This window comes from Candidatus Omnitrophota bacterium (assembly GCA_025453395.1).
GTDB lineage: Bacteria > Omnitrophota > Gorgyraeia > Gygaellales > Profunditerraquicolaceae > JAlOQK01.
The window spans coordinates 57,672-114,399 of record JALOQK010000001.1; the positions used below are offsets into that span (position 1 = coordinate 57,672).

Sequence of the window (56,728 nt, forward strand, 5' to 3'; positions counted from 1 at the left end):
AAAACTGATAAGACAGCAACTAGCGTGAGTTTCAGCGATTTCTTGGAAAAGCCGTTTAAGAAAACCGGGAACAAGGCAACTGTTACAAGCGACAGGAAATCCCAAGGCCTTATGGTTTGCGCTAAGGCAATAAAAAAACACGCCATAAAATAATGATTTAGAGAAAAATCATGGAAACTTCTTATTATTAAAGCAAAGGCTATAACTAAAAGCGGCTGGGCCAGAACCTCTGTGGCAAGGCTTAACTGTAAAGGCGCATTCCACATGGCAAGAAACGACAAAAATACTACTATAAATATATTATTACGCAGATCCTTTAAAAGATAAAAAGCAGTCAAGAAACTTGCTATATTTAAGAATATAAAAAAGGCTGAATATAAAACATAATTATATTTAAACAAGAATCCCAGGATTGTTAAAACTAGCGGGAATATCGGCCTGCCGGGCAGCTTAATTCCATCAACGATATCCTTTGCGCAATCAAGCCATAACAAGGCGTCATTAATAGGATGCAGCCCCATCCTGAAAACGCCAATCTGATAATTACCGGCTGTCGGCAGAAGGATCATTAAACGAAAAGAAACAAGCGCCAATATTAAAACCAGGCAAAATAAGATAAAGCGTTTGCTCATAAGCAAATAGTAATATACATTGTGCTTTTATGATATAATAATTTAGATAAAAAGGAGGTGTTTATGGATATTAATTTATTCCTTACTAATACACAACAAATGCTGGCCCCTTATTTGGAGCAATTAAGGTTATTTAAATTTTCAGTATTAAACCCGGTGATCTGGGCCATCGCGCTTATCGTTTTCTTTATACTCTCCCGCAACTGGAACGCTAATAAAGCCTTTAGCTTTTGCATAATCACGCTTCTTATACTTTTTAGCCAAACATTTGTCAGCGACCACCTTAGTTCATCTTATGCGCTGGTGTTTGACTCATCTGTAGTCAGAATAATATTCGCGGTATTTTTCTTTATTGTCCTCTTATATTATATTTTTATACGCGAGGATTAAAGCCTTCGCTGATTAATATTTTACACACGCCCGAGTGGAGTCGAACCACCAATAGCCAGTTCCGAAGACTGGTGCCCTATCCATTAGGCTACGGGCGCATAGTAAATGCGCGACTTGCGCCTGCCGGCAGGCAATACCGCCGCAGAAAGCGGCGCAGCTTACATCCATTTATACAAGAAGAAACGCAATACCCGCAAATCTTCCTATATAATCTGGCAATTATCGCCTAAGAATTCTTTTATTTCCTTAAGCCGGTTTGCGCTTGGCGCGTTTATCCCGGGCTGCGCAGTAACCCGCACCGGAGAATTAAGCTGTATTTTGTCGGGATTAATTCTCAGGATAGCCTTTTTCAAACTCACTACATGTTCTCGGCTGTCATTTATCCCAGCAATCAACATCACCTCAAGCCAAATCTTGCCCTTATATTCCTTTCGCAAACAAATAAGGCTTTTTATGATATCTTTAACCTTTATTCCGGGTAAAGGGCAATCTACGCGCCGGAAAATATCCTGGCTGACAGCGTCAAGCGATGGGATAATCAAATCTGCCTGAAGGATCTGTTTTCTGACCTTCTGCCTGGTCAAAAGAAAACTGTTGGTAATTACCGCAACCGGGATATTAGTGATTTTCTTAACCTGGCCGATCAAATAACCAATTTCACTGTGCAACAACGGCTCCCCGCTGCCAGAAAAAGTAATATAATCTACCTTTTCATCGGCATGAGCTTTCAACCAGCTTTTTAGCTCTTTAATCACCTGCGGGGAAGCAACATATTCCTTAAGGCGCATAGTTTTATGGGTAACCCTGCCAAGCTGACAATATACACAATCAAAAGTACATGTCTTATATGGGGTTAGATTAATGCCTAAAGAATTGCCTAGTCTACGGGATTTTAAAGGTCCGAATATGTATTTCATGGCATAAAATAAAACTCGCTTTCAAAAGATACTTAAGGTCTTTAGAAAGCGAGTTTGATAAATAAAATTACTTGACTTCAATTATGCTATTTTGCGTACCAAAAGAATTAGCGATATTGCTTGAGCTGGGGTCATTTACCCAGTTCCCATCAACAAAAAATTTATATTCATACCTTCCGGGCTTAAGGCTCTTCTTAATCATCCAGCTGCCCTTAATCCCCTTCTTAGCTTTAATGGAGCCTGTATCCCAATTATTAAAATTACCTGCTAAGCTGACACACTTGGCGCTAGGCGCGTAAAGCTTAAATTCAACCGTCTTTGACCGCATTGTTTTAACCATCCCACCCTCCTTTGTTAAGTAGTTATACCTAACAATTCAGTTTATGTCAAGAAGTTTGTATCATCTTGTCATGTAATGCTATACGCTTACTATTGAGATGTCGTTTCTTTGCGCCAAAAGAATGCTCTGTTCTGGGTCGATAAAAAGGGTTTTCCCTGCCTCAAAAGCAAGGCAAGAACAGCCCGCGTGAATCATAGTTTTAATAGTATTTAAACCCACAACCGGAACGTCAAAGCGCAAATCCTGGCAAGGCTTACTTACTTTTACAATCACGGTTTTACGCCCGCCCACAATGCCTGCGCGGCGGATCAAATTGTCTGTCCCTTCCAACGCCTCAACCGCTACGATGGCCTTATTTTTGACTGCCACAGCCTGCCCTATATCCAAAAGCGCGATCTCTTTGGCAAGCGCGAATCCAAAATACACATCCTCCCAAGTATCAAAGCCAGGGGCATTCTTAGTAAGCTGCCCCTTCTTGGGCATATAATCTTCTAAAAACAATGTAGAGCTAATAAGCGTTATCCCGTGCTCTTCTAATTTCGAGGCAATCGCTGCGAATATTGTATCCGCGCGCCTGTCTTTTAAATCCTGCAACAAAGCCGATAAGGCCGGGTCATTATTTACTTCTTTACTAAAAAGCCTCCATGGGCTTATTTGCCCGGCCATAACCACCTTTGTAACTTCTTCGGACTTAAATATATCAAACATCCTGGAGAACCGGCTTAAATCTAACCAGTAAACTTTGTCCACCAGGCGCGATATACTGCGGCAGGTATCGCCTTTTATGGCGATGGCCACTGTTCCCAAACCTTTTTTCTTTGCTTCTTTAGCAAAAAGCAATGGGAATTTACGGTTACCGGCGATTATTCCTATTTTTTCCATTGTTTAATCGTTTGATCTAAAACGGCAGGAACGGCTTAATCCCCTTTCAGAACTAAGGATAAAATTCAAAAGATAGCTTAGCTCATCATTAAGGGTAATTTCCTGTTTGATTTTTTCTACCGCGTGCTTTGGTGAAATGCCAGAATTAAAAACAAAACGAAAGGCCTTATCCAAACTATCAATCGCTTCTTTCTTGATCCCGTGGCGCCTTAGGCCAATTAAATTAAGCCCGTAAACTTTAGCCGGATGCCCGTCGCAAGTAGAAAATGGCGGGATATCCTGAACCACTTTAGAACAACCGCCAATGATAGAAAGCATGCCTACGCGCACAAACTGATGAACCGCCACAAGTCCCCCGATAACAGCTTTGTCTTCTACGGTTACATGCCCTGCTAAAGTAGCATTGTTGGCAAAAATACAATTATTTCCTACCTGGCAATCATGAGCCACATGCGAATAAGCCATCAATAAATTATTATTGCCAATAATGGTTTTACCACCGTCGGATGTCCCGGGATTAAGCGTGCAATACTCGCGGATAATATTGTTATCGCCTATTTCAAGAAAACTATGTTCTCCCTTATATTTTAGATCTTGCGGTGCGCTTCCCACTACTGCGCCTGTGTAAATCTGGCAATCTTTGCCCATAGTGGTATTCCCGTCAATCAGGCAGTGCGCGCCGATCTTAGAATTATCGCCTATTGCCACATTATCAGTGATAATCGCATACGCCCCCACAGAAATATTCTTGCCTAACTTGGCTTTCTCAGAAATTATCGCTGTTTTATGTATCATGTTCTTAAGGCTCCACAATAGCAAACATCAATTCCGCTTCTGCTACCACTTTTCCATCTACCCTGGCCTTGCCAAAGACTTGGCCGGTGCGAGACTTTACTTTTCCTACGATCACTTCAAAAACAAGCTGATCCCCCGGGACAACCGTCTTCCTGAATTTTACATTATTCATAGTCATGAAGAACGCCAGCTTCCCCCTGTTTTCCGGCACAGCAAGCATCATTACTCCTCCCACCTGCGCCATGGCCTCTAAAATAATCACCCCCGGCATAACCGGTTTGCCCGGGAAATGCCCCTTAAAAAAATAATCATTCATGGTAACATTCTTGATCCCCACGGCGCGCTTGCCTAATTCTATTTCGGTGATCCTGTCCACAAAAAGAAACGGCTCTCTGTGCGGCAGGATAGCCATAATCTTCTCAACATCAAGCAGGTCTCCGGAATTAATTACCAAATCTTGTCTGGAACTGTTAGCAGATTGATCCATGATTTTTTTCATCATATTCACGTTTAAGGCGTGCCCGCTTTTTACCGCCACGATATGCGCCTTTAAAACTCCTGTTAAAAGATACGCGTCTCCAATAAGATCTAATATTTTATGCCGGACAAATTCATTGCTAAAACGAAGCTTATTCTTGATCACCCCTGTTTTGCCTACGACCAGAGTATTATCATAATTAGCCCCCAGGCCAAGCCCGTTTTTCTGTAAAAGCCCTGCTTCTTCTTCAAGACAAAATGTGCGCGAAGGCGCGATTTCTTTCTTAATATATTCTGGGGTTATAACGGCCTCAAAAAAATCGCTTTTAATAAAATCATCGTTATATTGTAAAGTATAAGAAATCTTGAATTCATTGCTTGGAAAAACTGCCAAAGATGCTGCGCCTGCATGTATCATCATCGGCTCTTTAACAACAAAAACATTGCGCGGTTTGGACTGTTTAGCCACCCCCGCCTTTTCAAGCGCTTCTATAAAAAGAAGGCTGCTTCCGTCCATGCCGGGCAATTCCTCATGGTCGATCTCTACGATCAGATTATCAATTTCCATAGCGCGCAAGGCAGCCATCAGATGCTCAATAGTAAATACTTGCGCCCCATCCTTTGAAATACAGGTACAGCGCGGGCTTGACGACTGTGAAAGGGCATTCTCCACGCAGGCCTTAACCTGCGGCTTATTCTGAAGGTCAACCCGCACAAAAATAATCCCCGTATCTTCAACAGCCGGCTTAAAGACAACAGTTGCAATTTTTCCTGTATGAAGGCCTATGCCTTTTAAGGAAAACTCGCGCGCGATAGTATTTTGATTATTCATATTTATTTCTTAATCCTGGATTCCAACTCTTCTATTTTCTTCTTTAATTCTTTTATCGTTTGATAAAGCCTGGGCAAATTCTGCACGCAGGCATTTACCTTGATCGCCTGTTCATGGATTCTTGCCGGATAGCCGGATACGATCGTCCCGGCAGAAACAGACTTAGTTACCCCTGCCTGCGCTGCGACAATCGCGCCGTCTCCAACAGTCAAATGGCCGGATAAACCTGCTTGCCCGGCCAAAGTAACATTATCCCCGATGATATTACTTCCGGAAATCCCTACCTGCGCAATTACCAAACAATTCTTTCCGATAACAACATTATGAGCTATCTGCACCAGATTATCTATCTTGGTGCCCTTGCCGATTAAAGTTTTGTCAAAACGCGCCCTGTCAATGGTAACATTAGCGCCTATCTCTACATCATCTTCCACAACTACTGTCCCAAGCTGCGGGATTTTCTGATGTTTGCCCTCTACGGCAACAAAACCAAAACCATCAGAACCAACTACTGTGCCACTATGGATAATCACCCTGTCTGCAATAGAAACATTTTCCCGGATGCAAACATGAGAATAGATAAGAGTGTCTTTGCCGATTTTCGCCTGGTAACCAATATAGGATAAAGGATAGATAACCGTGTTATCCCCGATAACTGCTTTATCCGCGACAACAGTATACGCGCCCAAAGAAACATTCTTTCCTAAAACAACCCCCTTGCCTATTATTGCCGTAGGGGCAATTCCCGCGGGATGCTTAACCTCTAAATCCAGAAAATGCGCGGCAAGTTTTGAAAAAGCAAGCGAAGGGTCATCAACGCGGATAACCGGCTTAGAAATACCCGTTACATCTCTTGCGGTAATAATCGCTTTTGCTTTAGTCTCTTTGACAAAGGGAAGATACTTAGGATTAGCAAGAAAAGTAATATCGCCCTGTCCAGCTTCTTTTATCCCGCAGATTCCGGTAATAACTATATTACCGTCTCCAAGAAGTTCGCCCTCTAATAACTGAGCAATTTCCTTAAGGCTCTTTTGCATGCCCTTATCTTATTTCTTATAGGTACTATTTAACATCTCTATAATCTTATCCGTAACATCCATGCCTTTGGGCTGATAGGCAACCGCCGCGGCATCAAAGATCATAGTATAGCCTTCCTTCTCTGCGTACTCGGTGATTGTTTTCTTGATATCCTGCGAAAGCTCCATCGCCCTCTGCCCCTGCTCTTTACGAAGGTCTGACTGTCTCTGCTGAGCTAAACTCTGCAGCTCTTTGTATTTACCTTCAAACTCAGAAGCCTTGGTTTCTTTTTCTTTATCGCTTAAAAGAGCAATTTTATCCCTTAAGGTCTTTACTTCATTTTGTTTTTTATCAAGCTCTGCCGTGTACGCGGCCTGCTTATCCTCAAGAAGCTTGGTATAATCTTTGGCCTTACTATACGCGTCGCCTATCCTGTCAATGCTGACATAACCAAATTTGTAATCTGCCCCAAAACAATTAAGCGCCACTAACATCGCGATAATCCCCACGAACAAAGATGTTTTCTTCATTGCTGTTTCTCCTTTCAAGTTTTTATTATTTTTAAAAGATTAGAAGCCGTGGCTTATATTAAAATGGAATTTCCCGCTTTTGGTGTCTTCGCCAGGCTCTTTATTAAGTGGGATACCATAATCAAGCATCAAAGGGCCAATAGGAGTTTTTACTCTAACACCTAAGCCAATGCCAGTCTTAAAGCCTCCTTTGCCTAAATCATTTTGCTTAGCCCAAACATTGCCTACATCATAAAACGCTGCCAATTTCAAGAAATCGTATAGTGGATAAAGATATTCAATATTGCCAATAAGCAGCGCCTCGCCACCCAAGGGATCTTTAGAAACTGGGTCAATTGGCCCAACCTTGCGCTCATCATAACCGCGCACAGTCGTAGCGCCTCCAGCAAAAAATCTTTCGTATATTGGAATTTCATCGGAGTTGCCATAAGGGCTTGCCAAACCAAGTCTGCCGCGGAATTCCAAAGATGAATTCCTCCATAAAGGCACAAAGTGCGATGCCCTGCCGAAAAATTTAGTAAAATCTTTGCTTGCTCCCAATGGGCCACCGGCAACCTCCATAGAACCGGTTAATAAATCCCCTTTCACAGGAGAAAAGACATTGTCCCTGCTATCAAAAGACATGCCAAACTGGACGCTGCTTATAGTGTTCTTGCCTATTTCTTTTCTTAAGTCATTAGTAGCATCATCTGAAATATTGCTTATATCAATCTGATCATAACGATACATAAGATCTGCTTTTACATATTCTGAAATTTCTTTTCCCAAGCGCAAATCCCCTCCGGTAACATCCTCATCGTAACCGTAACCTACATTCTGCTCTCTTTTATGGCTTCTTTTATAGGCATCAAATCCAAAAGATACCGGATAATCAAACATCCACGGCTCGGTAAAACTCAAATCAAAACCGCTGCTTAAATTACCTAAAGAAGCGCGCAGCCTTAAGTCTTGGCCGGCTCCGGTAAAATAGGGGAAATTCCTCCAGTCAAAATTTTTCTGCTCTATCTCTACAAAGCCGATAAACTGCTCAACAGTACTATAGCCTCCGCCAAAACTAAAAGACCCGGTCTTGGATTCTTTAACATCCACAATAAGGTCCTTTTTATCCGGAACAGAGGTATCTTTTGTATCGTAACTTACCTCTTCAAAAAATCCTAAATTCTGCAGGCGCTCTTTGCTGCGCCTTAATTTCTCTCCATCAAATTTATCTGCGGGATGAATCCTTAATTCACGCCTAACCACTATATCCTTGGTCTTGACATTACCGGTAACCATGATTTTATCCACATAGGCGATCTGATTCTCGGTAATCTTATAAGAAATATCTACGCGGTTTGTATCAGCATTTAAAGAGGCAGAGCTTGTTATGTCAGCGGATATGTAACCTTTGTCAAAATACAAAGAACGGATGCTTGCGGAGTCATCCTTAACTGCTTCGTGGCTAAAAACTTTTCCGCTTGAACAAGCCTTTATTTGCGCCAATATATCCTTAAGGCTTACGTCATTATTCCCCTCAATCACAACATTGCCGACATAATAACGTTTTCCCTCGGTAATAATAATGTTAACATACAGCCAGTTATTCTTCTTGCCATCAGCTCTTACCTGAGACAGCACATCCGCGTCAGTATAACCTTCGCGGGCGTAAAAAGATTTTACCCTCTCAACGTCTTCTTTTAACACCTCATCCTTAAGTATGCCGGCGTTAAAAAGCCAGGCACTTTTGGTCTTTAACAATTTCTTGATCCTTTTGGCGGGATACGCCTTATTGCCTTCGATATTAATGCCCTTTATGATAACTTTCTTGCCCTCGTCTACTTTAAATTCAATTTTGACCTTGCCATTTTCAGGATTGGCAGAAACATCGTAATTTATCTTAACCTGGCTAAAGCCTATCTTCTCGTACATCTTTATCAGGGTCTTTACGTCATCACCTAAATTCGGATAATCCAGATACTGCCCTTGCTTGGATTTGAGGCTTTCTTTCAGCTTTTCATCGCGGGCAGTCAAACGGTTGATGCCGGAAAAGGAAATTTTCTCAATAAGCGGACGCTCAACAACGTTAATAATAAGTTTAATTCCATCATTGTAATCTTGGGTATCTATCTTGATATCGCTAAAAAAGCCCAGAATATAAAGCCGCTTCAGGTCATCGCTTATCACATTTTCCTGATAGGCTGACCCCACGCGGGTTTTTATCTTGGAAATTATAGTATTGGAACTAATAGACTTATTGCCTTTTATTTCAATAGCGGTAACCAGTTTTTCCTGTTTAGCGGCGGCCGCAGAAGTTTCTTTTTCAACAGCTTGTTGAGAAAACGCGGCAGGGATTAAAAATAAAAAAAAGATCGCCGCAAGGTAAAAAGCTATATATTTTTTGGGCATAATATAAAGGTTAGATTTATTAATAATATATTTGACTCAATATAGCATAGCTTTAATAAAAAGTAAATATTATTCAAGGCGTGCCAGATTCTCAAAACGGGTATATTCTTTAATAAAGGCCAGTTTTACCGAACCCACCGGGCCGTTACGCTGTTTGGCAAGGATGATCTCTGCTGTGCCCTGATTATCCGGAGTGGGATTGTAGTATTCTTCCCTTAAGATCAAAACTACCACATCCGCGTCCTGCTCAATAGCGCCGGACTCCCTCAAATCTGATAACTGCGGCCTATGGTCATTGCGAGATTCTACCGCGCGCGACAACTGGCTGATGGCAATTAGCGGCACATTCAATTCGCGCGCCAAAGCCTTCAATGACCGCGATATCTCGGAAATCTCCTGTTGGCGGCTTTCTACCGAAGAAGAACCGCGCATAAGCTGCATATAATCCAGAATGATCAATTTTATATCATGATGCGCCTTAAGCCTTCTGGCCTTAGCGCGAAGCTCCATTACTGAAATAGCCGGAGTATCGTCTATGAATATCGGCGCCTCGGATAATTTACCGGCTGCGGCAGTAAGCTTCGGCCAATCAGAAGCGGCTAAATAACCTGTGCGCACCTTATGCGCGTCAACTTTGGCGTGCGCGCAAAGCATTCTCTGCACAAGCTGTTCCTTGGACATTTCAAGGCTGAAAACCGCTACGGGGATTTTCTCCACTACCCCCGCATGTTCAGCCATGCATAAAGCAAAAGCGCTCTTGCCCATGGAAGGCCTTCCCGCGATAATGATCAAATCCGAAGGCTGCAAACCGGCAGTCTTTAAATCAAAATCAATATACCCTGTGGGGACCCCCGTGACATGGGCCTTATTCTGATATAAACGGTCAATAGTTTCAATACTGTCTTTGATGATCTCTTTAAGATGCAGCGCTGTCCCGCGCTGATGCCGGTCGCTTATTTCAAAAACAAGCCGCTCCGCCTGATCCACCATCTGATCCACATCGCCTTGGCTTTCATAACACAAAGAAACAATGCGGGTAGCATTATTGATCAGGGTGCGCAGGATACTTTTTTCCTTGATAATATTTACGTAATGCCGGATGTTGGCTGCGGTAGGTACAGAATTAGCCAGGGAAGTAAGAAGGCTGGCCCCTCCTATTTGCTCAAGAAGCCCCTTTACTTTTAATTCGTCGGTAAGAGTAATTAGGTCAACCGCTTTATTGGCATTATACAGGTCAAGTATAGACTCATAGATCTTGCGGTGGGAATCTTTATAAAATGAATTTATTTCAAGGTTTTCTACCGCTTGGGCGATCGCCTCTTCGTCCATGAGCATGGACCCTAAGGCTGCCATTTCCGCTTCTAAATTCTGCGGTTGGAGTTTGTCTATGGAGAGTTCGGGCATAATAAAAGTTTAAAAGTTAAAGCGAAAAACTAAAAATTATAATTCAAAAGTAAAAAGTTAGAAACCAAAGCAAAAACTTAAAGAAGAAAAACAAACAAAATCAAAAGAGCAAATCAAAAACAGAAATTTAAAAATTTAAAATCAAATAATACCAACACATTTAACCTAAAATACGATAATCTTAGAATTTTAACTTATATTTTAAACTTAACTTCTGACTCACCAATAATAATTTTTAATTTTATCGGATTTATTTTTGCCTTACTTTGATTTGTTTTTGTTTTATTCTGTCTTATTTCCCTTCTTGTTTCTTACTTTTTAATTTTTACTTATAGTTTTAAATTTTTACTTTTGACTTTTTACTTTTTTACTATCCACACTTTAATTTTAGTAATTACTTCCGGATGAAGCTTCACTGTAACTTCATATATACCTAAAGACTTAGCCGGCTCATCAAGAATGATCTTGTTTTTATCAATTTCTATGCCTTCATCTTTAAGCTCCGAGATTATATCTTGAACGCTTATGCTGCCGTAAAGCTTATCATCATCTTTGGTCAGAACAGGCAAGGTAAGAGACACCTTATCAAGCTTATTTTTTAATTCTAAAGCCTGCTCTTTATCCTTTTGCTGTTTTTGGTCAGCATGTTTTTTGTCATCTTCTAGTTTCTTCAAGTTAACACTGTTGACTGGAACAGCTAATTTATTGGGGATAAGGAAATTCCTGGCAAAACCGTCCTTGGCCTTGATGATTTGCCCAGCCTTACCGATCCGCTCCACATCCCGCGTAAGGATGACTTCCATAAAAACCTCCCGCTTATAAAAATAAAATTCTGATTAAGAACGCACGTAAGGTATCAAAGAAAGAAAGCGCGCTTTCTTAAGCGCCTCTGATGCCATTCTCTGGTGACGGGCGCAATTTCCGGTAGCGCGCACAGAAGCAATCTTGCCCCTGTCGCGGACATAAAACTCTAATCTCCTGACATCTTTATAGTCAACGCCTTTTACCTTCTCAAGGCACATCCTGCAAACCTTCTTCCTTAAGATGCCAAGCTTATTCTTATCTTTCTTAAGGTTCTTTTTAAAAAGTGGTTTCTTATCCCTCATTTAGATTGTCCTCGCTTTCTTCCAACCAGCTTGCTTCGCTTGTAGATTCAGATGAAGCAGGCGCGGCCTGTTGTTGCGCAGCAGCGTCAGGGGCTTTTCCTTCGCCGGGCTTGCCTCCCAAAAATTGCACTCTTTCCGCGCGCACCTCAATAACGCTTTTTTTCTGCCCGGTATTGTCTTCCCATGAGCGCGACTGAAGCCTGCCCTCAATAAAAACCGAACGGCCTTTTTGTAAATACTGGTTACAGACTTCCGCCTGTTTATCCCAAACTACCACGGTAATAAAACAAACTTCCTCTTTTTGTTCCTGATTACGGTCACGGTACTTGCGATTTATAGCCATTCGCAAATTAGCAACAGCAGTACCCTGCGGGGTATAACGTAATTCCGGGTCTTTAGTAAGATTGCCGATCAACAAAACTTTATTCAGGCTTGCCATATATGGCTCCTTTTCTTAAGCCTCAAGGCGGGTAATTAAAAACCTTAAGATATTTTCGTTAAGCGTGTAAATCTGCTTTAATTTTACTATTCCCTGCGGCGGCATATTAAAACCGATCAAATAATAAACTGCCTCGCTGAATTTCTTAATCGGGAAATACAATTTCTTCCTATCTGACCAAACTCCAGAAGAAGAAACCACGCCTTCATTTTTCACGATTAGTTCCGCAAGATGCGAAAACAAAGTTTTTCTCGCCTCTTCCGGAAGATCCGGCCTGACAAGAACCATTACTTCATACTTATTCATTACACTGCTCCTTGTTTACTTTTTTATTAAAGATTTCCATTGCCTTATTAATGCCAAACTCCGCCCAGATATAACAACATTGCACTGCTTTTCTTAAGATCTGCTCTTTTTCGCCATTTTCCGATTGGGTAAATCTGGAAAGAACATATTCTGATACAAAATCCTTATCCTTGGGCCTTCCAATGCCAAGGCGCAGGCGGCAAAAATCCTTATCTTTAAGGCTTGAAGCTATGGATTCAAGGCCATGATGCCCGGCGCTTGAACCGCCTTGTTTTATTTTCATCCTGCCTAACTGCAGATCCAGGTCATCGCAGATTATCAAAATATCTCCGGAGGCAACCTTAAACTTACCCGCCAGATATTTGATGCTTGCCCCGGAAAGATTCATAAAAGTAAGAGGCCGGGCTAAAATAAATTCCTTACCTTTATAATGCATGCGGCAGAAAGCAGTCTTGCTAAAAATACCTTTTTTAAGAACAACGCCCTGTTTACGGGCAAGCGCCTCAATCGCATCAAATCCTATATTGTGGCGTGAGCCTAAATAGGCTTTACCCGGATTACCCAAACCAGCAATAAGTTTCATGCCTATTTTTTCTCAGGCTCTTGGCCTTCGGCAGCAGGGACTTCTTTCTTTTCCTTGATCACTTCCAATTCCGGCTTCTCTTCGCCTTCTACTTCCACCGGCACTTCTATTACCGGCTTATTACAAGACAAGGCAATAGCATCCATGGGGGTCAGTATTTTCACCCCTTCAGGTACAGCCAAATCCTTAACATGTATGGAATCGCCTAATTTCAAAGAAGTAACATCTACCTCTATATGCTTAGGGATATTTAAAGGCAAACATTCAATTTCAATTTCCCAGAGTATGTGCTCTAAAGAGCCGCCTTCCTGCTTCACGCCCACAGGTTCTCCCTTGGCCGTAAGCGGGATATTCAACTTAATTACCTTGGTAAGCGAAATCTCATTAAAATCCACGTGCACAATATCGCCTTTTACCGGATGATACTGTATTTCTTTGATCAGGCACGGCCGGTCTTTTTTGACTTTATCATCCTGAATTTTTACCTTAATGACCACGTTCTCAAGGCGGTGCTGGTGCAAAAGGTGGAACAGCTCTTTATGCGACACCTTAATGGCCTGCGCGTCTTTACCTTCAGCATAGATAACAGCAGGAATAAAGCCTGCGTCGCGGATATCCTTAACTTTTCCTCTTCCTATTTCTTCTCTTTTTTGTGCCGCTAAAAATATTTCTTCCATGACTTTAAACTCTCCTTCTTAATCAAACAAACAACTCACCGATTCTTCGCGATGAATCCTCTTGATCGCCTCAGCCAATAAAGGCGCGACAGATAAAACATTGATCCGGGGATTCTTCTTCTCTTCTGTAAGGGGGATACTGTTGGTGATGACCAGCTCCTCCATATCTTTACATTTATCTATTCTCTCAATCGCCGGGCCGGAAAGAACACCATGGGTAATGGCAGCCCTTATACTTTTTGCGCCTGCCTCTTTTAAGGCATAGACTGCTTCAATAAGTGAACTTCCCGTAGCGATAAGATCGTCAGTGATAATAGCATGTTTCCCGCGCACCTCTCCTAAAATATGCAAAACCTCTGTTTTTTCAGGGGAATCGCGCCTTTTATCAATAATGGCAAGCCCTGCAGAAAGCCTCTTGGCATAGGCACGCGCCATTTTAATACTTCCCACATCCGGTGACACAATAACCATATCCTGCATGTGCATTTTCTTAAAATATTCAATAAAAACTCCGATGGCAAAAAGGTGGTCCACCGGAATATCAAAAAACCCCTGGATCTGCCCGGCATGCAAGTCCATAGTTAATATACGGTCTGCCCCGGCTGTAGTCAAAAGATTGGCCACTAATTTAGCGGTTATAGGAACGCGCGGCTGGTCTTTTCTGTCCTGGCGGGCATAGCCAAAATAAGGGATAACCGGAGTAATCCGGCTTGCCGAAGCCCTTTTTAAGGCATCAATCATAATTAAAAGCTCTACTAAATTATCATTTACCGGGGGGCAGGTCGGCTGCACCAGAAAAACATCTTTACCTCTAACATTTTCATTTACCTGGACTCTAATTTCGCCTTCACTGAACTTACCCACCAGCGTATCAGTAATTTTCATCTTAAGATAAGCGCATATCTCTTTGGCAAGTTCACTATGCGCGTTTCCGGAAATCACCGCTAATTTTTCCATATATCCTACCTCTTTTTTAATAATTTAGCTGGAACCCCTACCACAGTTTTACCCGAAGGAACTTTTGTTTTTACTACTACTGACCCCGCCCCTGTCCTGGCAGAGTTACCGATAGTAACAGGAGATACCAAAACGCTATCCGAACCGATAAAAGCGTTCTTGCCGATAGTAGTATTATGTTTATTCTTGCCGTCAAAATTGGCGATCACTGTCCCGGCGCCGATATTCACATTCTGCCCTAAAGAGGCATCTCCCAAGTAGCTGAAATGTTTGACAAAAGTGCCGGATTTTATGGAAGAGCGCACGCTTTCCACAAAATTGCCTACTACCACATTATTTCCGATTATGGTGCCTTCTCTAAGGTGGGAGCATGGGCCGACTGAACAATGTTTTCCAATTTTAACACTTTTTTCAATAACTGTAAAGGGATAAATCACGCTATCCTGTCCAATTTTAGCCCCGTAACTTATAAAGGTTGTATCCGGGCTTATGATGGTAACACCTTTCTTCATAACCTCTTCATTGATCCTTGCCTGCATAATTTTGTTTGCCTTGGCAAGCTCAATCCGAGAGTTAACTCCTAATGCCTCATTCACATCAGAGGTTTTAATATTGCCGGTTAATCGAGCGTTTTTGTAAATAATCCCGATGACATCAGTCAGATAATACTCTTTTTTCTTGTTATTGGGCCTGACCTTGGCTAATGAGCGCGCAAGATCTTTAGCCTTAAAACACATAATGCCGGTGTTTATTTCTTTGATATTCTTCTGAAAATCATCCGCGTCTTTTTCTTCCACGATCCCGCAGATACAGGAATATTTATCCCGCAAAATCCTGCCATAGCCTTGCGGCTTGTCCATATCCGCGGTCAAAAGTGTTACCGCGCAATCATTATCTTGGTGATACTTAATCAGATCTTTAAGGGTCTTTTCTTTTAAAAGCGGATTATCCGCGTATAAAACCAAAACCGTGCCGGTAAAACCCTTTAGGGCGCGCATCCCCTCTTTTACCGCATCTGCAGTGCCTAAAAGTTTTTTCTGCTTTACCCTTAAAACTGCTTCGGGTAAAAGTTGGGCTACTTGCGCATAGCCATACCCTAAAACAACAGCTGTCTTTGCCGGCTTCAGGCTCTTTGCCAAGTCCAAGACATAATTTATAAGAGGCCGCGAACACAAAAGATGAGCTGCCTTGGGCAGGATGGATTTCATGCGCGTGCTTTTTCCCGCCGCCAGAATAATTACCGCTAAATCATTTTTTTTCATGATTTCTTATATTCTTGGTTTTGTTTTTTACTTTTTACTTTTACCTTTTTACTTTTTTATATATGCCTTGATAATTTTCTGCTCTGAAACAGGCCTATCGCCGGCATCCACAGCGGTATTCTCTATTTTCTGCACCGCGTCATAACCGCCTGTAACTTTACCAAAAATAGTATGGCGCATGTTTAAGTGCGGCGTAGGAACAGTTGTGATAAAAAACTGGCTGCCGTTGGTATTTGGCCCGGCGTTTGCCATAGCTAAGATTCCCGGGGAATCAAATTTTACGCTTGTTGATACCTCATCTTCAAAAGGCCCGCCCCAGATAGATTCTCCGCCGCGGCCTGTGCCAGTAGGGTCTCCGCCCTGGATCATGAATTGCTTGATCACGCGGTGAAAAATTATCCCGTTATAATAACCCTTTTCGACTAAACCGACAAAATTTTCACAAGTCTTAGGCGCCACATCCGGCATAAGTGTCAATTCAATATTCCCCTGATTTGTTTCCAAAACCACGGTTTGAGCGTCCATCGCCTGTAATCCTCCTGTGATAAGGTTAAGAAATAAAAACGCCGCAAAAATAATTATTTTCTTCATTTCTTGTCTCCTTTAGTTGATCTATAATGTTAGTCCCTCGCGTAAGCGCTCGTAAATTCTGTTCCAGAATTTACTTCGCACGCTTCGGGATAATTAAATTTTCCCGTAGGGAAAATTTAATTGGGACGCATGGATTCGAACCATGATAGCCAGACCCAAATTCTGGAGTCCTACCATTGGACGACATCCCAGAGCTGTTGTCAATTTAAACTGCCGCGCCCCTTAGTTTCTCCTGCTCGTAGGCATCCAGGATCCTTTTCTGCACATATTCCCGGAAGGCTTGCGTGATCGGATGGGCAATATCTTTCTGATCGCTTTGAGAATTCGCCGGCTGCTCCTGCGAAACTACCGGTTGAACAACAACCGGCAACTGCGCGCCGCACTGATTACAATATTTACTGCGCACTTCATTCTTAAAATTGCATTTAGGGCAAGGCTGTTTAACTTTCCTGGAGGGCATAGCGATAAACAACCCCTTAGTGCCTTCAATGACTTTAATATTTCTGACCACAAAGGCGTTGTCAAAGGTAAGCGTAGCGTATGCCTTTAGTTTTTTGTCCGGAGAATCTTTCAAAAAAACCCTGACCTCGGTAATTTCCATGGCCCTCCCCCTCCCATTTGCTGCTTTTTACGCTTAAACTGTTTCCGCTGTAAACACGCTTGACTCCAGCTGTGCCTTAAGCAGCTTTGCCCAAGCTTTTGCTTCTCTCTTTGAAGAAGCAATCGCAAAGACTGTCGGGCCGCTGCCCGACATTAATAACATATCCATCCCCAAAAGCCTCATTTTCTCTTTAAGAAAACGCACTTTTGGGTACAGTTTAAAAGTAACCGGCTCTAAGCCGTTAAAAAGCAACTTTTTTAAAGAGGACTTATCTTTATCCCTTTTAATCAGGGTAATTAGTCTATCATCATATCGCGGCATTGTCAATCCTGAAAGTTGGCTCCAATTACGGTAAATAACTCTGGTGGAAACCGCTATTTTGGGCACTACAATCACAAGGTAAAGCTTAAAATGCTTCAGGGCGCGGATAGGCGCTATAATCTGCCCTCTTCCTTCTGCTTTAGCAAAAGAACAATCGTAAATAAAGAAAGCTACGTCACTGCCTAATAAAGAGGCCAAAAAAACAAGCTGCTTTTTAGCTAAACCTAATTTCCAGAGCCGGTTTAGCCCCATCAAAACACCAGCAGCGTTACTGGAGCCTCCGGCCATACCGCTTGAAACCGGGATATTTTTCTTAATGATAATATCCACGCCTTTTTTTATTTTATATCTATCTTTTAGAAGTTTAGCGCTTTTAAAAGCAAGGTTGGCATGGTCTTTGGGGATTTCCCGGGAAGAAGTAATAATCTTTATCTTATCATCAGAACGGGTTTTAAGGGTGATCCTATCCGCCAGGCTTATCCTATGGAAAATAGTTGATATATCATGAAAGCCGTCCGGGCGTTTGCGCAGGATATTAAGATGGAGGTTGACTTTGGCGTGGGAATCAAAAGATATTCTAGCCATGGGGAGAGGATGCTACTTAACTATGCTAAAAACTGCTTTTTCTATATCAAAGCTGGTCAGGTTATATTCTTTCAACAGGTCTTGAGGCTCACCCGACTGTCCATACCTATTCTTAATGCCTAAACGCAATACCTTGACCGGATGATTTTCCGCGACCACTTCATCAACCGCCGAAGCTAAACCTCCAACGGTAGCATGCTCCTCGCAAACTACAATGCCTTTAGTCTCTTTGGCAGCGCTAATAACCGCATCCTGATCTATAGGGCGGATAGTATGCATATTAAGGACTCTTGCGTTTATCCCTTTTCCTGATAATAATTCAGCGGCAACTATCGCCTCATAAACCATAACCCCGCAGGCGATAATGGTGATATCATCACCCTGCCTTAAAACCTGCGCCTTGCCGAATTGAAATTCAGGCTTATTCTCAATAGTAGTAAACTTTGGCCTGCCCAGGCGCACATAAAACGGGCCGTTTATTTTAGAACACGCGATAATCGCTTCGCGAGTCTGCGGCCCATCACAAGGCACGATAATATTCATATTGGAGATAACCCGCATCAAAGCTATATCTTCGATGGCCTGATGGCTTGAACCGTCGGGGCCGACAGTAATCCCAGCGTGGGTGGCAACGATCTTAACATCGCAATTATTATAACTTACGGTATTTCTTACCTGATCCCAGGCCCTGCCCGAAGCAAAAATAGCGAAAGTGGAAACAAATACTTTCTTGCCGCAACTTGCCATGCCGGCGGCAGAGGCCATCATATTCTGTTCGGCAACCCCAAAATTAAAAAACCTCTCGGGAAACTGCTTAGCAAAAACGCTTGTACGGGTTGAGCCGGAAAGATCAGCGTCAAAAACAACCACATTGGAATTTTGCTTTCCTAATTCCACCAAGGTATTCCCATAAACATCACGTTGATATAAAGCGCTCATTTTTTATGCTTTTTCTTTTTACCTTTTTACTTTTGACTTTTTACTTTTACTTGAGTTCCTCAAGTGCCTGCGTTGTTTCTTCCTTAGTCGGGGCGCGGCCGTGAAAATCACAAGAATTCTCCATAAAAGAAACCCCCTTGCCTTTTACGGTGCGCCCGATAATAATTGAAGGCTTACCCTTAAAGCCTTTTGCTTTTTCATAAGCCTCTAATATTTGACGCATATTGTGTCCATCAATATTAATCACATTCCAACCAAATGCCTGCCACTTATCCGCTAAAGGCTCCAGATTCATTATCTCACAGGTGCGCCCGTCAATCTGAAGCCCATTATAATCCAAGATTGCGCAAAGATTATCAACCTTGTAATGAGCGCATGCCATAGCCGCTTCCCAAATATTTCCTTCTTGGGTTTCTCCGTCGCCTAAGAGCACATAAACCCGGTAATCTTTTTTATCAAGCCTGCCAGCTAAACTCATCCCTAAAGCTACAGATAATCCCTGGCCCAAAGAACCAGAGGCTACTTCTACCCCGGGGGTCCTTTTATCCGGATGCCCTTGAAGCATAGAGCCTAACTGGCGCAAGGTAAATAATTTATCCTCGGGGAAAAAACCTCTTTTTGCCAATACCGCGTACAGCAAAGGGCAACAATGCCCTTTAGATAAATGAAACCTATCCCTATCCGGATAATGCGGCTCTTTAGGGCGGTTGTTTAAGACATGAAAAAATAAAGCTGTAACCATGTCCGCGGAAGAAAGGCTGCCTCCCGGATGCCCGGAACCGGCTTTAGCTATCATCTGGACAATTAAGCGGCGGATTTCTTTGGCTTGTAACTCTAAATCCTTTATGGTCTTATCATCAAAAGGCATATTATTTCTCTAATCCTTCTATTTTCTCTTTGACCGCCTGCTGTTTGGGATCCATCTTAAGAGATTTCTCCCAATTCTCTTTCGCGTTTACCTTGTCGCCTAAAACAAGATACAGATCACCCAGATGCAGGTAGATTTCCGGGTCTTCTAAAGATGAGGCGGCCTTTTCTAAAAGCTTTTTCGCGTCTTCGTATTTTTTCTGCTTAAAATAAACCCAACCCAAACTATCAATATAGGCAGGATTATCCGGTTCAAATTCCAACGCTTTTTTTATTATTATTTCGGCTTGATCTAAGTTCTTTCCAGCCTGAGCATACATATACCCCAAAAAATTAAGCGCCTGATGAAAATCAGCTTTTATCTCTATGGCTTTTTTTAAAGAGCCTTCAGCCTTTTCAAATAAAGCTTGGCTGTAATACGCATCGGCTAACTGCAAATAAATTAACGGCTGGTTGGGAAAGATTTTAAGCATTTCCTGGCATAAACTTTCCGCTTCTTTGTATCTGCCTTGGCGCGCGTAGAGGCTGGCCAAAACTTCTTGGATCTTTAAATTATCCGGTTGCAGCACTGAAGCGTTCTTAAGGGCCCTTTCATAGGACTTATCGGATTTTATCTTATCGTCTTTCAGGCCGTAAAGCACAGCGCAGACGAAATTTGCCTCTACAGAATCAGGCTGCAACTTTGAAACAACCTCAAGATGAACAATAGCTTTATCTATCTGGTTATTCTTAATATATATGGCAGCTGAATTTAAATGAGCCAGGCTATTATCAGGGTCAAATTTAAGGGATTTTTCGTATTCAGCCAAGGCCTGGGTATCTTTATCAAGGTTTGAATAATAAGAACCCATGATAAAATGGGACAGCGCTTCCGGAAACCCCCTATCGGAAGCAAAAACAGCTGACGCGCAAAATAATAGAAAAACAAAGAAAGGGCATGCTTTTCTTTTTAAAAAAACAAACATAATGTTTTAATGGATGCAACTGACTACTAAGAATGAGACTTGGGTAATGGGTAGTAAGCTTAAGATGAGGGTTAGGTTGAAGAATAATTTAAAGATTTTTCCCCACAACCCACCCACACTCTCGACCCACAACCTACATCCCACGACTCACTCTTATCCTAAAAAGTTACCTTAGCTGATAAAGGCTAACCCCAGCTTCTCTTCTTCAGGTGGCGAAGACGGCGGCGCATCTTTTTTCTTTTATGCGTGCGTATCTTCTGTCTTTTTCTTTTTCTGCCGCAAGGCATCGTTTACTCCCTTCGATCGTAAAACTAAAAATTAAAAAGTAAAAGCGCAAAACTATAATTTAAAACTAAAAATTAAGAAAAATGCATAAAAAACAAAAGATAAAAGTGTAAAAGATTGTATTAACGTTTTTAGTTTCGTTTTTTTAGTTTTAAATTTTAAGCTGTAGTTTTTAATTTTGCGCTTTACGCTTTACATTTCTAATATATGACTTTGTTCAACGGATACTCTATAATCCCTGTAGCTCCGGCTCTTTTTAATTCCGGAATAAGCGTGCGCACAACCTTCTCGTCTATAATTGTTTCCACAGCCACCCATCCGTCTTCTGAAAGGCTGGACACTGTAGGCTTTTTTAACGCGGGCAAAACAGCAAGGATCTTTTTTATGTCATTTTTCCTTACGTTCATCTTCAGGCCCACCTTAGATTCGGCAGCAATAGCTCCTTGAAGTAAAACCGCGATTTCCTCCATCTTTTGCCTTTTCCATGGGTCTTTATACGCCTTCTTATTGGCAATAAACTGCGTGGTGGATTCGCAAATCGTATCAATTATCGCCAGCTTATTGGCCTTCAAGCTTCTTCCGGTTTCAGTCAATTCCACAATCGCATCTACCAGGCCGGAACTTACCTTTACTTCAGTAGCGCCCCAGCTAAACTCCACATCCACATTGATCTTGTTTTTCTTAAAATACTGCTTTGTCACATTAACCAATTCTGTGGCAATGCGCTTGCCGCTTAAATCTTTTGCCGATTTAAAACCCGACGCCTCCGGAACAGCCAAAACCCACCTAACCTTGCTTAAACTCTGTTTAGCGTAAACTAAGTCCGTAACCCGGACGACATCTGAAGCATTTTCCAATATCCAGTCATTGCCGGTAATCCCGCAGTCAAGCGCCCCGTCAGCGACATAACGCGACATCTCCTGCGCGCGTAAAAGCACCGGCTCTATCTGTCCATCGTCAATAGAAGGAAAATAAGACCTCTCCGAGGGCAGATTTACATTAAACCCTGCCTTGCGGAACATCTTGAAAGTCGCCTCCTGGAGGCTGCCCTTTGGTAAACCTAATTTCAGAATTTTATCCATAGTAATTTAAGCCTTTTGTTAAGTTTTACACTCGCAAAGGCTGTATTATACCTTCCGGATAAGTTTTTGTAAAGAAAATTTACCTGTTTTTATTTACAAAATGTCCCCTTTGCCTTATAATAGGAGAACACTACTTAAAATGAAATTAAACCTAAATTAAGTCATCCGAGAATGAGCCGTGAGTTGTGAGCCGTGAGTTTGGGGCTAGAGTGAGTTGGGAGGAATTTATATTTAAACTCATCCTTATCCTCATCCCAAACCCAATACCCATTACCCATTTCTCATCCTTATAAATCAAAGAATTTACAATTATTTTATGGAGAAAATATAAATGCTCAAATTCCTTCGCGACCGCAAAAATTCAAAAAAGATCTGGATATTCTTGGCCATTGTCATAGTGATCCCCTTTGCTTTCTGGGGGGCAGGATCAGTTGTTTCTGATAAAAACTACGCCGGCTACGTTGGCACTATCTGCGGAAGAAAAATCACAAGCTCGCAATTTCAGGATTCTTATAACGCCACAGCCGCCAGGCTGCGCCTGCAATTCCCGGATCAATTCGATCAATTAAAAGACTCCCTGGACCTTGAATCCCAGGCCTGGGAGAGGCTGGTACTTATCAGCGAAGCCAAAAGGCGCAATATCAAGGTAACAGATCAAGAAGTTATAAAAGATATAACCGCCAACCCCACTTTTCAAGGGAAAAACGGCTTTGATGATTCCGCCTACAAACATATTATAAAATATTACCTGCACAGCTCACCACGGGCATTTGAAGAACAGACCCGGGAAAGTTTAATGCTTGCCAAATTATATGATCAGGTCACCTGCGTTGTAAAATTAGACGACGAGCAATTAAAAGAAGAATACCGCAAAGCCAACGAAGAATTAAGCATCTCTTACATAAGCGCGCAATACGCAGAGCTTGAAAAGAATATCCAGGCCGATGATGAAACTTTAAAATCATACTTTCAAAACAACTCCATAAAATTCAAAGAGCCGCTGTCCTTTAATTTAGAATACGTCAAAATAGAGGCCGAGGAAAAAACAAGCCTTAAACAGAGAAGCGAAAAGATATTCCTTCTGGCGCAAAAAAATATCCCTTTAAAGAAAATAGCCCAGGAAAATAAACTTACCCTTAAGGAAACCGGCCTGTTCCCGGAAACCGGCCCCATCCCGGAAATTGGATGGGCAAAGCAGATAATCAACGCGCTGCCTAAAATAAAGCCTGACGAATACCTGCCCCCTTACTGTAATCAACAGGCCTGTTTTTTAGCGAAAATAAAAGTAAAAATGGACCCCTATATACCGGAGTTTACAACCATCAAGGATAAAATAAAAATCATCTTTTCCAGAGAAAAAGCCAAAGAACAAGCTAAAGAAAGAATTGAAAAATGCCTGGCGCGCCTTAAGGAACAGCCGGATTCAGATATTTTTGAAACAACTGCCGTGGAAAACGGGCTAAAATACGCCTCCACTTCCTTTTTTAAATTCGCCAGCTACATCGAAGGCATTGGCTCATCCTCTGAATTCTGGTTAACAGCAGAAAAATTACAACCAAACAAGGCCAGCGAAATTATCTCTACCCCCACAGCGTTATTTATTATCCGTTTAAAAGAAAAAAAGGAAGCGGATTGGAATAAATTTGAAGAAGATAAGAAAACATTCTCGGAAAAAATACTTTCCGATAAAAAAAATGAATACTTTACCTCTTTCTTAAAAGAACTTGATAAAAAGGCCTTTTTTAAAACAAGCCAAAGCTAAATAAGCATAAATTGCCTGTTGCCATGAATAAACTAAAGAAATCCTTAGCCAACAAAGGTATGGCCCTGGCAGAAGTGCTGGTAGCGGCATTTCTTTTAAGTGGCGCCTTTGCCGGAACAATCGCCTTTATCTCGCAATACCTGCGCGGTCTTGAACACTCCCAAAATATGACCTTGGCAATTAATGCCGCCCAGCAAAGAATTGAATCTATCTTGGGCCGCGTCAACCCCACAGCTCCAGATACGGTAGAAGACTTTTTCAGCGATACGATAAGCGACTACACTAATAACCCTACCTTTAACGTCTATGACTCTACCGGATCCGCCATGCCAAATTTTAAAGGCACAACTTATATAAGCAGTCAAAACATCAATGACCTTACCTTTTACAGGATAAAAGCTGTGGTTTGCTGGGAGCAAGCAGGAGGGATACTTATCGGAGAAGATAAGAATTTAAACGGAGTGCTTGATTCAGGCGAAGATAAAGCCGGCGGAACAGCCAACGAACTTGATTCTCCGGTGAGCATTATTATAAATATAACTAATATAGACTAAAATGCGCGCAAAAAACAAAAAAGGATTTACTCTTTTAGAATTAATGATTAGCGTAGGCATAACCGCGATTATTTCTGCGGCGATACTTAATATCTTTAGCATAGGCCTGTCCTCATGGCAGATCGGGGAAGCAAAAATAGAAAGCCAATATCAGGCAAGAAAGGCAATGCAGGAAATAACCCAGGATTTAAGACTCAGCAATCCCGGGCATATAGACGTGCTTAATGATAGCAATACCGAGATACAAACAGGAATAGGGACAAAACTGCGTTTTCAAGTGCCTTCATACGATAACAAAATAATCCATTTCCTGGGCGGCGATGTGGCTTTAGCCGCGATACGGCTAGATAATGACAATAACATTATCTGGGGCGCGGATAATACCAATGGTTATTTTATACAATACCAGCTGGTTACATCAGGGACGAACCATCAGTTAGCAAGGGTTATTCTTAACAGCTCCTTTACGCAGGTATCGCGCAGGGTTTTGGCGAATAATATCTTAGCCGTGGGTTTCAAAGGTATTCCCAGCGGCACCTCTAACCCGCGTTCGGTTGAGATATCCATAACCGGCAGCAATACTATTAATACCGGCCGGTCCGTAAGTTTTAAGCTAACATCACTGATAAATGCACGCAATTAAAGATGTAAATCAATTGTAAAAACTTATCATTCAGCATAGTGTTGCTTTAAAATACAGGCTATACTGTTTATTGGAGTAAAAATATGGCGCATATATTAAGAAATAAAAAAGCCTCGGCATTATTGCTTTCTATGATAACGATTATTTTTCTAATTAGCGTAACCGCGGCCGCGCTTTTGCGTTATATCACTGAACAAAAATCCACAAATTCAACCCTGGGCAGAATCAAAGGCATCTTTAACGCTGAAGAAGGCATTTACTATGCCTACGCGGAGCTTTCTAAAAATGCCTTTAACTGGGGCACACACGAATGGAAAAACTCTCAACTTCAGAAAATAGCCAATCCAACTTTCTCTGTTGCACAAGCTGGCTTTAATAACGACGGCTCATATTACGTGGCCAATCATAATTTTAAGGTGATTGTCTTCCCGGAATTAAGAACTGACGGCTCTGAAACAAACGTAGTTATTGTCCGCTCACAGGGCCTTGATAATACAGCAGCCCCTTTGCGCACCATAGAGCTGCGCGTGAGCAAACAATCATTGTTTGATTATTTTTATTTCTTCCCCTATGACAAAACATTTTCTACCGCCACCTACGACGGCGCCGGTTACGGCAAAATGCACGCCAACGGTAATATTTATTTTTCCGGTAACCCTATTTTCATTAATCTGACGGAATTGAGCACCGCTGGAAAATTCGCCTTGTCCAACTCCCAATACGCTTCCCCCTATTCTTTTGACAATAACAACACAACCATTGACGGAAAAGCGGATCTCTATGGATCATCTGCCCCCCCTTACGAATATTACCTGCCAAGCTCTTTATATAACCCGGGTTATTTTTTTAACGGAAACTACTATCCTTCAGCAAACAATAACGCGACAGTTGACGGAATAAAACTTCCTATAACATTAGCTACCTCTTGGAAATGGGACCAATACTCCGGGACAAAAACACAAGCAGAAGTGCCTGTTTCATTCACCGTTGATAACAATGCTCTTTCCTGGCTTGCCAGCAATAAAAGTTTTCTCCCCCCGGCTGACTACGCTTCTTTTTCAGCAGCTGTAATAGACGGCACAACGGATAGCTTCTGGAACGCCTGGAAAGCCGCCAATTACACAGACGCAAATACAAGCACCACGGGAAACTTGGCAAGGGCTTATTGGACAACCTTTTTGGGGCCTACTTATATAAACAATTACGTGAATAACGAATGGTGGACAGATTTAGTTTATGGCAATGGCCGGACAACCGATGCGAGCTCGGATTTAATTGATGTCAATTTCCTGGACACATCGCAACAAACATCTGACTGGTCAAGCTGGCTATCAGGAAAAAAAGTTGATATCGTAAAACAGGATACTAACGCTACCGGAACTTTAGATTTGCAAGATATTCTAAAAGATAATTCCAACGGCGGGAAATACCTTACCCCTATAGACATACAAACTGATTACAAGGCCAAGGCTTCTTCCGGAGGGATACTCTTAGGTCAAGTTGAAACAAGCGGATATACAGCATGGCTGAATCAACCAAGAACTTTTACATATTCAGGACATACGTTTAATTATACCATGCGCCAAGACGCAAATGTATATACTTGGGGAACCAACAGGGTAGAGTATATTACAGCTAAAGATGATACTGTTAACCGGTTCTGCGCGGCAGCAGGATATGATCAGGATTGCAGTGACTGCTATGATCTAAGAGATGCTTTTGAATCGGAATTAAGCAGTAATTATTATGCCGGTGACGTTATGGGGTGGAACACTGAAGAATTGGAAGAAAAGGGTATTGTAAGCTTTAAAGAATTCTATAACCCGGTCAGGCCTGCCGGATCATCTTCTTATCTAAATGATTCACAAAATATTGCCTCAGCCAAGAAAACCAAAGCTTTAAATATTGACGTGGAGAAACTGCGCGCCTACCTGGCGGGCAAAGATTATAACGGAATTATTTATGTGGAAACGCCAGACGAATCTGACCTTTCTTATGATTATTCGGTCTCTCTTACCAATGCCGGGATATTGCCGGAAAAAGGGTTAACACTGGTTACCCCGCATAATATTTACGTGAATGGAAGCTTTAACCTTGATTACACAAGAGACAGCGCGACTGAAGCATTCACTCATTATCAAGCAACACATACAGAGAACAACAGCAATGATTATAAATGGCGCAATGCCGCTCTTATAAGCACCAAACGCCTAATTTACACGGTGTCTGACCAATTCTTGGATTATGCTGCAAACTTATCTTCTTTCTCAGATATCGCCTCATACCATTACTGGGAACCTAACAGCTCAAGCACATCTTATCCTTATTCATTAGGAAGCTTAAACTTTATCAATACTTACCTTAATGCTGCCGGGGTAACAGGAAACAATTCTCCGCAGGCGGTAAAAGACTTTTACGCCAAGTACCCGGGCCTAAGCATTCCCGGTTTATGGACACCTGCGGATATTGAATTCTTAAAATCTAAAGCTGTTTACGACCCCTCTGCGGCAACTGCCGCGAAAGCGCTTCTTGATGCCGGAGAACAAAATTATGCCACCGCAACTGAATCTAAACAACCCAACAGGGTACTTTATGATATAACTTATAACACCGCTATGGTCTCTGCTTATGACCCCAGCGGTTATACCTTAGAGCGCTGGATTAACTCAAGCGGACAAACAGTAAAAAGAAACATTACCGGCGCGTTTATACAGCTTACTGCTGATAAACGCGCTTCTGTGCCATCAAACTATTCAATAAAAGTTGGAGGAAAATTTTGTTATCAAGTAGGGCCAGGATATGATTATTGGGGTTATTACAGATCTGGCAGGTTTGGGAGCAATCGATACGTTCCGCAATTCTCCGACGCATATAACCCCATTTATAATTACGCTTATGAAATTAACTTCGCCAAGAATTCCGCAAGTGGAGCAAGTACCGGCCCCATTGCCACAGGCAAAAAGAGTTGGATAGAACTTCCTAATAGCGACTTTTTCCCGGTAAAGAAAATATATTGCCCTTAAAAAAATAAAGGGGACGGTTCAAAATAAAGGGGACGGTTCAAAATAAAGGGGACGGTTCTATTAAATAGAGCCGTCCCCATATTTTTGTTTTTACCTGTTTTTAGCTTACCTTAATCGCGTTTACCGGACACTGATCAGCTACTTCCGCAAGATTATGGATAGAGCAAACTTGCGCTTTGACATGCGCTAACCCGTCACCCTGCACTTGAAAAACTTCCGGACAAGACTGCTCGCACAAACCACAACCCACACAAGTTGATGTATCTACTGTTACCTTGGCCATTTCTTCTTAACCTCCCCTTTTCAGTTTTCAGCTTTCAGTCTTCAGCTTTCAGCCGTCAGCAAAAGCTTTAAGCTAATAGCTGACAGCTGATGGCTGATACTATCTTTCTAACAAATTCTCAAACATTTCTTCGTGTGTCACTTCTTCAGAGATTATATGCGAAATAAGATTGTAAGTAACGTGATCTTTGCCAAATGTTTTCTTTAAAATTTTGTGGTACACTTCTATCGCGCCTTGTTCGGCTTCAGTAACAATACGAATGATCCGGTTGATATCAGCGCTATTCTTGGGAGGCATGGCATATGGGGCATTGGCGTTTTTCTCCAACTCTATAGGATTGGCAATCGGCACCCCGCCTAATTTTGTGATAAGATCCGCTAGTTCTCCCGCGTGCTCAAGTTCGTCCTTAGCTACCTTCTCCAGCATCTCCTGCATATCTTCATAGGCCTTGCCGGAAACTATTCTTGCCATATACCAATAAAGGTAAAATGCCAGCCATTCATCCGCGTAGGCCTTATTCAAGTCATGCACTAATTCTTTAAGGCTTAAATCCACAATTGACCTTGCCTGTTTTCCCATATCTACTACCCCCTTTTGCGCTGCTTTAAGCCTTCAGTCCGTACTTAGCGATATTGTTATCTGCTATGGCCTGAATCTTTCTTATCTCTTCCGGATTATTCAGAAGATGCTTGAACCTGCCTTGCACCTTAAGATATTCCTCTACCGGCTTAGGCTGGATTTTACGCACTTGCGCCAAGACGCCATTCTCATATTCAATTAAAGGATAAAGCCCGGTTTCTACTGCTAACTTGCCAACCTCGAGGGTCATAGAAGATTCATGTCTCCAGCCTAAAGGACAGGGGACATGAATTTGCATATATTTTGGCCCCTTGATGCTTAAGGCCTTTTTAACTTTGCGCTGTATATCTTGCGGCAAACTAGCTGATGCTGTAGCAACATAAGGGATCCCATGAGCCACGGCAATTTCCGGCATAGGTTTCTTGGGACGGATATTGCCCGTGGAACCAGCGCCTATGGGGCTGGTGGTAGTATTAGTATCAAAAGGCGTCAAACCGCTTCTCTGGACACCGGTATTCATATAAGCTTCATTATCATAACAAACATATAAAATATCATGGCCTCTTTCCAGCATCCCGGAAAGAGCCTGCAGGCCAATATCTGCTGTTCCTCCGTCACCTGCCTGAGCGATAACATTAATATTATCTTTCTTGCCTAAATATTTCAGGCCTGCCTCTACTCCGGAAGCCACCGCCGCGCAGTTTTCAAATAAAGAATGCATCCAGGGAATTTCCCAGGCTGATTCCGGAAATTTAGTAGAAAAAACCTCAAGGCACCCGGTATTATTTACTACCATGGTATTCTTACCGGCAGTATCAATTACCATTCGGGCGGCTAATGCCTGGCCGCATCCGGCGCAAGCAGTATGCCCACAAGCTAAAAGGCTATTGCTCATAACTCTCCTTCAAAAGTTCGGGCTTTAAATCAATAAAATCGCCGTTTAATTCTTTAGCAGTCAAAAGGCGGAAAATTTCTTTTATGGACTCCCTGGTGATATCTCTTCCGCCAAGGCCTAAGACAAAACTGCTTATTACTTTAGGCGCTTTCTTCTTTCCGCAAAAGGCAGCTTTTACCTCCGCGGCAATAGGAGCAAACGATCCTAAAGATACGGATTTATCTACTATTGCTACTTTCTTGGCATTCTTCAACGCCTCGCAGACAGCCTGCGCCGGGAAGGGGCGGAAAGTGGTAATTTTTAACAAGCCCACTTTCTTGCCCTTTGACCTTAACTGATCAATAGTATCTTTTATTGTCCCGCATACAGAGCCCATGGCCACGATCACCCGTTCAGCGTCTTCAAGCTGGTATCCTTCAACTAAGCCGTTATAATTTCTGCCGAATGCCTTGCCAAAATCAGCAAATACCTTAGGTATGAATTCTAAAGCCTTTTCATGGGTTTTATGAAGGGCATACCGGGTCTCAAGGTAAGAATCGGGATCCACTAAGGGGCCTAAAGTCATTGGGTTATCCACATCTAATTTATATAATGCCTTATATGAAGGCAAGAATTTATCAACTGTTGCCTGATCCGGAATATCCACTGTTTCTATCCCGTGGGTTAGGATAAAACCGTCCATGCACACCATTACCGGAAGCATCATCCCGGCATCTTCAGCAATGCGATAAGCCAAAACATGAAAATCCACTGCTTCCTGCACGTCTTCAGCGTAAAACTGGATCCATCCGGCGTCCCTTAAAGAAATGGAATCCTGCTGGTCGTTCCAGATATTGATCGGAGCGGAGATCGCGCGGTTAGCGCAGGTCATTACTACCGGCAGCCTCATTCCCGCAATATTAAAAACTACCTCTGCCATCAAGAAAAGCCCTTGGGAGCTTGTGGCGGTATAAGAACGCACCCCTGTTGCGGATGCGCCCAAGACTACCGAAGCTGCCGAATGCTCTGATTCCACATTCACAAACTCTGCTTTAAGTTTTCCATCGGCGACTATCTGGGCCAAATCTTCCACAATATGCGTCTGGGGAGTAATCGGATACGCCGAAATAACTCCGGGCCTGCATAATTTAACGATCTCTGCTATAGCGTGAGAGCCTTCAATAAATTCTTTCATCTTATTCCTTGGCCTCTTCTTTGATCATTACGATATCTTTCTTAGGGCAAATTGCCGCGCAATTGCCGCAGCCTTTACAATACAACAAATCGCAATTATAGGTATTCTTGGCGCTGCCGGTAATGCATCCTTCGGGACAGATCAATAAACACATCTTACAGCCAATACAATCTTTTTGTAAGAATTTGGGCTTTACTTCTGTCCTCCAGGAACCGGTCTTATTATCCCTGCTTTTGCCGGATTTACAAATTAACGGACCAAACATTCATACTCCTATTTTTTAATGAAAGAAAAACCCTGTTTCACCGCTTCAATATTGCCCTCAAGCGCCTTACCGGAAAAACGGTGTTTTACTGCTTCCAAAAGCGCGTCTAACTCTAATTCACCAGTAGCCGCGCAAAAAGCCCCCAATAAAGCGGTATTACCTAAGGGCCGTCCAATAGTCTTTAAAGCAATGTCATTGGCCGGGATCACATAAAGCTTCTGGCGGGCATTAAGCTTAGGGATCTCCACGCCTTCTTTTTGGTTAATTATAGCAATGCCACTATCTTTTAAGCCTGCGAAACAATTAAAACCTCTTAAAAGCGTGGCATCCATGATTAAAAGGTAATCCGGCTCATATATTTGGCTGCGCAGGCGCACAGGTTTAGCATCAACCCTGACAAAGGCGTTCATAGGAGCGCCCATTCTGGCCGCGCCAAAATGCGGAAAAGCGTAAGGATACATCCCCTTTAAAAAGTAGGCATCCCCTAACAAGGCCGCGGTAGTAATTGCCCCCTGCCCGGCACGGGCATGGATCCTGATCTCTTTCATTTTACAATAAACTCCTTAATGGATAATTTGGAAAACGAGAGTATCAATATACCTTCTCCTAAAGCCTTTGTCAACTATTTTTAATTTGGCCTTATCAGGCCGGAAACTTCAGAAAGAAGCTTCAAAACCCCTGAAGCATCTTGTGCAGACAAAGTCCCTAAACCGCAGCTTGGGGAGATAAGAAGGTTTTCTAAAAGCGCTTGTTTGTCTAAGCCTTTCCTGAAAAAGGCCTCTATGCCTTTATTGATCTTCTCTGCCAAGAAAGAAGCCTTCATATCAGAGCTATACCCTTGAGCCGGCACAATGCCCCAACAAAGGATCCTCTCCTGCTTTAAAAAATTTTCTATTTCCGGGCTATACAAAATAAGCTTATCCAAGAAGCCGAAAGCGTCAAAATTTATGATTTTCAGGCTGTTGATTTGAGTAAATATGGACCAATCGGTATTGCCGCAGCAATGCACCCCCGGCAATATCCCCGCCTGGGCTAAACAATCGCAAAATTCGGATAGTGTTGCTACCACGCTTTCCCGCCCCAGCGCGGAATAAGCTGAACCAAAACAGGCCAGATAAGGCTCATCAATGAATAAAATAACCGGCTTGCCGAATTCCTCAAGGAATTGCGCCTGCCACAATGCCTTCATTAAAAGGCCTTGGGTAATCGCCTGCATAAAAACCTGATCATGTAGAAGTATGACGCCTTTTTCATCTTTGATGCTGGCGGCCATAGTAAACGGCCCGGTAACATGGCACTTTAAGAAAGAAACCCCGCTTAGATCTGTTTTCTTCAGGCGCTTTCTAAAGGCATATAACCCGCTGGCATAGGCTTCGGAAATGGCAAAATATGCCATCTGTTTACTTATTATCTTCTCGTAAAATACTTCTAACTCTTTTTCTTTATTTTCCGGAGAGAAAATTACCCCTTCAGCACTGGTCTTAATGCAGGGCAGGCCTTCAATAAACTGCGCGGTCATGCCTTCACGCGCGTCTTTCTTAGGAAGCTGCGGCCAAAAAGGTATTTGAGGGGCGTATTGAAAAACTAAATCCAGGGCTTCTTGCGGGTCTTTATAGGGGAGGCTTCCTATTCCGGTTGCTAAACCTTTAATATTCTTCACATCTGCTCCCTTTGCAAGCCTCCGCTTGGCTTTATTTCCACAAGCTCTTTAACCTCTATTCTTAAAACCACAAATTTTTCTGGTATGGCAAGCTCAAAGCTAGAGTGTTTCTTGCCCTTGGAAATTCCTTCAATAATACGGCTAGCAGAGAGGCTTACCTGCTTTTGGGAAAGCTCATGAAATATCTTCTCATACTCATGGCCGTTTTCTAAGATATGCGCCTTGCCGTTTAACTGATAGCCCAAAAGTGTTTCAGTATCCATAAAGGAAAGCGATATCAGAGGATTTACCTTCAGATTCTCCCAAGTAGTCCCAATAGTATAATCAATAAGATAAATAAAATTCCCCTCACACTTAAGTATAAATTTCGGGGCGGCGTTGGGCTTGCCCTTAAGGCTTGAGGTTGCAACGCTTATAAATTCTTTTTGCTTAAGCAATCCCCTGATCTTTTCCGGAAGCATATTCTAAAATCCCGGCAGGGCTAGCCCGCTTATATCCTTCATCTTGCTGGCGGCTATTTCCTGCGCGCGCTTGATCGCGCGGTTGTATGTATCCTTTATCGCCTGTTCTAATTTACCCTTGTCCACCTTACTATAGGAATCAGCTAAAATCACATCTTTAATTTCCTGCGCGGCATTCATAACCACTTTAAAAACGCCGTCAGAGCTTGAAACTTCAAAGGTTGCCTGCTCCAGCTGCTTCTTAAGTTCCTGAACTTTCTTTTGCAAATCCATCATCTGTTTCATTTTATCAAACATGAGCAACTTCTCCTTGTTCCAATTTACGATAAATATAGGCGTAGGCTAAAGAAGTAAGCGGAATAGTCACTAAAAGCCCTACCACCAGGCACAATAATCCGGCGATGTTTACAAGAACTGTTAGCAAGGCGAATAAGAAAAGCTGCCATTTCTGCCCGCGAGTTATCCGGGAACTCTCTTTTAAAGCCTGCATGGGGCCGGTTTTCTTATCTACTATAAAATATGCGAAAAACTGCAGCTGTAACCCAAGGATAATTCCCGGCACAATCAAAACAATGATACCGCCTATTACCGCTAAAGTCATAAGAATGGCGCTTAATAGATAGGGGAAGAACTGCTTGGCGCAGGAAAATAAATCGTCAAAATCAGCTTTCTGCTTGTCATAAAATTTAAGCGCTATCTTTATGAATCCCATGCCTACGATCATGCTCAAAATGTTGGAAATAAGGCTGAAAATAAAAGAAATAACCGGGTATGTTTTCTCGGTGACGCTGCTGACGAATGCCGGCACATAAACCACCACAAACACTACAAGGCTTAAGCCAATAAAGAAACCAATATTGCCGGTTACAGTTTCCCAGCCAAACTTCAAAGCTTGCTTTTTAGAAAATTTTCTTTCTTCCACGCTGGCCTCCTATTTGCTGTTATTTATGCGCTATTTTACCCCAAGGATTTTCTTTATTTGCTCATCCGGGTAACGGTTATCCCGGGCGGCAATGTTTCCTTCTTTATCAATTATAATATAAGCGGGAATCCCATAAACCATAAAAGAACCTACCACTGTTTGCTGTTGATCCAAAAGAACCGGATATTTCAAATCACGCAATTGCACGAATTTCTCAACTTTTTCCCGTGATTCCCCGATATTAATCGCCAAGATCTCAAGCCCGCCCTTTGAAGTTTCCGGATATTTGCCATTAACATCCAGAAGCGCCTGACGGCAATACGGGCACCAGGTGGTCCAAAAAAGAAGAAGCACCGGCTTTTGATTCTTAAAGCTAGTTAAGGTAACCTCTTGCCCTTTTAGATCCTTAAGCTTAAAATCCTGGGCAAAACAAACCCCGGACAATAAAACAAATAACGCAACCAAACTTACGGTTAATTTCTTAATTCTCATTAAAGCCCCCTTATCCCTGAAAAAATAATAACTGCCCCCATGATTAATAAAATCAACGCTGCCGCGCGTTTTGCATAAAACATCCACTTTCCGGATTTAGGCATTGATAAAATCACGCTTCCTAAAAATCCGGCAAGAATAAATATCATCCCCAGGCCATAGGCAAAGCTTAAAAGAAGACTTGCGCCGTAGAAAACATTTTGTTTTGCCGCCAACAAAAGCAATATCGAGCCTAATACGGGGCTGACACAAGGGGTGATCACCAAAGCAGAAGTTATCCCTAAAACAAAAACCCCTGAATAGCCGCATCCCTTAGGTTTTACTGACTTGGTAATATTTAAAAAAGGTAGATTCACCAAGTCAAACATTGCCGCACCAAATAAAATAACGATTAAGCCGATGATGATCTGGGTAACTGGGTGGCTTGAAACAGTGCCAAAGACTTTTCCAGTCAAAGAGGCCAAGATCCCAAGCAGCATATAGGTAAAAGCTAACCCCGAACTATAGGCTAATCCTAAAAGGAACCCTTTTAGTTTTGAGCCGGCACAGCTTATACCGATATAACTTAAGCTAACCGGCAAAAGCGGATACACGCAAGGAGTCAAGCTTAAAAGAACGCCCCCCAAGAAAGCAATTAAATAATCAAGAATTCCGCCGGACAGATTCATCAATCCATTTAAGGTAGCTTTTTATTCCGCCGATTATAGGAAGGGCTATAATTTCCGGAACTTGGTAACTATGTAGAGATTTTACCTTTTTAATGATCTTATTCAAAAGTGATTTCTTAGACTTAATTATCATCAAGCACTCATTTGCCTGATCAATCTTTTTTTCCCACCAGAAAAATGAACTTACCCCCTGCAAAATATTCACGCAGGCGGCCAATTTATTTTCCAGAAGGCCGTTTGATATTTTTACTGCTTCCTCTTTGCTGGAAGCTGTGACTAAAACTACGATATACATTATTGTCCCCTATATTAGAATCATACCACGAAATAAACTTATCTTCAAGGCATCCGGAAGCTCTTATACTAATTAGAAGCCTTTTCCTCTATCTTCATGGATTTTATTTTCCCGAATTGCGCGCAGATGTCAAAGATGATCGTCGGCTCTTCCACAGTCATGCTGATCTTATACTGATCAGTCCGCGATAAACCATTCTCTTCTATTTGAGCTACTTGAATAGCCTGCGCGAATTCCACAAGGGCACTTTTTACCGCCTGAAGGTTTGTCGCGGTATACGTGTGAAGAATAAAATCTAAAGTATAGTAAGGTATCATTTAAGCATAAGCGCTGACATCATCCTGCCGCAAGAAACGCCTTCTTTACGATAAGAAAAATATTTATTATTATTGCAAAAGTTACACTCTTGTTTATCCTCAATGTTTCTTGGATCGACCCCCCAAGAAACTATCTGCCTTTTATTGGCATTTCCCAAATCGAAATAATATTTACCGCCTTTAAAAGTTACATCTTCGGGAAAGAAATCTTTGAATTCTTCTCCCACTTCATAGCAACAACTCTTTATGCGGGGGCCGAACCCGCAATACACGTTCTCTGGAGAAGTAGAAAACTCTTTGCGCATATATTCCAGAGTTTTTAAACATATCTGTTTTTTTGTCCCGCGCCATCCGGCATGCACTATTCCCGCGGCATGATTCTTTTTGTCATAGATAAAAACTGCTAAGCAATCCGCGGTAAATACTGCCATGGGCAAGCCTGCGGCATTAGTAATAAAGGCATCAGTTTTATCAAAAGCGCTATCAGGCGACAACGCGCCCCTTCCAGCATCTGCTAAGACTACTTTTCTTACCATAGCAGAATGCGCCTGAACCCCGCAGGCAAGCTTCTTGTAATCTATACCCAAAAAACTTAAGAAATCTTTCCGATTCTGCAAAGAGCTTGTTGTGTCCCCGTGGGCCAAAGACATATTATAAGGCTTACTGCTTGTAGCGCAAATTAAACCTGGAAGATTAAACACGCAGGGCATCAAGATTGTTTTTCCTGTATCTTTTCCAGCTGCTGGGTAATTTTCTCCAGATGTTTAAAGCTTTCTTCAAATTTACCGCGGGTGTTATTAATATGCGCGCCTAAAGTAGTAAAATCCTCCTGAAATTTATTCATCTGAACGCCAAGCGCGCTTAACCCTTTGAGTATTGCCTTGGCATTTTCTTCTATCTGAAGCCCTTTTAAACCCATACAAATAATCTCTAGATAAGCGTAAAAGGTATTCGGTGATACCGGAATGATCTTCTTGGCAGTAAAAATACCCAGCATGTCCTGGTTGACAATGATTTCATAGTAGACATTTTCCGCCGGAATATACATAAAAGCAAAATCATAAGTACCCTCATCAGGAAGAATGTACTTAGAGGAGATTTCGTCAATGCGATTCTTCACATCCTGTGTAAAACGCTTACGAAAAGAATTCTTGGCGTCTTCATCAACTGCTTCCTGCAAGCGCTGAAAATTCTCTAAGCTGAACTTGGCGTCAATAGAAAGCACTTTTCCGGCAAGCTTGATTACCGCGTCCACCGCGTCGCCGGTTTTAAAACGATATTGAAGCGCGAAATATTGTTTAGGCAAAACTTCAGCTAAAAGATTTTCCAGCATCCGTTCGCCTAATTGCCCGCGGAATTTAGGCGCTCTTAAAAGCTGCTGCAAGGCAGATATATCCCGGCTTATCTCAACGATCTGGCGGTTGGTTTCTTCCAGCTTACCCAGCTTTTCATACACCCCGCTAAACACTGTGGTGGTATTTCCAAGCGACTGGGTAAAGAATTTCCTGGCCTCATCCACCGCGCCTGTAACTTCAGAAAGCTTCTGATTGATCTTGCGGATAAGAAAAAATAACAGGCAGGCGATAAATATACCAACAATAATTAACACTAAATTAGTTATCATTATTCTCTATTCCCGATTTCCGCCATCTTTTTTATCTTTTTATTTTGGTTATTGGACATTGGTGTTTGATTATTATTTGGTTATTTAACATTTGGTTATTGGTTATTTACTACTTTTACCTTTTTGCTTTATTTATTATACCATTTACCCGCTAAAGCAAGTAATCCTTTTTCACGCGCTTAATACTTCTGAAGATGTTTTTCTTCACATCGGGGCAGACTTTTTCCAACTCTTGTATGATGCGGGAAATTCTGGTGCGATTTGAGATGTGGTAATTAGGACATGTGCAATCATAGGTTTTAAGTTTCTCGGATTTTACAAACCTCTCTATCAACCTTTCCTCCACATAGGCCAAGGGGCGGATAATCTGGATTTTCCCGTGGAATAATTCCTGTTTGGGATTCATCGCGGAAATCTCGCCTTGAAAGAAAAGATTTAAAAGCGTAGTCTGGATAATATCGTCAAAATGATGCCCTAATGCCACCTTATTACAACCCAACCTGTCCGAACATTTAAAAAGCGCCTTGCGCCTGTTCCAGGCGCACCAAAAACAGGTAATATCCTTTTTCTTCATCTTTCTTAACTCATCGGTTTTTTCTATATGATACTCTACCCCCATTTTCTGGAAGTGCTTTTCCAGTTGTTTTGCCGATGATTTGGGATAACCCATGTCAATATGGATAGCTACCAGGGAATATTTGATAGGGACAAAGGTCCTTCTGTCGTTTAAAACCCGAAGAAGCGTCAAGCTGTCTTTACCGCCAGAAACAGCAACCGCAACCTTATCGCCTTCCTGAAGCATATCATAGTCGGTAATTGCCTTTCCGATACGCTTGGAAACATAAAACTCTTCGCCCTTAATAATTGACATAGCGTTTAATTATACAGCCTCAAATTAAAAAACCAAACATATTTCTTAGCTAAAAAATTAAAGCGTAAAGCTAAAAACTACAGTGCAAAATTAAAAATTTTTAATTTTGAATTATGGTTTTTAGTTTTACGCTTTTAGCTTTACGCTTTTTGCCTCTTTATCTACTGCGGCGTATGGCAGCTAAACTTATTTTTCTTTTTGTTTCGGCGGAATGGTGCTTTCCGTACATGGGGTTATTTTTGCCTTTAGTAGCTTGTGATATTTTAGCCAGGGAAGATTTCTTGTGGCGCTTTCCGTACATGGAATTACTCTTTCCTCTTTGCGCTAAACTGATCTTGCGCTTTGTCGCCTCTGACTGCTTTCTCTTCATATGCCCTCCATTTGTTTATATTATACCCCAATCCAGTCAAAATCTCAATCTTAAATTTTGCCAAAAAGGCTAACACCCGCGCAATACAAGTTAAGCGCGGGTGCCGGAACAAAACAACAATATCTATTTAGCTAAAGCGTCTACAAACTATTAACTAACCTCAACGCCATGTTTTCGCTTAAATTCTTCTTTCACTTTGGGAAAAATCAGGAAAGATAATTTATAATAAGGTTTAATAAATAAGGAATTTAACAACTGCGGGATTTCGCTTTCTGGTGTTACAGGCTCAAAGAAATATTCCTTGGCCTGCTCAACAGTTAAAAAAGGCTTCCAAAGAAGCATTCCAACACCCATACCTAAAAATGTAAAAATATAAAGCATTGTTCCAGTTAATGGCAGGACTGCGCAAAAAATTATAAAACGGCTTGGTTTTGGCCCGAATATAAATGCTAAAAAACAAATTGAGGCTATTATGCCTACGAAAATAACAAACATCATTACCAGAAAAGCTATAAAATTAACCAACTGTTTAAATTTTTCTTTGTTCATAGTTATTTTCTGTCGGCCTTGCCTTTTCTTACTTGAATGATTTTAAGGTAAAGGCCCCTATTAAACCTAATCCAAAACATATTGGCACAGTATAAGCAGCCATCTTAGCAAGCGCCTTCATGGATTCACGAAATGAAACTTCCTTGGTGCCTTGGGCTTCCTTATTAAATACTTTTCTGGCTGGCGGGATACACCAAGCCAAAAGATTTGCTACTATCATCCCCAACGCCAGAGAAGAAAAAATAAGAGGCACCATAAGAAGAAAACTTGAAATAAAGCTTTCGGCGGACATCTTCCCTCTCCAGAATTGCGAAAACTTACCGGCATGTTCCGGGAATATCAGGATATGAATATTCCATAGTATTTTGAATTGAAAAACCCAACTAAACCATACACCCAACACAGTAAACGGTATTAAAATCAAATTCCACGGACTTTTTCTACGGCCGGCTCTTGCAGTAGCTTCGGTCAGATATTCCCCACCGGATTTAGTCTTGGAAGCTATATGCAAAATAACCCAGATAAGAATTATGCTAACAGCTGGAACAAGTAAACTAGATAAGATTTCTCTTTTCATCATATTTATTATATCGCTGTCAAATCAAAATCTCAATTATAATTTTCGACCGGTCACAAATTGTGACCAGTTCATCTATTTCAGCTTTTGCCACCTCCCTGCCCAGAAAGGGCACATTTGCGCCTGCCTGCCGGCAGGCAGGCAATTCCGATAAGCACAAGGTATCTACCTTATTAGACGAGGGAGATTGTTAAATCTTACAAAAATAAAAAGGACGGTTATTTTTAATAGAACCGTCCCTTTATTTGCTTATTTGCTTATCTTACCCCTTGCGCCACCTGATGCAGGATTTCGGAAATAAAAGTTTGGTATTTAACGCCCAATTGCCTTGCTTTTTGCTTAATATGTTCCAGATCATAGCTATTCACCCGGATATTCAACACCGCGTCTTTCTTTCTGGCTTCAAGCATCCGCGCGATTCTATCGTATTCCTCTTTACCCGCAGGCACAAACTCTTCAAAATGATCTTCAATCCATTGCTCCTCTTTGGTTAATTTTATCTTTCTCATATAATCACCTCTTTCTTATAAATTTTCTTGTATTTACGACACGGATATAATGTTTTTAAGAAAATACCTTCTGCGTCAGCAACAAATGGCGCCGCCCAAACATACCCATTATGTTCATATATCAAAATCCCTTGATTGTTCCTGCTTGGATGTTGCAGGACATCTAAAAACTTTGCTTTGACTATTTCTTCGAATGAAACGCCACGTATGCGTTTTAATCTTGCACTTTTTGTTACATTCCATCTGATTGCCTCCATAAAATTGTCGTGCCGCTTGTTGTATATACAATTGTATTATAAAGAGACCTCCTTGTCAAATTCTTTTATTTCCACGGCACCTACCCCCTTTCATCCATATTAGACGAAGGAGGTTGCTGAATCTTACACAAAAAGTGTAGGCCAGCTTATCCTATAAAGCTGGGCCTTACAAAAAAGTCACAAGGTCACAAAAAAAGGACGGCTCATTTTAATGAGGCCGCCCTTTATCCTGCCCTTAATTGTTTTGTAATTTATTGGAAGACTAGAGGTTAGCTAAAGCGTCTACAAATAATGAATTTTAAATTGTGGTTTTGCCTGCCTGTCTGCCGTAGGCAGACCTACCGGCAGGTAGGCGTTTTTCGCTTTTAGCTTTACGCTAACTAAGCTCTACCCGAGCTAGTGACAATCTGTCCTGCTTCGCCATTTAACTAACAAAATATGGTATGGCTTCGCAGAGACTGCGCCATCATGCAAGTCTATTAGAATCGGCGATGGCTTGCTTTATCTTATCCGTTACTTTATGCTTAGCTAATTCTTCCAAAGAAAGCGGAAGAACCAAAGACCAGTTGGTCTGATTGGTAGTTCCGGGAAAGTTGATGCGGTATTGGTAAGGATCACCTTTAAAAATGCCTCCCATAGAGAGTAAATCCGTGATCAATTGGATGGAAAATATTGCGGAAGTTTCATAATTAAACTTTAACGCCTTTTCTACTAGCTCATCACTTGCTTCTTCTTGCATGACACCAGTCATTCCTAGAAGTTTCCAAAGTTTTTCTTTTTCCTGATAAGTATTCTGATACATCTCAATAAAGTCGCCGACTTCTTCTTTTCTTTTGCCTAAGATCCAAACCAAAGTATCAATATTATCTATTGAATTTTTCCAACGCAAACGCCCATGGCAGGATAACGCGGCATCAAAAAGTTTATCTTTAGTCAACTCGTAATCTATTCTTCTATCCTGACACTTACAGGCAAAAAGCCCGTCGTCAATTGTGCCTGCCTCATATTTCCACCAGGCAGCGAAATTTGTCGTGTCATGAGTTGAGAGCATGGTTACAGAAGTTTTACGATACTCATAAGCAGGCAAAAAATCATGCCGGTTGCTCCAATCCTTGACCCAGCGCGCCACATCATTACCCGGTATGCCCATATCACGCAGGGTATCTGTGCAAACCTTAGGGATTACCCCTAGATCCTCAGCGCACAAAAGCATATCCGATGAATCAAGCATTACTGACAAAATATCCCGGCCCTGTTTGCCCCAAACATTTTCATCAACTGGGTCAAACGCGCCGCGGCTGCCTTTATTCTCTTCTGGGTCGCTATAAGGAATACTCCAAATTCTAAACAACCCCACCACATGGTCCACGCGCAAGATATTATAGAAATTAGAAGCGTATTTAAACTTCTCGCGCGCGTACCTGTAATCATCTTTAGCGATATTCTGCCAGTTATAAGTAGGCATGCCCCAACGCTGACCCCTAGAGCAATACATATCAGGAGGGGCCCCTGATGCAAATTCAAGCTTAAAGAATCCCGGATTAGCCCAGACATCCGCGCTGTCCCGCGACACCAGAATCGGAAGGTCCCCCTTCAGAAAAACCCCCTTAGAATTGGCATGTTTCAAAACATCATTTAACTGTTTAAAAGCTACATACTGCAGCCAAACCTGAAAATCTATTTCCTGTTTATTCTTGCGCTGTGCATGCTCAAGGGCTTTTTTGTCACGGCTTGCCAAATCCAAATCCCAATCATACCAGGCGCGCCCGCCTTGTGTTGCCTTAAGCACTTTAAAAAAAGCAAAGTCCTCCAGCCAATAGCTGTTCTCATGCCGGAATCTTATTAAAGCCTTATCATCGCAAGTGCCGCTTAAAGAAAATATCTTCCAGAATAATTCCATTTTCCTTTGTTTGATCCGGTAATCCAGGTTCTTCGCAGGCAAAGGAAATTCCGCGCGGATTTTTTCTATATCCTGTTTCACATGCTTGATCTGCCCTGCAGGCAATAAAGAAAATGATATATACAAAGGCTCAATAGCAAAAGAACTCAAAGCATCATAGGGGCAATTAACCCAGCCCATTTCATTAAGCGGCAATAGCTGCAAAATAGAATTACCGGTCTTGGCGCACCAGTCCACAAACTTTTTTAAATCCGCGAAATCTCCTACGCCAACGCTATCGCGTGAATACAGGGAAAATAAAGGCAGCGCCACCCCTGCTCTTTTTCCTGTTCCAATCTTCTGCCACTTAGAAGCGGATATGGTATTTAAAAGCGGATTTTCTTCTGCGAGTTTTTTATCTGTCATATTAGTAGCAAATTACCATGTTTAAAATATTGCCATAAAAAAATAGCGACGCCAAAGCCGCCAATGCCAAAAATGGCCCATAAGGCAGAGTGTGGTCTTTTTTCACGATCATATTTACTACCCCAAAGATGATCCCGGCAAAGGGAGCCAAGAAAAATGTCATAAGCGCTCTTTCCCAGCCTAAGAAAGCTCCGATCATCGCCAAGAGCTTTACGTCTCCTCCGCCCATGGATTCAGTTTCTCCATTAATCGCGGGTTTTTTAAGCAATTTAAAATAGATAAGATCAAATATCCAACCGGTCAAATAAATTACTCCCCCGCCAATAATAATCCCCGAAAGCGAGTAAACTGCTGGATGCCAATTCCACGAGAAAGGTTTTAAGCTTAAGCCTCTTATAATGTTAAAAACAAGCCCCAAGACTATCCCTCCGATGGAGATTTCATCCGGAATAATCCTGTGTTTGATATCCACGAATGTGCCCACAATTAACCCGCAGATAAAGGTAAGATAATAAAAGAAACTGAAACTTAAACCATAAAGGTTAAAACATAAAAGAAACACAAGCGCGGTTAAAAGCTCAACCAGTATATAGCGCGGGGAAATCGGCTTCTTGCAATAACGGCACTTCCCCAACAAAAATATATAACTTATAAAAGGAATATTATCATACCAAGAAAGCGGTTTTTTGCAGGAAGGGCAATGCGAAGCCGGAAAAACTACCGATTCTTCCAAGGGCATCCTATGGATGCAGACGTTTAAGAAACTGCCCACAATCGAGCCAAAAAGAAAAACAAATATCTTTTCTAACATTTTTAACCTTTCGCTATAGCGTTATTTAAAGCATCGCGCATTACATCAATGGGGGCGATTTTGCCGGTAAATATCTCAAAGGACTTTGCCCCCTGATAAAGAAGCATGCCTAAACCATTTAAAGCGGCAGCTTTTTTCTTGCGCGCCAATTCTAAAAGTTTGGTTTGGGCTGGATTATAAATTAGATCATAGACGTATAATTCCGGATAGATCATCTCCAAAGCAACCAAGCAGGGATCATCTTGTTTCATCCCTACGGGGGTGGCATTGACCAAAAGCTGCGCCTGTTTTATATTCAATTCTTCTACCGAAGAAGCGCAGGAAAATTTAATCTTGGGAAATTTGTTTCTTAGCCGCGATAGAAGTGTTTCGCATCTGGAAGAATCAAGATCATACACAGCTAAGCTTTGGATCCCGGCAAAAGCCAAATACGCGCTAACTGCCTTGGCTGCCCCTCCGCAGCCCAGCATGGCTACTTTCTTATTACGCGGGTCAAACCTCATGTCACTTGTCAAATGCCTGATAAACCCTTCGCCATCAGTATTAAAACCTGTGAGTTTACCGGCTTCGGCCTTAATAGTATTAACCGCGCCGATAAATTCTGCTTCCGGAGAAAGACTTGTCAAATAGGCAATGACTTTTTCTTTATAAGGGACAGTAATATTTAGGCCGTGGATATTATTGTCCGCTAAAGTTTTAATAAAATTATCTAATTCTTCGGGATTTTTCTCAAAAAGCTTATATTCAGCGTCAATTTGCAACTTCTGGAAGGCGGCGTTGTGCATTGCCGGAGAAAAACTGTGTTTGACAGGAAAACCCAAAACCCCGTAGATTTTAGGCATAAATATTTTATAGACTCTCGATTTTATTCAATGCGTTGATATATGCCCTTACTGAAGATTCAATAATATCCGTACTTGCCCCTCTGGAAGTAACTACCCTGCCCTTGGCTTTTAGTTTCAAGCTTACTTCGCCAAGCGCGTCTTTTCCTTGAGTGACCGCTTCAATGCGGTAATCCTGAAGTTCACCTTTAATGCCAGTAGCTTTATCAATGGCCTTAAAGCAGGCATCTACCGGGCCATCTCCTGTGGAAGAAGCGCTTAATTTTTTATTTTTGTAGATCATTGTTACTTCGGCTTTGGGCGCGATCTTGGTGCCGGAATGAATTTGAAAACCAACAAGCTTCCATACCGGCTTTATGGACTTTATTTCATCTTCCACAAGAGAAACCAAATCATCATCAAAGATATTTTTCTTTTTATCGGCTAATTCCTTGAAGCGAAAGTTTACTTTCTCCAACTGCTCTTGGCTTAGAGACACCCCCAGGTCTTTCAGGCGCTCTGCCAAGGCATGCCTTCCGGAATGTTTGCCCAAAACTATTCCTGTTCCGGTAAACCCCACATCCTCAGGCAAAATAATTTCATAGGTAGAGCGCTCTTTCAATACCCCGTCTTGATGAATACCGGATTCATGGCGAAAGGCATTTCCTCCCACAATTGCTTTATTCGGAGCAACTACAAATCCTGTAAGTTTACTCACCAATCGCGATACTCTATATATCTGATTACAGGCGATATTAGTTTTAACATCCTTAAATATATCCTGGCGGGTTTTGATATTCATTACGATCTCTTCCATAGAAGCATTGCCCGCGCGCTCGCCAATACCGTTTATAGTGCACTCAACCTGGCGCGCTCCGCTTTTAATTGCTTCCAGGGAATTTGCTACCGCCATACCCAGATCGTTATGGCAGTGCGTTGAGATAATCGCCTTATTAATATTCGGGACATTGTTCTTGATACTGCGGATCAAATCACCGTATTCTTCAGGCTGGGTGTAACCTACGGTATCCGGGATATTTACCGTTGTTGCTCCGGCATTGATTACCGCTTCCAATACCTTAAAGATAAATGCGCGCTCGCTTCTTGAGGCGTCTTCCGGAGAAAATTCCACATCCGGGCAAAACTTCTTAGCGTATTTTACGCTTTCTACTGCCAAGCGCAAAATCTGATCTTCGGCTTTCTTCAATTTATACTGCATGTGGATCTTGGAAGTCGCCAAAAATACATGGATTCGCCCGCGTTTAGCCGGCTTGATCCCGCAAGCGGCCGCGTCAATATCAGCTTTTATTGCCCGCGCCAAAGCGCAGACAACCGGCCCCTTAATCTCTTTGGCAATTTTTTTAACAGACTGCAAATCTCCGGGGCTGGAGATAGGGAAACCGGCCTCAATAACATCAACGCCCATACTGGCTAAAGCATGGGCGATTTCCATCTTTTCAGCAGGGTTAAGGCTTGCCCCCGGCGCCTGCTCCCCGTCGCGAAGTGTAGTATCAAATATAATTAGGTTATCCATAATATTTAACTTAAAATTTAAAGCGTAAAGCGTAAAACCATAATTCAAAATTCAAAGTTTTTAGTTTTACGTTTTTCGCTTTACGTTTTACGCTTTCTTCATCCAGGGCATCATCTCACGCAGCTGCTTACCCACCTTCTCTATCAAGTGATTATCCCCTGCGGCAATAAGCTTATTGAAATTGGGGCGGCCTTGTTCATTTTCCTTGATCCATTCCTTGGCAAATTCCCCAGACTGGATTTCTTTTAATATTTTTTCCATTTCCTTGCGCGTTTCTTTGGTAATAACTCTTGTGCCGCGGGTTAAATCTCCGTAACAGGCGGTATTAGAAACGCCACGGCGCATCCCGGAAATCCCTCTTTCCTGAATTAAGTCCGTAATAAGTTTTAACTCATGCAATACTTCAAAATAAGCGATTTCCGGTTGATAGCCTGCGGCAACCAAAGTATCAAACCCGGCCATGATCAATTCGCTTGCCCCGCCGCATAAAACCGCTTGCTCTCCAAATAGGTCAGTTTCTGTTTCTTCTTTGAAATCCGTCTGGATAACCCCTGCTTTTGTGGCCTTAAGCGCCTTGGCATAGGCTAAAGCCAGGTCAAGCGCCTTGCCGGTTGCGTTCTGATAAACTGCTACCAACGACGGCACCCCCTTGTCCTCTTCATACATTTTTCTTACCAAAGCTCCCGGGCCTTTGGGAGCAACCATAAAGACATCCACATCCTTAGGCGGGACTATTTGTTTAAAATGAATATTAAACCCGTGCGAAAAACAAAGCGCCTTGCCGGCTTTTAAATTCGGCTCAATAGATTCTTTGTAAACTTTTGCCTGCACGTGGTCTTGGGTTAATATCTGGATAATATCCGCCTGCTTGGCTGCTTCCGCGGCACTTACCGGATCAAACCCATCTTTTTTGGCTTGCTCGTAGTTAGGCGTGCCGGAGGTTTCTGACACAACCACGCTTACCCCTGAATCACGCAAACACAAAGACTGTCCTCTTCCCTGTATGCCATATCCGATAATCGCGACTTTTTTATTTTTTAATAAATCCAAATTTGCGTCTTTCTCGTAATAAACCTTAATCATCTTGCGTGTCTCCTTTCGCCATAGCGATTTTTCCGGTGCGAATCAATTCCACGACGGTAAATCTTCTTAATTCCTCCAGAAGCTTTTTTATATTGTCCTGTTCCCCTACCGCTTCAATAATAGCGGTTTTGTTCTTTGAAAAAACTATCTTTGCCACGTAGCTGTTGACAATATTATCTAATTTTGCCTTATCTTTAAGGCTATGATTTACCTTAGCTAAAATAAGCTCTCTTTCCACGTGCTCCCTTTTGGTAAAATCAGTGATGGAAATAACATCAATGAGTTTATTCAGCTGTTTTTTAATCTGCTCAAGTATCTTCTCGTCTTTGGCATCCACGACAATAGTCATGCATGAAATCTCCGGATCCAAGGTCTCGGAAACAGCCAAAGATGAAATATTATAACCTCTGGCGCTGAATAATCCGGAAATCCGCGCCAAGACCCCAAATTTATTTTCCACTGATACCGTAATCGTATGCCTCATGCTAAACCCTCAATCATTCTATTTAATGCTTCTCCTGCCGGCACCATAGGAAACACATTCTCTTCCGGCTCAATACGAAAATCTATCAAGACGGTATTTTCTGTATTAATCGCCTTTTCGATTGCGGCTGTTACATCTTTTTTCTCGGTGACCCTTATCCCCAGCGCGCCATAACTATCGGCCAATTTCACAAAGTCAGGGCTGGTGATGCCCACATGCGAATAGCGCCTTTTATAAAAAAGTTCCTGCCATTGCCTGACCATACCTAAATAACCGTTATTAAGGATAGCGACTTTCACGTGGATCTTATTGGCCACGCAAGTTGCCAATTCCTGTATATTCATCTGAATAGACCCATCCCCTGCCACATCAAAAACTTCTCTGTCCGGGAAAGCTACTTTTGCTCCCATGGCTGCTGGAAGCCCGAATCCCATTGTCCCCAAGCCTCCGGAAGAAATAAAGGTGCGCGGATTATTATATTTATACCACTGCGCCGCCCACATTTGATTCTGCCCGACTTCAGTAGTAATAATCGCCTCGCCCTTAGTAATCTTATCAATCTGCTCTATAACATATTGCGGCTTGATTTTGCCTTCATCCTTATATATTAAGGGATGTTTTTTCTTATAGGTGTCCACTATTTTCAACCACTCTTTTGTATCGGGGGCTTTCTTGATTTCTTCAAGAAGCGCTCCTAAAATATTCTTGGCATCTCCCACAATCGGGATGTGCACTGCCACGTTCTTGCTTATTGAAGAAGGGTCAATATCAATATGCACGATTTTAGCGTTGGGCGCAAAGGCATCGAGCCTGCCGGTCACCCGGTCATCAAAACGGGCTCCCACCGCGATAATCACATCCGCTTCCATGATCGCGTGATTGGCGTAAGCTGTGCCATGCATCCCCAACATCCCTAAAGATAATTCGTGATCCGACGGAAAAGCCCCGATACCCATCAGCGTCCAAGTTACAGGGGCCTGGATCTTATTGGCAAACCTAAGAAGCACTTCACTGGAAGCGCTTGTAATGACCCCGCCGCCTATATAAAGAAGCGGCTTCCTGGCTTCGGAAATTATTTTAGCTGCTTTTTTGATCTGGCCCGGATGCCCAAAATAGGTCGGCTTGTAACTTCTTATCTGTACCTCTTGCGGAAAGATAAATTCCGTATCCTGCATCTGCACATCAGAGGGGATATCAATTAACACCGGGCCCGGACGGCCAGTTGAGGCCACATAAAAAGCCTCGCGCACAATGCGCGCTAGATCTTTAACATCTTTAACTAAATAATTATGCTTGGTGATCGGACGGGTAATACCGGTAACATCCGCTTCCTGGAAGGCGTCGTTTCCGATCAGGAAACTTTTTACCTGCCCTGTGATCGCCACCATGGGAATTGAATCCATATAAGCTGTGGCAATTCCTGTGGTCAGATTAGTCGCTCCCGGTCCGGAGGTAGCCAAGCACACCCCCACTTTCCCAGTAGCGCGGGAATACCCGTCGGCAGCGTGAGCAGCTGCCTGTTCATGACGCACTAAAATAAGCTTTAAATCCGAATCATAAAGCTTGTCAAAAATAGGCAAAACCTGCCCCCCGGGGTAGCCAAACAGCACCTCTACCCCTTCACGTTTTAAAGATTCAATAAGTATTTGAGCACCCGTCATAATCCACCTCTAATCAATAACCAAACACCAAATTACAATAACCAAATAATCATCAAACACCAATTACCAATACCCAAACCTGTTTGGTCCATTGGTTATTGATTATTGGATATTGTTTGATATTTGCCTGCCTGCCGGTAGGCAGGAAATTTGGTTATTGATTATTAACATTTAGTTATTGTAATATTGCTCCTTTATCCGCGGAACTGACCAACCTAGAATACCTTGATAAATATCCGGTCTTGATTTTTGGTTCTAGAATCTTAAGCTTCTTTAATCTCTTATCTATTTCCTTATTTGTCAGGCGGACATTGATACGCCTTGCGGCAATATCAATATCAATTATATCGCCATTTTTCAAAATTGCAATGGGCCCGCCCTTGGCGGCTTCCGGAGAAACGTGGCCTATGCAAGGGCCTTTGGTGCCTCCGGAGAATCTTCCGTCGGTAATAAGCGCCACTGAATCCGACAGCCCTAATCCCACAATCGCTGATGTAGGGGCTAACATCTCGCGCATGCCCGGGCCGCCTGATGGGCCCTCATAGCGGATAACAACCACATCAGCGGATTTTATTTTATTAGCAAGAATCGCTTCCATCGCGTATTCTTCGCGCTCAAACACCCGCGCGCGGCCTGTGAACTTCATCATTTTAGGGCTTACCGCGGCCTGCTTGACCACTGAGCCGTCAGGAGCTAAATTGCCGAATAAAACCGCCAAGCCGCCTTCTTTATGATAAGCTCTGTCCAGCGGGCGGATAACATCTTCATTAGAAATACAGGCCTGATCGGCAATATCATGAATTTTTCTTCCGCTTACAGTAGTAAGATTATGTAATTTGCTTTTTAGCCGTTTCATTACTGCCGGGATTCCTCCGGCAAATTCCAGATCCTCCATATAATGCTCTCCGGCGGGCTCAAGCAAAGTAATATGCGGTACAGTCTTTCCAATCTTATCAAAAGTCTTTAAGTCCAATTTTATCCCTGCTTCATGGGCAATGGCCATAAGATGCAAAATAGTATTACTCGAACCGCCCAAAGCCATATCGACGACAATGGCGTTCTCAAGAGAATCTTTAGTAATAATGTCCCGCGGCTTGATATCTTTCTTGACTAATTCCACGATCCGCTCTCCGCTTGCCTGGGCGATCCTTCTTTTTTTGGCAGAAACCGCTAAAGCGGTCCCGCAGCCCGGAAGAGACATCCCTAAAGTTTCAGTTAAGCATGCCATAGTATTGGCGGTATATAACCCTTGGCAGGAACCAGCTCCGGGGCAAGCCTCTTCTTCCAAACATGCTAATTCGCGGCTTAAGATCCGGCCGTTCTTGGCTTTGGCTATTGCCTCATAAGTATCATGCACAAAAGCTAACTTTTTCTGATTTAATCTTCCAGAAAGCATGGGGCCCGCGGTAACAATAATCGCCGGGATATTCAAGCGCGATACCCCCATAATCATTCCGGGAGTGATTTTATCGCAATTAGTCAAACAGACAATTCCGTCTAACTGATGCGCGTTACAAACAGTTTCAATTGTGTCCGCGATGATCTCACGCGATGCCAAAGGATAACACATCCCCAAATGCCCCATGGCAATTCCGTCGCAAATTCCGGGAACACCGAAGAAGAATGGGACCGCCCCGGCGTAACAAACCCCTCTTTCAATATAGCGTTCTAAATCGCGCATGCCCACGTGCCCCGGGATAAGGTCAGTAAAAGAAGTAGCCACCCCTATAAAGGGTTTATCAAAATCCCTTCTAGATAAACCTGTCGCGTGTAATAGCGCGCGATGCGGTATCCTCTCAATGCCTTTCTTAATCTTATCCGACCTCATATTTTACCTCCAAGTCACAAGTTAGCGTAAAGCGTAAAACGAAAAGTGTAAGACTATAATTTAAAATTCAAAAATTTTAAATTTTGCGCTATAGTTTTACATTTTACGCTTTTCGCTTCTGTTTTTCGCTTTTCGCTTTTCGCTTTTCGCTTTCTAGTCCGCGCCTTCTCCATCATGCACCACCTGCGAATCTTCTTTGGCTTTGCGCACAATGACCCTTTTTAAGGTTATATATTTATCTACCTCGGGCTTGGTATTTCCCACATTAAGCTGTTTGAATAAAAATTCAAATTTGGCTTCAATGTCGGAAGTGATCTTATCGCGGGTTTCTTTTGGTAGCCCCATAATCTGCTTCTTAAACGGCCCCAGGGCTTTTTTACGCGCCTTATAGAAAAACTGATCATCGCTTTCGCCTTCTTTTCTTTCGTTGGCGGCATTTACCTTAAGCCATTCGTAAATCTTATTCTTCAATTCCATGGGAAAATGCGCGCTGTCAAACATCATGTTCTGAAAACCGGTGGCCAAATGCACTTCGGCTGTTGTAACTTCAGGGAATTTATGGAATGCTTCGTCAGGAAGAGTAGATGCCCCGTGCTGCACCGCTCCTGCTAATCCATAATCCTTGCGCGCGATCTCAGAAATAACTCTTAATGCTTCAAAATCAAGCTTTACTTCCGCTACTCTTCCGTCGGGAAGCACTACCCCTCCGTGAGAAGTCCCGGTTTGGATGCTTATCTTGCTAATCCCGGCTCTTCCTTTTCTTAGGCGCTGGGTGAACCCCTGCATAAAAGCGTGAAAATCTTCAGGAGTAGAATTCTTATGCCCCACCTCTCCAATCTCTCCGCCCACAGAAACCTCAACCCCTCTGGGTTGTATTTGACGAATAAATTGGGTCAATTTCGCGCAAACTTCATAATTATTAAATTGCTGCTTCTTCAGGTCCTCTTTGGACAGATCCACCAATGTAGAGGAATCTATATCTATATTGTAAAACCCTGCGTCAATGGCATCCTGAATAAGCGCCTTTAAGGCGTCTAATTCCTTATCCGGGTTTTCCTGGAATTTCTTTAAATTTACCTGGGTGTGGTCAGCCTGAATAAACACCGGGCCGGTGTAATCTTCTTTTACCGCCGCAGCTAAAATTACCGCCGAGAATTCCGCGGGTATCTGATTGGTATAGCCCATTTCAGATTTGGCAATCTCAAAAATAAACGCCCCGGCGTTATTTCTCTTGGCAACTCTGAATAACGCGCGCGCCAGATCATAGGTCATACTGCGCAAATTTATCGCCGGGACAGTAAAACCTTTGACTTCGCCTTTACCCATAGCCATATATAACTCATGGATACTTGAAGGATACACTCCTTTTTTATAGGCGATATCCACTATTTTCTTAGCTAAAATCTTTTTCACTGTCACATCGTCATTCATAATTAAGTCCATGGCGATGTTTTCAATATCAAGCGGCCTTCTTCCCATTAGGTGTTTCCTCCTTATTAACTTACGGTCTTAAGTAACCGGTATAACTTCTCTACATCCCATTCTTTTTTCTTAACTGCATCTTCAAAATCAATAGTAATAAGTTCTCCGTACCTTAAACCTACAGCGATATCTGCTTCTCCAGACAAAAGTGATTCTACGGCCAACTGCCCCAGATTAAGCGCCAAAGTCCGACTAAAAGCTGTAGGCTTACCCCCACGCTGGACATGCCCCAAAACTACCGAACGGGTTTCAAGGCTTGTTCTTTCTCTAATATTGCGCGCTACCTCTTCTGCCTTAGCTGCTCCCTCAGCAAGAACAATGATCCAACTTATCTTGCCACGGATATTGCCACCCACGATACTATGGCAAAGATCCGAAAAATCACATTTTTTCTCTGGGATAATCACGTCTTCGCATCCCCCGGCTAAAGCTACCTGAAGCGCCATATAACCGCATTCCCTTCCCATAACCTCAATCACAAAAATCCTCTCCATGGAAGTGGCGGTATCACGCACCTTATCAATGGCGTCAAGCGCGGTATTAATGGCGGTGTCTGACCCAATAGTAACATCTATGCCATTAACATCATTATCTATGGAAGCAGGTATCCCCACGCAAGGAAATTGATATTGCAGGTAAAATTCATGCGCGGCCGAAAAACTGCCGTTGCCGCCGATAACGATCATCCCCTCAATATTATTTCTCTTTAAAGTTTCAAGGGCCTGTTTCTTGCCGTCCTCGGTTTTAAACTCCGGGCAACGCGCGGTTTTTAAGATTGTCCCGCCCTGATTAATAATACCTGACACGGAACGGTGATTAAGCGGCTTTATATCTTCGTCAATAAGTCCTTGGTATCCGCGATACACGCCCATGACTTCAACTTTTCTGGCTAATGCCGAGCGCACCACCGCTCTTACAGCCGCGTTCATCCCCGGAGCGTCTCCTCCAGTAGTCAAAACCGCAATACGCTTCATAAACTCTTAACCTGCCTTTTGTTTTTTCCTATTGGCTATCTTTCTAATAATAAATGCTAATCCGCCAAGCACTATAAAAAGCTTAACCCAATTTAATAAGGTATAAAATCCATACATAAAATAGGCTGAGACATAAGGGCTTTCTTTTTCAGTAATAAGTAATTTAGAGAAACGGTACGAACGCCCAAGCTGCGGGACATCTATTCTAATTGGAAGCGCCCCTTTGACTTGCGCCTGCTGCAACTCTTCCTGGAACTGTTCATCCTGCACCATCTGCTGTGAAACAAAGTTAGAACCAACTGCATAAGACCCTGATCTTTGTGATTTATGCATTATGTACCCTTGCGCCTGGTTTCGCTCTAATTTCACATCTCCGCCAAAAGCAAAATAACGGTAGTCTTTAGGAAGATACAGCGACCAGAAAAGACTGCTTATGGGTATATCTGTTTTGGGAAGATGCAATTTAAAATTCCCAAAGAAACCAACTTTACTTGCAGAATCAAGATAAACTATTTCTACAGGAAACTGCGTAAGGCTATCGCCGCTTAACTGCGATTTCTCAAGCGGAACTAGTATATCGCCATTTTTATCCTTAGCTGGCTTTGCGGGCCTTCCGGAGACAAAGGCGCTCCAAAGAACTGCGTTCTTAGGCAGATTCAAGTGGATAAACTGCTTAACATTATTCCTGATCTGAAACACTGCCTTAGTTAAAACTTTTCCCTCGTCGGTATAAAGGGTCATATAATCCACAGAATCAATCGCCGTAACTAAAACCGGCAGCTCCTCATGTTTGGTTACATCAATAGCAATATTTACCGGATGATTCAAATATTTAAAAGCCAGTAATATTGGGCTATTGGAACTAGACCAAATATCAGAGGGAAGTTCCTTCACATCGATACTGGTAACGTTATCCGCCTTATTTACCGCTAGCTCCACATTAGTAGAAGCGGCAACGCCAAAGAATCCAGTTTCCCTTTCTGCGCCTACTACCTTAACCCAGGGCATAGAGGCCACAGTTGAACCTATGCCGATATTTCTTTCATATATGATATTCAGGTTATAACTACCCTTAACTCCGAAATTTAGATACACATCCGCATATTGCACGCCCTGCTCTTTAGAAACTTTCCAATCGCGTAAGTCTTTTCCCTGCACATCCAAAACACCCACATCGTCGGGTAGCGCAAGCCTAAAACTTGAAACTTCTGACTGTAGTATTGAATATTTTATTTTGGTCTGAGCGCGCACCAAACCTTCGCCGATACTAGCGTAAGTAGCTGTATCCGCGTATATTTTAGGCTCTAATTTTACCGGCGCGATAGTTTCCTTAGGCAATGCCTTTGCCCAACGCACTGAAACTTTGTTTGTATTAGGCATAACTGCCCAGGCTACGGTCTGCTTATTTTCTTTCTTAATCTCTAATCTAATTGAAGGTTCAACAAAAATATCCAAGTCTTCTTCAGGCATTCGCATTTCAAACTGTGAAATAGGAGCGGGTATTACCTCAAATTCAAAACTCCCCGGGCCATTTTCTCTTTCCCGGGCGGCCTTAACCAAAAACTCCATATCCAGGCTGTATCTTCCGGGCTTATTCACCATACAATAATATTTACCGTCCTGATTTATCACTAATGACGGAGAGCGGTTAAGTTTTACCTCAATAAGGCCCACACTTGTAGAGCAGACTGGAATTCTGGTCCATCCGGGTTTAAAAACATCAAAAAGGACATTTCCGCTTATAGAAACAACATTATCCTCTAATTCGGTATTATATTCAGTTCGATAAACAATGTAACCTGCGGCAACCGGGAAAAGAGATTCCTGCGGTTTTGGCGAATAAGCCACTTGGTTAACTTCAGAAGATGAAACTATATCAACTTCAACCTTGCGGGATCTATCGTCTACTATTTCTTTTTTACCAAGTTGCTGATCCCTATCATGCTTATAAGAATCTTTCTTACCTTCTTGCTCATTATTGTAATCATATTGCAAAATAGGCTGGTTATTACTGGAATTAAGCTTATTTTGAATCTTTTCTTTAAACACACCGCCAGCTAAGGCAGATTGGAGACAAAAACAAAGAGTAAGAATTAAACACGCAAAAAAAGCCCTTATTGGGTTCTTTCTCATACTATCCTCTCCTTTTTAAGTTCCAGCTTCCCAACTTGCTAAATATTTCTTTTGCTCGGCAGTTAATTTGTCTATTTTTACGCCCATACTTTCTAATTTCAAAAGCGCGATATTTTTATCAATATCTTCTGGGACTTTATAGACCTGATTTTCTAATTTCTTATAATTCTTCAGCATATATTCAGCACCTAAAGCCTGGTTGGCAAAAGACATATCCATAACCTGCGCCGGGTGCCCCTCGGCAGCAGCCAAATTAATCAGACGGCCTTCTCCTAAAAGATAAACTCTTCTACCGTCTTTTAACGTATACTCATCGGTAAAATCACGAATCGTGCGCTTGGATTTACTTAAAGATTCTAATCCCGGAATATCTAACTCTACATTGAAGTGCCCGGAATTAGCAACGATTGCACCATCTTTCATAATTGCAAAATGTTCTTTGCGGATAACATTTATGTCACCAGTAACGGTAATAAACACATCGCCTAGTTTAGCGGCATCTTTAATCGGCATGACCTCAAATCCATCCATACAAGCTTCTATGCCGCGCAAAGGATCAACTTCAGTAACCACAGTCTTGGCGCCTAATCCTTTTGCGCGCATAGCTACTCCCTTACCGCACCAACCATAGCCAGAAACCACAACTGTGGAGCCGGCGATTAATTTATTGGTGGCACGGATAACTCCGTCTATAG

General features: G+C 42.3%; 64 protein-coding genes and 2 tRNA genes (2 of these 66 only partly in view). 5 read left to right on the plus strand and 61 right to left on the minus strand.

The window, feature by feature from the left end:
* On the minus strand, positions 1-632 hold the start of the coding sequence (locus MUF05_00280) for a hypothetical protein (protein MCU0665526.1). 1,273 nt of this gene lie to the left of the window's left edge; 632 of the gene's 1,905 nt are visible here — the first part of the coding sequence; it begins with the start codon at positions 630-632; its stop codon lies off the left edge, out of view.
* A gap of 63 nt (positions 633-695) precedes the next feature.
* Here MUF05_00280 and MUF05_00285 point away from each other — a divergent pair, with 63 nt between their 5' ends.
* On the plus strand, positions 696-1,022 hold the full coding sequence (locus tag MUF05_00285; GenBank protein MCU0665527.1) for a hypothetical protein: 327 nt from the start codon (positions 696-698) through the stop codon (positions 1,020-1,022).
* Positions 1,023-1,047: 25 nt separating this feature from the next.
* Here MUF05_00285 and MUF05_00290 read toward each other — a convergent pair.
* The 26 genes from MUF05_00290 to hisG form a co-directional block, all read right to left on the minus strand.
* A tRNA-Arg gene (locus tag MUF05_00290) sits at positions 1,048-1,120 on the minus strand.
* 105 nt (positions 1,121-1,225) lie between these two features.
* Positions 1,226-1,939, minus strand: coding sequence for a radical SAM protein (locus tag MUF05_00295; GenBank protein ID MCU0665528.1), 714 nt, complete (start codon positions 1,937-1,939; stop codon positions 1,226-1,228).
* A gap of 67 nt (positions 1,940-2,006) precedes the next feature.
* Positions 2,007-2,279 carry a glycogen-binding domain-containing protein gene (locus MUF05_00300; protein ID MCU0665529.1) on the minus strand — a complete coding sequence of 91 codons (273 nt, stop codon included), beginning with the start codon at positions 2,277-2,279 and terminating at the stop codon, positions 2,007-2,009.
* Between the two features lie 78 nt (positions 2,280-2,357).
* A complete protein-coding gene (gene lpxI, locus MUF05_00305; GenBank protein ID MCU0665530.1) occupies positions 2,358-3,161 on the minus strand; it encodes a UDP-2,3-diacylglucosamine diphosphatase LpxI in 804 nt (267 codons plus the stop codon).
* A gap of 3 nt (positions 3,162-3,164) precedes the next feature.
* Positions 3,165-3,956, minus strand: coding sequence for an acyl-ACP--UDP-N-acetylglucosamine O-acyltransferase (lpxA, locus tag MUF05_00310; GenBank protein ID MCU0665531.1), 792 nt, complete (start codon positions 3,954-3,956; stop codon positions 3,165-3,167).
* A gap of 4 nt (positions 3,957-3,960) precedes the next feature.
* The gene (gene lpxC, locus MUF05_00315; protein ID MCU0665532.1) at positions 3,961-5,265 is read right to left on the minus strand and encodes a UDP-3-O-acyl-N-acetylglucosamine deacetylase; all 1,305 of its coding nucleotides are present in this window, start codon (positions 5,263-5,265) and stop codon (positions 3,961-3,963) included.
* A 2-nt stretch (positions 5,266-5,267) separates the two neighbouring features.
* Positions 5,268-6,302 carry a UDP-3-O-(3-hydroxymyristoyl)glucosamine N-acyltransferase gene (gene lpxD, locus MUF05_00320; GenBank protein MCU0665533.1) on the minus strand — a complete coding sequence of 345 codons (1,035 nt, stop codon included), beginning with the start codon at positions 6,300-6,302 and terminating at the stop codon, positions 5,268-5,270.
* Between the two features lie 9 nt (positions 6,303-6,311).
* A complete protein-coding gene (locus tag MUF05_00325; protein ID MCU0665534.1) occupies positions 6,312-6,812 on the minus strand; it encodes an OmpH family outer membrane protein in 501 nt (166 codons plus the stop codon).
* A 39-nt stretch (positions 6,813-6,851) separates the two neighbouring features.
* On the minus strand, positions 6,852-9,197 hold the full coding sequence (bamA, locus tag MUF05_00330; protein ID MCU0665535.1) for an outer membrane protein assembly factor BamA: 2,346 nt from the start codon (positions 9,195-9,197) through the stop codon (positions 6,852-6,854).
* Positions 9,198-9,266: 69 nt separating this feature from the next.
* Positions 9,267-10,550 (minus strand): replicative DNA helicase, encoded by a 1,284-nt coding sequence (gene dnaB, locus MUF05_00335; protein MCU0665536.1) that lies wholly within the window; start codon positions 10,548-10,550, stop codon positions 9,267-9,269.
* A gap of 410 nt (positions 10,551-10,960) precedes the next feature.
* Complete coding sequence (rplI, locus tag MUF05_00340; protein ID MCU0665537.1) at positions 10,961-11,404, minus strand: 50S ribosomal protein L9; 444 nt, start codon at positions 11,402-11,404, stop codon at positions 10,961-10,963.
* 33 nt (positions 11,405-11,437) lie between these two features.
* Positions 11,438-11,707: a 30S ribosomal protein S18 gene (gene rpsR, locus MUF05_00345; protein ID MCU0665538.1), complete on the minus strand. Its 270-nt coding sequence runs from the start codon at positions 11,705-11,707 to the stop codon at positions 11,438-11,440.
* On the minus strand, positions 11,697-12,146 hold the full coding sequence (locus MUF05_00350) for a single-stranded DNA-binding protein (protein ID MCU0665539.1): 450 nt from the start codon (positions 12,144-12,146) through the stop codon (positions 11,697-11,699). The genes rpsR and MUF05_00350 overlap by 11 nt, the downstream gene beginning before the upstream one ends.
* A 15-nt stretch (positions 12,147-12,161) precedes the next feature.
* On the minus strand, positions 12,162-12,452 hold the full coding sequence (gene rpsF / locus MUF05_00355; protein MCU0665540.1) for a 30S ribosomal protein S6: 291 nt from the start codon (positions 12,450-12,452) through the stop codon (positions 12,162-12,164).
* Positions 12,445-13,035 (minus strand): aminoacyl-tRNA hydrolase, encoded by a 591-nt coding sequence (gene pth, locus MUF05_00360; protein MCU0665541.1) that lies wholly within the window; start codon positions 13,033-13,035, stop codon positions 12,445-12,447. The genes rpsF and pth overlap by 8 nt, the downstream gene beginning before the upstream one ends.
* 2 nt (positions 13,036-13,037) lie before the next feature.
* The gene (locus MUF05_00365; protein MCU0665542.1) at positions 13,038-13,712 is read right to left on the minus strand and encodes a 50S ribosomal protein L25; all 675 of its coding nucleotides are present in this window, start codon (positions 13,710-13,712) and stop codon (positions 13,038-13,040) included.
* Positions 13,713-13,730: 18 nt separating this feature from the next.
* Positions 13,731-14,669: a ribose-phosphate pyrophosphokinase gene (locus tag MUF05_00370; GenBank protein MCU0665543.1), complete on the minus strand. Its 939-nt coding sequence runs from the start codon at positions 14,667-14,669 to the stop codon at positions 13,731-13,733.
* A gap of 5 nt (positions 14,670-14,674) precedes the next feature.
* Positions 14,675-15,931: an NTP transferase domain-containing protein gene (locus MUF05_00375; GenBank protein MCU0665544.1), complete on the minus strand. Its 1,257-nt coding sequence runs from the start codon at positions 15,929-15,931 to the stop codon at positions 14,675-14,677.
* 48 nt (positions 15,932-15,979) lie between these two features.
* Complete coding sequence (locus MUF05_00380) at positions 15,980-16,456, minus strand: peptidylprolyl isomerase (GenBank protein ID MCU0665545.1); 477 nt, start codon at positions 16,454-16,456, stop codon at positions 15,980-15,982.
* A 186-nt stretch (positions 16,457-16,642) separates the two neighbouring features.
* Positions 16,643-16,713: transfer RNA gene (locus MUF05_00385), tRNA-Gln, on the minus strand.
* Positions 16,714-16,727: 14 nt separating this feature from the next.
* Positions 16,728-17,123 (minus strand): septation protein SpoVG family protein, encoded by a 396-nt coding sequence (locus tag MUF05_00390; protein ID MCU0665546.1) that lies wholly within the window; start codon positions 17,121-17,123, stop codon positions 16,728-16,730.
* 33 nt (positions 17,124-17,156) lie between these two features.
* Positions 17,157-18,029: a 4-(cytidine 5'-diphospho)-2-C-methyl-D-erythritol kinase gene (ispE, locus tag MUF05_00395; protein MCU0665547.1), complete on the minus strand. Its 873-nt coding sequence runs from the start codon at positions 18,027-18,029 to the stop codon at positions 17,157-17,159.
* A 12-nt stretch (positions 18,030-18,041) separates the two neighbouring features.
* Positions 18,042-18,968, minus strand: a complete 927-nt coding sequence (locus MUF05_00400; GenBank protein ID MCU0665548.1) for a transketolase family protein — start codon at positions 18,966-18,968, stop codon at positions 18,042-18,044.
* A gap of 46 nt (positions 18,969-19,014) precedes the next feature.
* Positions 19,015-19,836 carry a transketolase gene (locus tag MUF05_00405; protein ID MCU0665549.1) on the minus strand — a complete coding sequence of 274 codons (822 nt, stop codon included), beginning with the start codon at positions 19,834-19,836 and terminating at the stop codon, positions 19,015-19,017.
* Between the two features lies 1 nt (position 19,837).
* Positions 19,838-20,800, minus strand: coding sequence for a tetratricopeptide repeat protein (locus MUF05_00410; protein ID MCU0665550.1), 963 nt, complete (start codon positions 20,798-20,800; stop codon positions 19,838-19,840).
* A 485-nt stretch (positions 20,801-21,285) separates the two neighbouring features.
* On the minus strand, positions 21,286-22,167 hold the full coding sequence (hisG, locus tag MUF05_00415) for an ATP phosphoribosyltransferase (GenBank protein ID MCU0665551.1): 882 nt from the start codon (positions 22,165-22,167) through the stop codon (positions 21,286-21,288).
* A 331-nt stretch (positions 22,168-22,498) separates the two neighbouring features.
* Here hisG and MUF05_00420 point away from each other — a divergent pair, with 331 nt between their 5' ends.
* The 4 genes from MUF05_00420 to MUF05_00435 all read left to right on the plus strand — a co-directional run bounded on the left by MUF05_00420 (position 22,499) and on the right by MUF05_00435 (position 28,149).
* Positions 22,499-23,929 (plus strand): SurA N-terminal domain-containing protein, encoded by a 1,431-nt coding sequence (locus MUF05_00420; GenBank protein ID MCU0665552.1) that lies wholly within the window; start codon positions 22,499-22,501, stop codon positions 23,927-23,929.
* 23 nt (positions 23,930-23,952) lie between these two features.
* A complete protein-coding gene (locus MUF05_00425) occupies positions 23,953-24,483 on the plus strand; it encodes a hypothetical protein (protein ID MCU0665553.1) in 531 nt (176 codons plus the stop codon).
* Position 24,484: 1 nt separating this feature from the next.
* Positions 24,485-25,126: a prepilin-type N-terminal cleavage/methylation domain-containing protein gene (locus MUF05_00430; protein MCU0665554.1), complete on the plus strand. Its 642-nt coding sequence runs from the start codon at positions 24,485-24,487 to the stop codon at positions 25,124-25,126.
* Between the two features lie 83 nt (positions 25,127-25,209).
* Positions 25,210-28,149 carry a hypothetical protein gene (locus MUF05_00435; protein ID MCU0665555.1) on the plus strand — a complete coding sequence of 980 codons (2,940 nt, stop codon included), beginning with the start codon at positions 25,210-25,212 and terminating at the stop codon, positions 28,147-28,149.
* Between the two features lie 100 nt (positions 28,150-28,249).
* Here the strand turns inward: MUF05_00435 and MUF05_00440 are convergent, their stop codons facing one another.
* From MUF05_00440 to MUF05_00605, 34 genes are all read right to left on the minus strand, one after another.
* On the minus strand, positions 28,250-28,432 hold the full coding sequence (locus MUF05_00440) for a ferredoxin (protein ID MCU0665556.1): 183 nt from the start codon (positions 28,430-28,432) through the stop codon (positions 28,250-28,252).
* A gap of 99 nt (positions 28,433-28,531) precedes the next feature.
* On the minus strand, positions 28,532-29,011 hold the full coding sequence (locus MUF05_00445) for a hypothetical protein (GenBank protein ID MCU0665557.1): 480 nt from the start codon (positions 29,009-29,011) through the stop codon (positions 28,532-28,534).
* A 25-nt stretch (positions 29,012-29,036) separates the two neighbouring features.
* Positions 29,037-29,906, minus strand: a complete 870-nt coding sequence (locus MUF05_00450; protein MCU0665558.1) for a thiamine pyrophosphate-dependent enzyme — start codon at positions 29,904-29,906, stop codon at positions 29,037-29,039.
* Complete coding sequence (gene porA / locus MUF05_00455) at positions 29,896-31,080, minus strand: pyruvate ferredoxin oxidoreductase (protein ID MCU0665559.1); 1,185 nt, start codon at positions 31,078-31,080, stop codon at positions 29,896-29,898. Before porA ends, MUF05_00450 begins: the two co-directional genes overlap by 11 nt.
* Position 31,081: 1 nt before the next feature.
* Positions 31,082-31,345, minus strand: a complete 264-nt coding sequence (locus MUF05_00460; protein ID MCU0665560.1) for a 4Fe-4S binding protein — start codon at positions 31,343-31,345, stop codon at positions 31,082-31,084.
* Between the two features lie 8 nt (positions 31,346-31,353).
* Complete coding sequence (locus MUF05_00465) at positions 31,354-31,893, minus strand: 2-oxoacid:acceptor oxidoreductase family protein (protein ID MCU0665561.1); 540 nt, start codon at positions 31,891-31,893, stop codon at positions 31,354-31,356.
* 80 nt (positions 31,894-31,973) lie between these two features.
* Positions 31,974-33,005, minus strand: coding sequence for a hypothetical protein (locus MUF05_00470; protein ID MCU0665562.1), 1,032 nt, complete (start codon positions 33,003-33,005; stop codon positions 31,974-31,976).
* A complete protein-coding gene (locus tag MUF05_00475) occupies positions 33,002-33,466 on the minus strand; it encodes a pyridoxamine 5'-phosphate oxidase family protein (protein ID MCU0665563.1) in 465 nt (154 codons plus the stop codon). The genes MUF05_00470 and MUF05_00475 overlap by 4 nt, the downstream gene beginning before the upstream one ends.
* A 3-nt stretch (positions 33,467-33,469) precedes the next feature.
* Entirely contained in the window at positions 33,470-33,763 is a 294-nt protein-coding gene (locus MUF05_00480) for a YbaB/EbfC family nucleoid-associated protein (GenBank protein ID MCU0665564.1), read from the minus strand.
* The gene (locus tag MUF05_00485) at positions 33,756-34,388 is read right to left on the minus strand and encodes a DUF975 family protein (GenBank protein MCU0665565.1); all 633 of its coding nucleotides are present in this window, start codon (positions 34,386-34,388) and stop codon (positions 33,756-33,758) included. The genes MUF05_00480 and MUF05_00485 overlap by 8 nt, the downstream gene beginning before the upstream one ends.
* Positions 34,389-34,418: 30 nt before the next feature.
* Entirely contained in the window at positions 34,419-34,880 is a 462-nt protein-coding gene (locus MUF05_00490; protein MCU0665566.1) for a TlpA family protein disulfide reductase, read from the minus strand.
* A complete protein-coding gene (locus MUF05_00495; GenBank protein ID MCU0665567.1) occupies positions 34,880-35,548 on the minus strand; it encodes a sulfite exporter TauE/SafE family protein in 669 nt (222 codons plus the stop codon). Before MUF05_00495 ends, MUF05_00490 begins: the two co-directional genes overlap by 1 nt.
* Positions 35,523-35,843, minus strand: coding sequence for a divalent-cation tolerance protein CutA (locus MUF05_00500; GenBank protein MCU0665568.1), 321 nt, complete (start codon positions 35,841-35,843; stop codon positions 35,523-35,525). Before MUF05_00500 ends, MUF05_00495 begins: the two co-directional genes overlap by 26 nt.
* 68 nt (positions 35,844-35,911) lie before the next feature.
* Entirely contained in the window at positions 35,912-36,160 is a 249-nt protein-coding gene (locus tag MUF05_00505) for a hypothetical protein (protein MCU0665569.1), read from the minus strand.
* Positions 36,157-36,870 (minus strand): peptidoglycan editing factor PgeF, encoded by a 714-nt coding sequence (gene pgeF, locus MUF05_00510; GenBank protein MCU0665570.1) that lies wholly within the window; start codon positions 36,868-36,870, stop codon positions 36,157-36,159. Before pgeF ends, MUF05_00505 begins: the two co-directional genes overlap by 4 nt.
* A complete protein-coding gene (locus tag MUF05_00515) occupies positions 36,870-37,784 on the minus strand; it encodes a DNA recombination protein RmuC (protein MCU0665571.1) in 915 nt (304 codons plus the stop codon). Before MUF05_00515 ends, pgeF begins: the two co-directional genes overlap by 1 nt.
* A 151-nt stretch (positions 37,785-37,935) precedes the next feature.
* The gene (locus MUF05_00520; GenBank protein ID MCU0665572.1) at positions 37,936-38,655 is read right to left on the minus strand and encodes a tRNA 2-thiocytidine(32) synthetase TtcA; all 720 of its coding nucleotides are present in this window, start codon (positions 38,653-38,655) and stop codon (positions 37,936-37,938) included.
* 157 nt (positions 38,656-38,812) lie between these two features.
* Positions 38,813-39,025 carry an NUMOD3 domain-containing DNA-binding protein gene (locus MUF05_00525; GenBank protein MCU0665573.1) on the minus strand — a complete coding sequence of 71 codons (213 nt, stop codon included), beginning with the start codon at positions 39,023-39,025 and terminating at the stop codon, positions 38,813-38,815.
* Positions 39,026-39,175: 150 nt separating this feature from the next.
* Entirely contained in the window at positions 39,176-39,574 is a 399-nt protein-coding gene (locus tag MUF05_00530) for a hypothetical protein (GenBank protein ID MCU0665574.1), read from the minus strand.
* Between the two features lie 28 nt (positions 39,575-39,602).
* Positions 39,603-40,154 carry a hypothetical protein gene (locus tag MUF05_00535; protein ID MCU0665575.1) on the minus strand — a complete coding sequence of 184 codons (552 nt, stop codon included), beginning with the start codon at positions 40,152-40,154 and terminating at the stop codon, positions 39,603-39,605.
* Positions 40,155-40,408: 254 nt separating this feature from the next.
* Positions 40,409-40,660, minus strand: a complete 252-nt coding sequence (locus tag MUF05_00540; GenBank protein ID MCU0665576.1) for a hypothetical protein — start codon at positions 40,658-40,660, stop codon at positions 40,409-40,411.
* Positions 40,657-40,917, minus strand: a complete 261-nt coding sequence (locus MUF05_00545; GenBank protein ID MCU0665577.1) for a toxin — start codon at positions 40,915-40,917, stop codon at positions 40,657-40,659. Before MUF05_00545 ends, MUF05_00540 begins: the two co-directional genes overlap by 4 nt.
* Before the next feature lie 466 nt (positions 40,918-41,383).
* Entirely contained in the window at positions 41,384-43,222 is a 1,839-nt protein-coding gene (gene malQ, locus MUF05_00550; protein MCU0665578.1) for a 4-alpha-glucanotransferase, read from the minus strand.
* 1 nt (position 43,223) lies between these two features.
* Positions 43,224-44,033 carry a prepilin peptidase gene (locus tag MUF05_00555; GenBank protein ID MCU0665579.1) on the minus strand — a complete coding sequence of 270 codons (810 nt, stop codon included), beginning with the start codon at positions 44,031-44,033 and terminating at the stop codon, positions 43,224-43,226.
* 2 nt (positions 44,034-44,035) lie between these two features.
* Entirely contained in the window at positions 44,036-44,875 is an 840-nt protein-coding gene (locus tag MUF05_00560; GenBank protein MCU0665580.1) for a shikimate dehydrogenase, read from the minus strand.
* Between the two features lie 7 nt (positions 44,876-44,882).
* Positions 44,883-46,388 carry a 2-isopropylmalate synthase gene (locus MUF05_00565; GenBank protein MCU0665581.1) on the minus strand — a complete coding sequence of 502 codons (1,506 nt, stop codon included), beginning with the start codon at positions 46,386-46,388 and terminating at the stop codon, positions 44,883-44,885.
* Between the two features lie 87 nt (positions 46,389-46,475).
* Positions 46,476-47,471, minus strand: coding sequence for a ketol-acid reductoisomerase (gene ilvC, locus MUF05_00570; GenBank protein ID MCU0665582.1), 996 nt, complete (start codon positions 47,469-47,471; stop codon positions 46,476-46,478).
* On the minus strand, positions 47,464-47,955 hold the full coding sequence (ilvN, locus tag MUF05_00575) for an acetolactate synthase small subunit (GenBank protein MCU0665583.1): 492 nt from the start codon (positions 47,953-47,955) through the stop codon (positions 47,464-47,466). The genes ilvC and ilvN overlap by 8 nt, the downstream gene beginning before the upstream one ends.
* The gene (ilvB, locus tag MUF05_00580) at positions 47,952-49,616 is read right to left on the minus strand and encodes a biosynthetic-type acetolactate synthase large subunit (protein ID MCU0665584.1); all 1,665 of its coding nucleotides are present in this window, start codon (positions 49,614-49,616) and stop codon (positions 47,952-47,954) included. The genes ilvN and ilvB overlap by 4 nt, the downstream gene beginning before the upstream one ends.
* 175 nt (positions 49,617-49,791) lie before the next feature.
* Positions 49,792-51,444 (minus strand): dihydroxy-acid dehydratase, encoded by a 1,653-nt coding sequence (gene ilvD / locus MUF05_00585; protein ID MCU0665585.1) that lies wholly within the window; start codon positions 51,442-51,444, stop codon positions 49,792-49,794.
* Between the two features lie 153 nt (positions 51,445-51,597).
* Positions 51,598-52,923 carry a class II fructose-bisphosphate aldolase gene (locus tag MUF05_00590; protein MCU0665586.1) on the minus strand — a complete coding sequence of 442 codons (1,326 nt, stop codon included), beginning with the start codon at positions 52,921-52,923 and terminating at the stop codon, positions 51,598-51,600.
* 17 nt (positions 52,924-52,940) lie between these two features.
* Complete coding sequence (gene pfkA / locus MUF05_00595) at positions 52,941-53,900, minus strand: 6-phosphofructokinase (GenBank protein ID MCU0665587.1); 960 nt, start codon at positions 53,898-53,900, stop codon at positions 52,941-52,943.
* A gap of 6 nt (positions 53,901-53,906) precedes the next feature.
* On the minus strand, positions 53,907-56,033 hold the full coding sequence (locus tag MUF05_00600; GenBank protein ID MCU0665588.1) for a hypothetical protein: 2,127 nt from the start codon (positions 56,031-56,033) through the stop codon (positions 53,907-53,909).
* A gap of 15 nt (positions 56,034-56,048) precedes the next feature.
* Positions 56,049-56,728: the 3' portion of an adenosylhomocysteinase gene (locus MUF05_00605; GenBank protein MCU0665589.1), read on the minus strand. 577 nt of this gene lie beyond the right edge of the window; 680 of the gene's 1,257 nt are visible here — the last part of the coding sequence; its start codon lies beyond the right edge, outside the window; it ends in the stop codon at positions 56,049-56,051.

Excerpts from the sequence above, each read along its gene's own strand:
- lpxA (MCU0665531.1), bottom strand. The coding sequence starts at position 3,956 with ATGATACATAAAACAGCGATAATTTCTGAGAAAGCCAAGTTAGGCAAG.
- MUF05_00300 (MCU0665529.1), bottom strand. The coding sequence starts at position 2,279 with ATGGTTAAAACAATGCGGTCAAAGACGGTTGAATTTAAGCTTTACGCG.
- MUF05_00440 (MCU0665556.1), bottom strand. The coding sequence starts at position 28,432 with ATGGCCAAGGTAACAGTAGATACATCAACTTGTGTGGGTTGTGGTTTG.
- MUF05_00480 (MCU0665564.1), bottom strand. The coding sequence starts at position 33,763 with ATGTTTGATAAAATGAAACAGATGATGGATTTGCAAAAGAAAGTTCAG.
- MUF05_00370 (MCU0665543.1), bottom strand. The coding sequence starts at position 14,669 with ATGGAAAAATTAGCGGTGATTTCCGGAAACGCGCATAGTGAACTTGCC.
- MUF05_00425 (MCU0665553.1), top strand. The coding sequence starts at position 23,953 with ATGAATAAACTAAAGAAATCCTTAGCCAACAAAGGTATGGCCCTGGCA.
- MUF05_00520 (MCU0665572.1), bottom strand. The coding sequence starts at position 38,655 with ATGTCAATTATTAAGGGCGAAGAGTTTTATGTTTCCAAGCGTATCGGA.
- MUF05_00535 (MCU0665575.1), bottom strand. The coding sequence starts at position 40,154 with ATGATGAAAAGAGAAATCTTATCTAGTTTACTTGTTCCAGCTGTTAGC.
- MUF05_00555 (MCU0665579.1), bottom strand. The coding sequence starts at position 44,033 with ATGTTAGAAAAGATATTTGTTTTTCTTTTTGGCTCGATTGTGGGCAGT.
- MUF05_00365 (MCU0665542.1), bottom strand. The coding sequence starts at position 13,712 with ATGGAAGAAATATTTTTAGCGGCACAAAAAAGAGAAGAAATAGGAAGA.
- rpsR (MCU0665538.1), bottom strand. The coding sequence starts at position 11,707 with ATGAGGGATAAGAAACCACTTTTTAAAAAGAACCTTAAGAAAGATAAG.
- MUF05_00325 (MCU0665534.1), bottom strand. The coding sequence starts at position 6,812 with ATGAAGAAAACATCTTTGTTCGTGGGGATTATCGCGATGTTAGTGGCG.
- MUF05_00600 (MCU0665588.1), bottom strand. The coding sequence starts at position 56,033 with ATGAGAAAGAACCCAATAAGGGCTTTTTTTGCGTGTTTAATTCTTACT.
- dnaB (MCU0665536.1), bottom strand. The coding sequence starts at position 10,550 with ATGGCAGCCTTAGGGTCCATGCTCATGGACGAAGAGGCGATCGCCCAA.
- MUF05_00565 (MCU0665581.1), bottom strand. The coding sequence starts at position 46,388 with ATGGATAACCTAATTATATTTGATACTACACTTCGCGACGGGGAGCAG.
- ilvB (MCU0665584.1), bottom strand. The coding sequence starts at position 49,616 with ATGACGGGTGCTCAAATACTTATTGAATCTTTAAAACGTGAAGGGGTA.
- MUF05_00505 (MCU0665569.1), bottom strand. The coding sequence starts at position 36,160 with ATGATACCTTACTATACTTTAGATTTTATTCTTCACACGTATACCGCG.
- MUF05_00285 (MCU0665527.1), top strand. The coding sequence starts at position 696 with ATGGATATTAATTTATTCCTTACTAATACACAACAAATGCTGGCCCCT.
- MUF05_00490 (MCU0665566.1), bottom strand. The coding sequence starts at position 34,880 with ATGAGAATTAAGAAATTAACCGTAAGTTTGGTTGCGTTATTTGTTTTA.
- MUF05_00475 (MCU0665563.1), bottom strand. The coding sequence starts at position 33,466 with ATGCTTCCGGAAAAGATCAGGGGATTGCTTAAGCAAAAAGAATTTATA.
- malQ (MCU0665578.1), bottom strand. The coding sequence starts at position 43,222 with ATGACAGATAAAAAACTCGCAGAAGAAAATCCGCTTTTAAATACCATA.
- lpxD (MCU0665533.1), bottom strand. The coding sequence starts at position 6,302 with ATGCAAAAGAGCCTTAAGGAAATTGCTCAGTTATTAGAGGGCGAACTT.
- ilvN (MCU0665583.1), bottom strand. The coding sequence starts at position 47,955 with ATGAGGCATACGATTACGGTATCAGTGGAAAATAAATTTGGGGTCTTG.
- MUF05_00295 (MCU0665528.1), bottom strand. The coding sequence starts at position 1,939 with ATGAAATACATATTCGGACCTTTAAAATCCCGTAGACTAGGCAATTCT.
- rplI (MCU0665537.1), bottom strand. The coding sequence starts at position 11,404 with ATGGAAGTCATCCTTACGCGGGATGTGGAGCGGATCGGTAAGGCTGGG.
- ilvC (MCU0665582.1), bottom strand. The coding sequence starts at position 47,471 with ATGATTAAGGTTTATTACGAGAAAGACGCAAATTTGGATTTATTAAAA.
- MUF05_00405 (MCU0665549.1), bottom strand. The coding sequence starts at position 19,836 with ATGCCTTTTGATGATAAGACCATAAAGGATTTAGAGTTACAAGCCAAA.
- MUF05_00495 (MCU0665567.1), bottom strand. The coding sequence starts at position 35,548 with ATGAATCTGTCCGGCGGAATTCTTGATTATTTAATTGCTTTCTTGGGG.
- pth (MCU0665541.1), bottom strand. The coding sequence starts at position 13,035 with ATGAAACTTATTGCTGGTTTGGGTAATCCGGGTAAAGCCTATTTAGGC.
- rpsF (MCU0665540.1), bottom strand. The coding sequence starts at position 12,452 with ATGAATAAGTATGAAGTAATGGTTCTTGTCAGGCCGGATCTTCCGGAA.
- MUF05_00390 (MCU0665546.1), bottom strand. The coding sequence starts at position 17,123 with ATGGAAATTACCGAGGTCAGGGTTTTTTTGAAAGATTCTCCGGACAAA.
- MUF05_00400 (MCU0665548.1), bottom strand. The coding sequence starts at position 18,968 with ATGAGCGCTTTATATCAACGTGATGTTTATGGGAATACCTTGGTGGAA.
- MUF05_00460 (MCU0665560.1), bottom strand. The coding sequence starts at position 31,345 with ATGTTTGGTCCGTTAATTTGTAAATCCGGCAAAAGCAGGGATAATAAG.
- porA (MCU0665559.1), bottom strand. The coding sequence starts at position 31,080 with ATGAAAGAATTTATTGAAGGCTCTCACGCTATAGCAGAGATCGTTAAA.
- MUF05_00545 (MCU0665577.1), bottom strand. The coding sequence starts at position 40,917 with ATGGAGGCAATCAGATGGAATGTAACAAAAAGTGCAAGATTAAAACGC.
- MUF05_00530 (MCU0665574.1), bottom strand. The coding sequence starts at position 39,574 with ATGAACAAAGAAAAATTTAAACAGTTGGTTAATTTTATAGCTTTTCTG.
- MUF05_00560 (MCU0665580.1), bottom strand. The coding sequence starts at position 44,875 with ATGCCTAAAATCTACGGGGTTTTGGGTTTTCCTGTCAAACACAGTTTT.
- MUF05_00430 (MCU0665554.1), top strand. The coding sequence starts at position 24,485 with ATGCGCGCAAAAAACAAAAAAGGATTTACTCTTTTAGAATTAATGATT.
- MUF05_00525 (MCU0665573.1), bottom strand. The coding sequence starts at position 39,025 with ATGAAGAGAAAGCAGTCAGAGGCGACAAAGCGCAAGATCAGTTTAGCG.
- MUF05_00500 (MCU0665568.1), bottom strand. The coding sequence starts at position 35,843 with ATGTATATCGTAGTTTTAGTCACAGCTTCCAGCAAAGAGGAAGCAGTA.
- MUF05_00420 (MCU0665552.1), top strand. The coding sequence starts at position 22,499 with ATGCTCAAATTCCTTCGCGACCGCAAAAATTCAAAAAAGATCTGGATA.
- bamA (MCU0665535.1), bottom strand. The coding sequence starts at position 9,197 with ATGCCCAAAAAATATATAGCTTTTTACCTTGCGGCGATCTTTTTTTTA.
- lpxI (MCU0665530.1), bottom strand. The coding sequence starts at position 3,161 with ATGGAAAAAATAGGAATAATCGCCGGTAACCGTAAATTCCCATTGCTT.
- pfkA (MCU0665587.1), bottom strand. The coding sequence starts at position 53,900 with ATGAAGCGTATTGCGGTTTTGACTACTGGAGGAGACGCTCCGGGGATG.
- MUF05_00375 (MCU0665544.1), bottom strand. The coding sequence starts at position 15,931 with ATGAAAAAAAATGATTTAGCGGTAATTATTCTGGCGGCGGGAAAAAGC.
- MUF05_00540 (MCU0665576.1), bottom strand. The coding sequence starts at position 40,660 with ATGAGAAAGATAAAATTAACCAAAGAGGAGCAATGGATTGAAGATCAT.
- lpxC (MCU0665532.1), bottom strand. The coding sequence starts at position 5,265 with ATGAATAATCAAAATACTATCGCGCGCGAGTTTTCCTTAAAAGGCATA.
- ilvD (MCU0665585.1), bottom strand. The coding sequence starts at position 51,444 with ATGAGGTCGGATAAGATTAAGAAAGGCATTGAGAGGATACCGCATCGC.
- MUF05_00465 (MCU0665561.1), bottom strand. The coding sequence starts at position 31,893 with ATGAAAGAGATCAGGATCCATGCCCGTGCCGGGCAGGGGGCAATTACT.
- hisG (MCU0665551.1), bottom strand. The coding sequence starts at position 22,167 with ATGGATAAAATTCTGAAATTAGGTTTACCAAAGGGCAGCCTCCAGGAG.
- ispE (MCU0665547.1), bottom strand. The coding sequence starts at position 18,029 with ATGGCTAGAATATCTTTTGATTCCCACGCCAAAGTCAACCTCCATCTT.
- MUF05_00450 (MCU0665558.1), bottom strand. The coding sequence starts at position 29,906 with ATGAGCAATAGCCTTTTAGCTTGTGGGCATACTGCTTGCGCCGGATGC.
- MUF05_00590 (MCU0665586.1), bottom strand. The coding sequence starts at position 52,923 with ATGGGAAGAAGGCCGCTTGATATTGAAAACATCGCCATGGACTTAATT.
- pgeF (MCU0665570.1), bottom strand. The coding sequence starts at position 36,870 with ATGCCCTGCGTGTTTAATCTTCCAGGTTTAATTTGCGCTACAAGCAGT.
- MUF05_00515 (MCU0665571.1), bottom strand. The coding sequence starts at position 37,784 with ATGATAACTAATTTAGTGTTAATTATTGTTGGTATATTTATCGCCTGC.
- MUF05_00410 (MCU0665550.1), bottom strand. The coding sequence starts at position 20,800 with ATGTTTGTTTTTTTAAAAAGAAAAGCATGCCCTTTCTTTGTTTTTCTA.
- MUF05_00445 (MCU0665557.1), bottom strand. The coding sequence starts at position 29,011 with ATGGGAAAACAGGCAAGGTCAATTGTGGATTTAAGCCTTAAAGAATTA.
- MUF05_00435 (MCU0665555.1), top strand. The coding sequence starts at position 25,210 with ATGGCGCATATATTAAGAAATAAAAAAGCCTCGGCATTATTGCTTTCT.
- MUF05_00380 (MCU0665545.1), bottom strand. The coding sequence starts at position 16,456 with ATGGACGCTCAAACCGTGGTTTTGGAAACAAATCAGGGGAATATTGAA.
- MUF05_00350 (MCU0665539.1), bottom strand. The coding sequence starts at position 12,146 with ATGGCAAGCCTGAATAAAGTTTTGTTGATCGGCAATCTTACTAAAGAC.